Raw genomic sequence first — 57,671 nt, 5'->3', positions numbered from 1 at the left:
ATATCCGCGCCTTCGCCTTCCATGCCGCGCTGGCGGCCGCCGCCGTGCTGGTCTATCCATTGTGGCTGGAGCCGCTCGGCTGGATGCTGCTCCGCGTGGTTACCGGCATGGCGCTGGTGGGCCTGTGCACGGTGATCGAAAGCTGGCTCAACGCGCAGGCCGCGCCGGAACAACGCAGTCGGGTGTTCGGCGTGTACATGGTGGTATCGCTGCTCGCGCTGGCGGCAGGCCAGTTGCTGCTGGATCTGCAACCGCCGCGCAGCGCGGTGCTGTTCAGCGTGGTGGCGATCCTGTTCGCGCTGGCCATCCTGCCGGTCAGTGCCACCCGCCTGGTGCCCCCGGTCATGACCGTGGCGCCGAAGATCCACCTGCTGGAAATCTGCCGCGTGGCGCCCAGTGCGGCCGCTGGCGCTGTGCTGGCGGGGCTCGCGTTGGGTGCGTTCTGGGGCATGGGTGCTGTGTACGCCGCGTCGCTGGGTCTGGATCGCGCCGGCATCGGCACGTTCATGGCCGTGACCATCGTGGGCGGTGCGGCATTGCAGCTGCCGATCGGGCGGATGTCCGACCGCGGCGACCGTCGCAGCACGCTGGCGCTGGTCGCGGCACTGGGTGCGATCACGGCGCTGCTTGCGTTGCGCTTCGATGCGCAGTCGCATGCGTTGTTCTTCCTGTTTGGCGGACTGGCGTTCGCGCTGTATCCGCTGGCCGTCGCGCACCTGCTGGACCGGCTGCCCGCCGACCAGCTGCTGGCCGGCTGCAGCGCGCTATTGCTGCTCAACGGCATTGGCGCGGCTGTCGGCCCGGCGGTGGCGGGCGGCCTGATGCAGCGGTTCGGGGCGACCGCGCTGCCGCTGTTCTTCGCCGCTACCCTAGGCGTGCTGGCGCTGGTGGCCGGCGGCCGCAGGCTGTTCAAGGCGCGCCAGCTACTGTCGATGGCCCGCTTCCATCCGATGTTGCGCACCACGCCCGCGGCGCTGGAAATGCTGCCCGAGATTCCCGACGCGCCGGAAGCCCCCGCCAGCGATTCACGGGTGAATTGATCCCGATCAATGCGGCAGTCGGGCGCACGCCCTAGCCTGCACGTCATGGGCAACGTCTCTCCCTCAGCGCTTTTCGATGCGGACCTGCTGCGGCGCTACGACACGCCGGGACCGCGCTACACCTCGTACCCGACGGCACCGCAGTTCAGCGCCGCTTTCGGCCCGCAGCAGCTGTGCGAACACGCCGCCGCGACGAACCGGCAGGAGCACGCGCGACCGCTGTCGCTGTACGTACATGTGCCGTTCTGCACCAGCCCCTGCTTCTACTGCGGCTGCAACCGGGTGATCACGCGCGACAGGACCCGCGGCGAGCTCTATCTCGATTACCTGTACCGGGAAATCGCCCGGATGGCGCCGCTGTTCGCCAGCGGGAGACCCGTGGCGCAGCTGCACTTCGGTGGCGGCACACCGAACTTCCTTTCGCCCATGCAGATCGCGGACTGCGTGGCCGAGCTGCGCAGCCAGTTCAGCTTCGCGGACGTGGATGCGATGGATTTTTCGATCGAGCTGGATCCGCGCTTCGTCACCCCGGCGGACATCGGTGAACTCGCGCGCATCGGCTTCAACCGTGCAAGCCTGGGCGTGCAGGACTTCGACCCCGCGGTGCAGAGAGCCGTGAACCGCATGCAAGGCGTCGACGAGACGCTGGCCATCGTGGCCGCGTGCCGCGAACACGGCATGAAGTCGGTGAACATCGACCTGATCTACGGCCTGCCGAAACAGACGCGCGCAGGCTTCGAGCGGACGCTGGACATCGTCATCGATGCACGTCCCGACCGTATCGCGGTATACAGCTATGCGCATCTGCCGCAGCTGTTCAAGCCCCAGCAACGCATCGCAGGCGAGGACCTGCCCGATCCGGAGACCAAGCTGGCGCTGCTTCAGTGTGCGATCGAGCGCCTGGTGGCGGCCGGCTATGTCTACATCGGCATGGACCACTTCGCGCTGCCGGATGACGAACTGGCGCGCGCACAGGAGCGCGGTGGGCTGCATCGCAACTTCATGGGCTATACCACCCACGCGGAAAGCGACCTGATCGGTCTCGGGGTGAGCGCGATCAGCCACATCGGCGACAGCTTCAGCCAGAACCCGCGCGACATCCCCAGCTGGGAGCGCGCCATCGACGATGGCCGGCTGCCCGTCTGGCGCGGCATGCCGCTGGATCGCGACGACGTACTGCGCGCCGAGGTGATCCAGGAACTGATGTGCCATGGACGGCTCGACTATGCACGCATCGGCAAACGCTTCGGCATCGCGTTTGCCGACTACTTCGCCGATGCCCTGCCGCGCCTGCGGGCACTGGAAGGGGATGGCCTGCTGACGTTCACCCGGGCCGGCTTCCAGGCCACGCCCAAAGGCCGACTGCTGCTGCGCGTGATCGCGATGTGCTTCGATCGCTATCTGCCGGCGGTCGCGGTGTCGGACGCCCCCCGATTCTCACGGACGGTCTGACCGCGGGCGATCAGCGGCATGCCTCGTTGACGCGATCGTCGAGCTTGCGGCTGGTGGCGAAGTCGCGTTTCAGACCCAACCGCGCATATGTCTGGTCGCGCGTCTTCTTCGCGCGTTCGCAGGCCGCCGCATCGCGATGCAGCGAGATCACCGCGCCTTGTGCCGTCCCTTGCCTGCGCGTGGCGGAACCACGGGCGGGCGAGCGCGTACGGCGGTCATCGCCCATCGGATGTGGTGCCGGGGACGACGGTGTGGAGGGGACCGGCGACGAAGCGTCCACTGGATAGTCGCGGACCCATTCCGTGCGCTGCGAGGCGGCGCACGGCGTCGACTGATAGTGAGACTGTCCATCGCGACCACGGCACTTGTGGATGGCGTCGCCACCCGAGGCCGGCGCGCAAAGAACAACGATGACGACCGCCAGCGCGAGACGGCAGGCGGTGGAAGACGTCTGGGACATGGCGTGCTCCAGCAGGAAACCCACCCGCAGCATCACGCCGCGTCGTCATGCAGGGCGTCGGTCAATGCCGCCTTCCTCTGTCGGGTTTCGACGCGCTTCACCACTCCATCACCTGGTGCCCTGCATGAAGGGCGTCTTCTTCCGGTTGGAGCGTGTCATGGCTTCGGTCTATCTCTACCTCAATGCCGCGATCTACCTGCTCCTCGCCGCATGGTGCGCGTTCGCGCCCGCACGTACCGCTGCAGCGGTGGGCTACACCTCGCTGACACGCTCGGGGCAGACGGAGTACCTGACCATCTACGGCGGCCTGCAGTTGGGACTGGCCTTCCTGTTCGCGTGGTTCGCGTGGAGCCAGCAGATGCGGACCGGGCTGGTGTTCGCCCTCGCCCTCTATGTTCCCATCGTGCTCTTCCGCAGCATCGGCCTGTTGCGCTGGTGGCCGGTGGAAACCGCCACCCTGGTGCTGGCGGTGGTCGAATGGCTGATGCTCGCGGCGGCCCTGTGGTTGTGGTGGCAAGGCCGCCCCGGCTGACGCGCGGGCTCAGAAGGTGATCGGCAGGCGCGCAGTGAAGGTCATGTCCGGGGTGTCGCGGGTGACGCCCACGCCCAGCGCGACGTTGAGCGACATGCGGTCGCTGAAGCGGTAGGTGCCGCCCAGCAGCAGGGTGCCCAGCGTGGTGCGCACGGCGCCGGCGACCTCTTCGCCGTTTTGCCTGGTCGTGTCGACGATGCTGGTGTCGTAGCCGATGCTGATGGCCGCCTTCTCGTTGAGCGCCAGGCCCATCCCGAGGTTGAAGCCGAGGATGTCGCCGGCCTTGATGTCGCCGAGGAACTCGGTTTCTCCACCCAGCACGCGTCGCGACACATCGCTGCGCTTGACGTTGTGCAGGTAGCTGAGGCTGCCGAAGAACACGACCGGATCGGACGGGTACAGCCAGGTCACGCCCGGCTGCAGCGCGTTGAAGCCGCTGCCCGTCGGCAGATCCAGCGGCAGGCCGGTCCCCGTCGTGTTGCCCACGCACCGCGTCACGCAGTCGGTGGTCACGTCGAAGAGATCGCGTCCGGTGCGGCTCTTGTACCGCAGCCAGGCGATGTAGAACGGTTTGTCGGCGCCGCCGCGGTTGAGCTGGTAGCGCCCGGTCAGTTCAACGTCGCCCATGCCGCTGCCGCGCGCGTTGAACACACGGTCCTGCGCGGATCCGGTAAAGATCTCGCGGCTGACCGTGTCGCTGTGGATGTAGACATAAGGCAGCCTGGCTTCCAGCTCCATGCGACGGCTGACGCCATAGCGGCCGGTCAATGTCGCCACGGCGGTGGTCGTTTTCACCTGCCGCACATCGATCAGGCCGATCAGGATCGCCGGAATGACGGTGTAGCCGACCAGCGCCACCCGGTCGTTCGCCGAATAGCCGTACTGGACCGACGGCTCCAGCACCAGCTTGCCCTTCGGCGTCAGCACACCGGGCTGATCGAAGATCTGCGCCACCTCCGGCGGCCGCGAATCGCTTTCCGGTGCCTGTCCCACCCGTTGCGGCGGCTGCCCGCCTCCGGTCCGCGCCGGTGTAGTCGCCGTCTGTGGGGCACGGGCCGGCGCAGCGGCCTGCGCCATCTGGTTGCCGCCATCGTGGCCACTTCCCGCGTCGATCGCCGTCTCGGGGGCGGATACGGGCGCCGGGCCGACCACGATGTAGGTCGAACCTGCGGACGCATCGCGGAACGTGGGTGCCTGGTTCAGCGACGGCACGATGACCGGTGCGGGGGCGCCCCGTGCACGCGCATTGGCGAGGATCTCGTCGTTCAACGCGTTCTGCAGGCTGAAGATCTGCTGCTCCTGCGCTTGCATCAGTTCCCGCATCTGCTGCAGCCGCCGGGTCTGTTCGTTGAGCTGGCGCTGCAACGCATCCAGCCGCGCATCGGCGGTGACCTCGTAGGGCTGCGTCGGGATCGGCGGCTGGAGTGTCGCAGGCACAGGGAGGTCCTGCGCCCTCGCCTGCCCGGCCTGGACGATCAAACCGACCGCCAGGGCCAGCGGTGCCGCATCGATCAGAGACGTCCCTTTCATGAGGTTCCCCTTGTCGTGTGCGAGGGTCGCGGCGGTGGCCGCGCGTCATGGACCGCCGGGCGCGCGGATCAATGCATCCGTCAGCGCGCCACCGGCATTGAGGCCCTGGTAGGCACCCAGCGCGTCGGTGCCCACGTCGATGCGGGTCAGCGTGCGGATGTCCTGGTCGTCGAGCGTGTTCTGGATGACGAGCCCGCCTGCCGCCTGCGCGGGATCGACGCGATTGCCATCGCCGATCTGCACGACCAGCCCGCGGTTGAAGTCGGCCAGGGCCTGCGCCTGTTCCGGGGTGATGCGCGCCACGTCGGGAATCTGCACCGCGATGCGCGCGGTCAGCTCGCCGTTGAGGTAGACGACGCGCTCGATGCCGAACGACAGCATCATCCCGGATGGCATCTGGAACCCGCCGCGCATCTGCGCCAGCCGGCCCGGATCCACCGGCCGCCATTCGGTGCCCAGTTCGCTGCCACGCTCCTGTGCGCATACGGGCGCGAACACGGCGACGAGCAGCAGCGCGGCGAAGCATGCGCGGTAACGTCGATCGTCCATGTCAGATGTCTCCCGGACCGCGCCGGGGCACGGTGGCGTTGCGCAGGCCGTCGCGCTGGATTCCCATGTCGAGCGGCGCCGGGGGGGCGGTCCTCCAGTCGCTGGCCTGGTTGAAGCGGGCACGTTCGCGCCGGTTGTGCACGACGAACATCACCCGGTTGTCCCACAGGGCCTCGAAGCGCGAGCGCGGCATTGCGCGCGTGCCTCGGGCCGGATCGCCCAGCAGCACACGGCCGTTGCGCAAGCCCTTCACGACGACGAAATGGCGGTAGCCGCGATCGTTGAGCAGCACGATCGCGGGCACGTTCTCTTCCTGCAGCTTGTCGAGCGGCAACTCGAAGCCGTCGGCTTCGTACCCCTTCGAGCGCAGGTAGCGCCGCATGTCGAGCAGCGAGAACCCTTCCCTGCGGATGCGCGCCTGGTCGCCGTTGTTGTACATCTGCACGAACACGTCGACCTCGCTGACAGGATGGCCGTACTGGTGCGTCAGCAGCGTCGCCGTGGCCGCGGAGCCGCAACTGAAGTCGTACTGCTGCGGCAGCGTGGTCCTGAAGCGGGCTTCCTTCAGGCTGGTCAGGCGAACGTTGTAGGCGCCGCCCGGCACACGCAGTTCGCTGGTGGCCGCCGAGGCCCCGCCCAGGCAAACGAACGCGCAGGCCAGCGTGGCATGCGCCAGCCAGTCCGCATGCCCCGGGCGGCGTTTCATTGCGGCACCGCCCCGAAGTCGACCGTCACGATCATCGCGTTCTGGATCAGCACGTTGCTGCCGGTATTCTGGATGACTGTGCTGATGCCGCTGGCGTTGCTGAAAGCGCCGTCGGCGATGCTGTTCGAGCCGCTGGCGATGTGCTGCGCGGTGTTGCCGTCGACCGAGCCATCGACGTCGATCCGGTTGTCCACCGTGCCGCCATCCCCGCCCCGCATCGTGGACAGCCGGTCGACCGCAACCGCACGCCCGAGGTCGCTGACGACGAGGAGGGGGACGCCTGCCGCGGCAGGCTCGATGCTGCCGGAAGGAGGAGAGTCGACAGTCGGCGCGACGTTCTCCGTCGCCCGGACGCCACCGGCAATGAGAAGGCATCCACAGGCCGCGATGCGCAGCCAGGCGGGTTGATGCGTGTGCATGGTCATGGCTCCCTTGCCATGCGCCCGCCGCGCGGCCGTGCGGTGCCCAGCATCCTGAAGGACACCGTCGCCCACGCGGGATGTCCCGGCCACGCAGGCCGGGACATCGCCCGAGCGCTTACGGACCTACGGTCAGGTTGGCCTGGACGGTGATGCCCTGCTGGATGAGCGAGGCCATGCCGCTGTTCTGCGCGGCCACCATGATGCCGGCCGCCGACTGGCCGACGCTCGTCATGTTGTTGGACATGTCGAACGCGCCCGCGTCGACCGCGACGGAACCGCCTGCGCCACCGGCGCCACCGGTCGCACCGTTGCCGACACCGCCATTGCCGTCGCCGCCCATCCCGTCGCCGCCGTTGCCGACGCCGCCGGCACCGCCGGTCGCACCGACCGCGCCGCTGGCGCCGTTGCCGGCCGTGGCATCGCCGTTGCTGGCGCTGGACGAGGCGCTGCCATTCGTCGCGTCACCGTTGCTGGCGTCGCCGCCATCGCCACCGTTGCCCGCGGTCGCGGTCAGGGTGCCGCCTGCGCCACCGGAGCCCGATCCTGCGCCACCGCTGGCCGTCGCGTCGCCGCCCGTACCGGAGCCGGCACCGCCGGTACCCGTGCCGTCGCCGCCGGTACCGGTCGCGTCACCGGAGGTGCCGGCGCCTGCCGTCGCCGTGCTCGCGCCACCGGTCGGGGTCGCGTCGCCCGACGTGCCCGCACCACCGGTCGCCGTACCGTCACCGCTGGTGCCATCCCCAGCACCGCGCTCGCGGACATTGCCGCTGCCCGCACCCGCATCACCCCCGGCTGCGCTTGCGATCGCGCCGGTGTCGCCGCTGGCGCTGCCGGCATCGCCGCCGGAGGCTCCGGTCGCACCACCGCCATCACCGCCCCAACCACCGGCATCACCACCACGGCCCCGTCCGTTGCCGGCCGTCGCGTCGCTTGCGCCGCCCCAGCCGCGGCCATCGCCGCCGTTCGCGCCACGGGTGTCGTTCGCATTGCCGCCACGGCCGCCGTTGCCAGCGGTGGCGTCTCCGATCGACGCGCTGCCATTGGACGAATCGCCTGCCGTCGCGTCGCCGATGCTGGCGCTGCCACCGCTGCCGCCGTCGCCGCCGGCACCGCCATGGCCTCCATCGCCGCCGCTGCCGGAACCGCCGCCGGCCTCGCCACCGTAGCCGTCGCCGCCATGGCCTGCGCCGCCGCGTCCGCCGCTACCGCCATTGGCGTTGCCCCCGTTCTGGGCGACGTTGCCGATGTCGTGCACGATCACGCCGGACACGCTGCCTTCCAGGCGCGTCTCTGCCACGGCCTTGCTGTGGTTGAACGCGTTGGAGAACGTCGACGTCGCGGTGCTGCCGTTGTTCGCCGCGGTCGAACCGTAGCCCTCGGCGCTGGCGCGTCCACGGTTGTCGCGGTTGTCGCCGTCGTAGGAGCGGTTGTCGCTGTTGTCGGAGCTGTCGGAATGGTCTGAATTGTCGCTGTTGTTGGAATTGTCGGTGTTGGTGCTGTTGTCGCTCATGTCCGCCGCGAGGTTGACGAGGATGTCATCGCCGTCCCCGTTCTCGGTATTGGCCTGTTGAGCGAAGGCCTGTCCCGTCATGCCGAGCGCCAGAAGTACCGCCGACGCGATCAGAGTCTTGCGTGTGCACATGGTGAGTCTCCTTGTCGCCGCTCCGGAGCCCAGGGGAAGCCCCTAAAAAGCGACGCAGGTCACGCTTGCACACGATTCGTTAGCGCACTCCGCCGCCAACGTTAAAAATTCATTAGCAACATGACCGCTCGTCCGCGCGCCAGCCGGGGTACCCTGAAGACTCCCGTGCTGACGTCCCCGCGCCTGGACGCCATCCGCGATGCGTCGTTACCAGGCGGGAGACCGGATCGCTGCCGCGAGGCGCGCGCCGAGCCAGACCAGCAGCAAGCCCAGCGTCAACGTCATCGCGAGGTAGCCCAGCGCGGCTCCCTGCCGCTCGCTGCGCGCGAACATCAGGCACTCGACCATCAACGCGGAGTACGTGGTCAACGCGCCCAACACGCCGACGACAAGGAACGCACGCCAGTAAAGCGCCGACGGGCCCCGTCCCTCCAGCCACAGGGCGAGGAAGCCCACGGCGAACGAGCCGATCATGTTCACTGCGAACGTGCCCCAGGGGAATCCGCTGCCGAGCTGCCGCAGCAACGCGCCACCCAGCCAGAACCTCGCCGCGGCGCCCAGTGCGCCGCCCGCCATCACCAGCACCAGTTGTTGCCACCACACCCAGGCCTGTACCGGCATGCGTCGTATCCCGTCGAAAGGCTCAGTCGTCGCGACCGGCCTGCTGGCGCGCCTGTCGGCGCGCCTCGCGCAGGCGGTCGAGCTTTTCCTTCAGCTTGATTTCCAGCCCGCGTTCGACCGGTGCGTAGTACACCCGCTCGCCCATCGCGTCCGGGAACGCGGTCTGGTCCAGCGCGATACCGCCCTCCGCATCGTGGTCGTACTGGTAGCCGGTGCCATAGCCCAGTGACTTCATCAACTTGGTCGGCGCGTTGCGCAGGTGCATCGGCACTTCCTGCGTGCCGTACTCGCGCACGTCGGCCTTGGCGGCGTTGAAGGCCATGTAGCCGGCATTCGATTTCGCGGTGCTGGCGAGGTAGATCACCAGTTGCGCGAGCGCCAGGTCGCCTTCGGGACTGCCGAGGCGCTCATACGTATCCCAGGCATCGATCGCCATCTGCAGGGCGCGCGGGTCGGCCAGGCCGATATCCTCCACTGCCATCCGCGTCATGCGCCGCGCGAGATAGGCCGGATCGCAGCCGCCATCCAGCATGCGCGACAGCCAGTACACCGCGCCGTCGGGATTGGAGCTGCGCACCGACTTGTGCAGCGCCGAAATCTGGTCGTAGAACTGCTCGCCGCCCTTGTCGAAGCGGCGCGTTCGATCGGCGAGCACCTGCGCCAACGTCTGCGGCGTGATCCGCCCACCTTCGTCGGCTGCGAGTTCGGCCGCGATCTCCAGCAACGTCAGGCCCCGGCGCACGTCGCCGTCGGCGGCGGTGGCGATCTCCAGCAGCGCTTCGTCGTCGACCTCCACGTTCAGGGCGCCGAGCCCCCGCTCGCTGTCGGCCAGCGCGAGCCGCAACGCGTGCCGGATGTCCTCGGGTGATACCGCTTCCATCACATGCACGCGGCAACGCGACAGCAACGCCGAATTCAGTTCGAACGAAGGATTCTCGGTCGTAGCGCCGACGAAGATGATCGTGCCGCGCTCGATGTGCGGCAGGAACGCATCCTGCTGCGCCTTGTTGAAACGATGCACCTCGTCGACGAACAGCACGGTGCGGCGACCGCCCGCAAACCGCTGCGCGGCTTCGGCCAATACCTGGCGTACTTCGGGCAACCCCGAGAGCACGGCCGAGATCGCCTTGAACTCGGCATCGGCATAGCGCGCCAGCAACAGCGACAGCGTTGTCTTGCCGCAGCCGGGCGGACCCCACAGGATCATCGAGTGCACGTGGCCGGATTCCACCGCCCGGCGCAATGCGCTGCCCGGCGCCAGCAGGCGCTTCTGCCCGACCATTTCGTCGAGCGTGCGTGGCCGCATGCGCTCGGCTAGGGGCCGCAGCGCATCGGTATCGGTGCTCAGCAGGTCGGCCTGCGGTTCAAGGGGAATGCGTGTCCTGGCCACGCCTCATTGTAACGTCGCGCCTGCGCGCGATGGCCGTCAGGGCCCGCCAACGATATCCACGCCCTTGCCCGGCGCGTACTTGAACGTACCCGCGGCGAACGACGGGTTGCGTTTCCAGCCCGAGAAATCGATCTCGGTACGCTGGCCCACGGCATCCTTGACCTCCATCTTCACCAGCGTGCCATTGGCGAAAGCCAGGCGCGCGGTCTGGAAGCTGGCATCGCCTTCCTGCTTCGGGGTGAGCGTCAGCCATTGCACGCCCCCCTGCCCTGCGGCCTCGGCGACCTTGAACTGCTGGTCCAGCTTGCCCGGGTCGATCAGCGCGGCCAGCGGGCTGTTCTCTTCTTCGATGCCCTGTTCGCGTACCGTGGCCTGCTGCAGGTCCGGATCGTAGACCCACACCTTCTTGCCGTCGGCGACGATCAACTGCTCGTACGGCTTGTTGTACTCCCAGCGGAACAGGCGCGGCGCCGACAGCGCGACACGGCCATTGGAGGTTTCCTTCAACTTGCCGCCGCCGTCGTAGACCTTCTGCGTGAACTGGCCATCCAGGCCCTTCAGGCCGGTGGTGAAGGTCTTCAGCTCGTCGCGCGCACCCGCGAAGGCGCTGGTGGCGAGCAAGGCGGTGGCGAGGACGGCAAGGCGTGCGGTGCGGAGCATGGTGCGTTCCGGGATGGGGGACGTTGGGCGGAGTGTGGCCGGACGAAACTGAACGGGGGGTGGGCAGGTGGCCGGTCCCTGCGGTAGCGACGTCAGTCGCGATCAGGCGCCGCAGGAGGTCGATCGCGACTGACGTCGCTCCCACAACGAGCCATCCACAAGCATCAGCGCGGCGGAGGTGACGCCAGCACCTGGCGATCGCCATTGTGCTCGGGCGGCGTCACCACGCCGGCGGCTTCCATGGCCTCGATCAGGCGTGCGGCGCGGTTGTAGCCGATCTTCAGGCGACGCTGCACGCCGGAAATCGAGGCGCGCCGGCTCTCGGTGACGATCTTCACCGCCTCGTCGTACAGCGGATCGGACTCGTCGCCGCCACCGCCACCCGACTCCGGCAGGCCGGTCGGACCCACGACGATGCCGTCGCCCATCGTCTGGATCTCCTCCAGCACACCCTCGATGTAGTCGGCACTGCCGCTGGCCTTGAGGTGTTCGACGACACGATGGACTTCCTCGTCACTGACGAAGGCGCCATGGATGCGCTCCGGCATGGCGGTGCCCGGCGGCAGGTACAGCATGTCGCCGTGGCCAAGCAGCGTTTCCGCGCCGGACTGGTCGAGGATGGTGCGCGAGTCGATCTTCGAGCTGACCTGGAACGCGATGCGGGTGGGAATGTTCGCCTTGATCAGGCCGGTGATGACGTCCACCGACGGACGCTGCGTGGCCAGGATCAGGTGGATGCCGGCGGCGCGCGCCTTCTGCGCCAGACGGGCGATCAGCTCCTCGACCTTCTTGCCGACGATCATCATCATGTCGGCGAATTCGTCGATGAAGATGACGATGAACGGCATCGGCTCCAGCGGACGCGGGGCTTCGGCCAGGTCCGGGTCGGGCTTGAACAGCGGGTCCATCAACGGCTGGCCCGCATCCTGCGCGTCCTTGACCTTCTTGTTGAAGCCGGCCAGGTTGCGCACGCCGACCGCGCTCATCAGCTTGTAGCGACGCTCCATTTCCGCCACGCACCAGCGCAGGCCGTTGGCGGCCTCCTTCATGTCGGTCACCACCGGCGCCAGCAGATGCGGGATGCCCTGGTAGACGCTGAGCTCCAGCATCTTCGGGTCGATCATCAGCATGCGCAGGTCTTTCGGCGACGCCTTGTACAGCAGGCTCAACACCATCGCGTTGACCGCCACCGACTTGCCCGAACCGGTGGTACCGGCGACCAGCAGGTGCGGCATGCGCGCCAGGTCGGCCACGGTGGGCCGGCCGGCGATGTCCTTGCCCAGCGCCAGCGTCAGCACGCTGCCGGACTTGTCGTATTCCTTCGAGCGCAACAGCTCGGACAGGAAGATCATCTCGCGGCTGGTGTTCGGGATTTCCAGCCCGATCACCGACTTGCCGGGGATCACGTCGACCACGCGCACCGACTTGACCGACAGGCCACGTGCGATGTCCTTGTCCAGCGAGCTGATCTGGCTGACCTTCACGCCAGGCGCAGGCTCCATTTCGAAACGCGTGATCACCGGGCCCGGATAGGCGCCGACTACCTGCGCATCGATGCGGAAATCCTTGAGCTTGAACTCGATCTGGCGCGACAACGTTTCGAGGGTTTCTTCCGAGTAGCCCTTGGTCTGCGGCTTGGGATCGTCCAGCAGCGACAGCGGCGGCAGGCCGGACTCGTCGCCGCCGGTGCCGTGGAACAGCGGGATCTGCTGCTCGCGCTTGGCGCGCTCGCTCTTTTCGACCACCGCCGGCGCGGGCGGCTCGATCTTGACCGGTTCGCGCTTGGCACGGGCGACGGCATCGGTCCTGCGGACGACCTCGCGTTCCTCGCGCATCGCGCGGGTCTGCTGCCATTCGTTGGCCTGCTGGCTACCGCGGCGGAACAGGTCGGGCAGCATCAGCACATACTTGCCGATGCGCTCCATCACCGCGAACCACGACAATCCCGTGGCCAGGGTCACCGAGGTCAGGAACAGCACCAGCAGGAACAGGTTGCCTCCCAACCCACCGAACAGCTTCAGCAGCGACTTGCCCACCAGCGTGCCCAGGATGCCGCCGGCACCGGCCGAGAAATGTTCGGCCGGCACGCCACGAAGGTGCAGCAGTCCGGTGGCCGAGATCAGGAAGCCCACCATGCCGATCAGGCGCAGCGCCGGCCCGAGGTCGGCCTCGCCATCGCCATCGGTGTCCATGCCGAACAACGCGATCCAGGCGACCGCACCCAGGATCAGCGGCAGCAGGAACGCCACATAGCCGAACAACCACAGCAGCATGTCGGCCAGATACGCGCCCGCCAGTCCGCCCATGTTGTGGACCGGCGCGGTCAGGCTCCCCGACTGCGACCAGCTGGGATCCTGCGGCGAAAACGTGAAGAGGCTCGCCAGCAGATACAGCAGCAACGGGGCGATGGCGATCAGCGCGAGATCGCGCCACAGACGCTGGCGGCGCGGATTCGGCGGCGACGCCTGCTTGCGCGCGGCCGCATTGCCACCCTTGGATTTGCCGTTGTCCGGGAGCTGCTTCGCCACCTTTGGACCAGACCTTAGGAAATTTCTGTTAGTGATTGATAGTAAACGAATCGTGGGCGCCGTAACAGCGGGGCTTTCAGGTCACGACAGACGAACGACGGAACCCGGATAGCAAAAACGCCGCGCGATCGCGCAGCGTCTTCATTCGATCGGTCCGGGCCCCGGGCTGCATCACCGCTTTCCATCTGCGCGCCTTGATTCGCCGGATACGCAACGCCACTCTATGCGCCTGCGGACGATGCGCGAACGCGTCGTTGCCTGCCCGATCACCCCTTTTCGCGAGTATACATGAGCACTTCGAAGCACTGCCGCCTGTTGATCCTGGGCTCCGGCCCCGCCGGCTGGACCGCGGCCGTCTACGCCGCCCGCGCCAACCTGAAGCCCGTCGTGGTCACCGGCCTGCAGCAGGGCGGTCAGCTGATGACCACCACCGAAGTGGACAACTGGCCGGGCGACGCCCACGGCCTGATGGGCCCGGACCTGATGGCGCGCATGCAGGCGCACGCGGAACGGTTCGAGACTGAGGTGATCTTCGACCATGTCCATACCGCCGACCTGTCCAAGCGCCCGTTCAAGCTGATCGGCGACAGCGGCGAATACACCGCCGACGCACTGATCATCGCGACCGGTGCGACCGCGAAGTACCTGGGCCTGCCCTCCGAGGAAGCCTTCAAGGGCCGGGGCGTGTCCGCCTGCGCCACCTGCGACGGCTTCTTCTACCGTGACCAGGACGTGGCCGTGATCGGCGGCGGCAACACGGCCGTGGAGGAGGCGCTGTACCTGTCGAACATCGCCCGCAAGGTCTACCTGGTGCATCGCCGCGACACCCTGCGCGCCGAGAAGATCATGCAGGACAAGCTGTTCGCCAAGATCCAGGCCGGCAAGATCGAGCCGGTGTGGCATCACACCGTCGACGAGGTGCTGGGCAACGATGCCGGCGTCACCGGCATCCGGGTGAAGTCGGTGCAGGACGGCAGCACGCGCGATATCGACGTGCACGGCTTCTTCGTCGCCATCGGCCATACCCCGAACACAGGCCTGTTCGAAGGCCAGCTGGACATGAGCAACGGCTACCTGAAGATCCGCTCCGGCATCGAAGGCAATGCCACGGCGACGACCATTCCGGGCGTGTTTGCCGCAGGCGACGTGACCGACCAGCACTACCGCCAGGCCATCACCTCGGCCGGTTTCGGCTGCATGGCCGCACTGGACGCCGAGCGCTTCCTCGACAAGGACGCCTGATCCCGACGCAGGCACGGCCCGGGGATGGACAAACTGCTGATCAAGCAGTGCCTGTTCTACGCCAGTTGGCTGGTCTGGCCCTTCATGGCCTGGCTGGTGTGGCGGCTGCGGGAGCGCCGCGGCCGCTGGCTGGTGGCGCTGATGCTGATGGGTTGCCTGCTGTTCGCGTGGTCGCGTTTCATCGAACCGCAGCGCATCCGGGTGCAGGAAACGGTGCTCGCCGGCACGCGCGCTCATGCGCGGCTGGTGCTGATCAGCGATATCCATTTGGGTGTGTACAAGGACACGGCCTATCTGCGGCGACTGGTCGACAGGATCAATACGCTGCAGGCCGACGCCGTGGTGATCGCGGGCGACTTCACCTACGAACCCCAAGGCCAGTCGCTGCAGGCATTGTTCGCGCCTCTGGCAGACCTTCGCCAGCCGGCGTACGCCGTGCTCGGCAACCATGACCAGCAGGCGCCCGGCCCCGACATCGATGCGGAACTGCGCGTGGCGCTGGTGAAGCATCGTGTCAAGGTGATCGAAGGCGATGTGGTGGCCCTGCGCGGATTCCGCCTGGCAGGCCTCGGCGACCGCTGGGCCAACAAGGACGATCCCGCGTTCCTCGACGCCGTTGCACCGCCTGCCCCCACCCTCGTGCTCGCCCACAATCCGGACAGCGCAATCGATCTGGATCCGGCCACGACGACGCTGGTGCTGGCCGGCCATACGCATGGCGGCCAGATCCGCATTCCCTCGCTGTATCGGCATGCGATCCCGAGCCGATACGGCTTCGATCGCGGGGAACAGTTCCTGCCTACGCCGCAAGGTCGTGTGCGCGTCTACACGACCGTCGGCACGGGTGAAGTGGGCCTGCCGATGCGCCTGTTCAATCCACCCACCATCGACGTGCTGGACCTGCGACCGTAGCATCGGTGCCGATGGCCGACGTCCGCTTCCTCTCCTCGCTCGCCGTCGTGCCTGCCCCGGCATGGGACGCACTGCACGACGGAGGCAACCCGTTCGTTTCCCACGCGTTCCTCCATGGCCTGGAAGCGAACGGCTGCCTGCGGGAGGAATGGGGCTGGACGCCGCATCACGCCACCCTGTGGGCCGGAGAACGCCTGATCGCGGCAGCGCCGGGATATCTGAAGGACAACTCGCACGGTGAATTCGTCTTCGACCACGCCTGGGCGCATGCCTACGCGCAGCACGGGCTGGACTACTACCCCAAGTGGCTCGGCGGTGTGCCGTACTCGCCGGTCACCGGGCCGCGCCTGCTGGCTGGGGATGCCGATAGCCGTTCGGCCCTGCTGGATGCGATACGGGAGGAAGCGGCACGGCGCGATCTTTCCTCCGCGCACGTCAACTTCCCCACGCCAGCCGAGGACACCGCGTTTCCCGACGCATGGCTGCCACGCATCGATGTGCAGTACCACTGGCGCAATCCGGGGCATTGGCGCGACTTCGATGGCTTCCTGGCCGATTTCGACCACAAGCACCGCAAGAACATCCGACAGGAACGCGCGAAGGTGCAGCGCGCCGGAGTGACCTTCCGCGTCGTCCATGGTGATGAGGCGAGTGAGGCCGACCTGCAGGCGATGTTCGGCTTCTATCTTCGGACGTTCCACGACTACGGGAACTCGCCGGCGCTGACGCTCGCCTTCCTGCAGCACCTCGCTCGCGCCATGCCATGCACCCTGGTGATGTTCCTGGCGGACCACGACGGCCGCACGGTCGCAGGCGCGCTGTGCCTGCGGGGCGCCGGCACGCTGTACGGCCGCTACTGGGGCGCCACGTCGAGCATTCCCGGACTGCACTTCGAAACCTGCTACTACCAGGGCATCGACTACTGCCTGCGCGAGGGCCTTACGGTGTTCGAACCCGGCGCCCAGGGCGAGCACAAGATCGCCCGCGGTTTCCTGCCGACGTTCGTGCATTCGCGGCACTGGATCGCGCATCCCGATTTCTCCGCCGCCCTCGCCCGCTGGTGCGCGGAGGAAGCGCGGGCGGTGCGCCGCTACGCCGGGACGCTGCGGGCGCACACGCCATTCAAGCATCGCGACTGAGCCCGGCGCCGGCCCAGGCATTGCCCGAATACAATCGAGGCATGCGCCAACGGCCGTTCGTCCTGTCTTCCGACCCCCACGCGCCGTTCCCGCCTGCGGAGAGCGCCATGCGCGACCCCGATGGCCTGCTGGCGATCGGCGGCGACCTGTCCTTGCCGCGCCTGCTCAACGCGTACCGCCATGGGATCTTCCCGTGGTTCTCGCCGGGCCAACCGCCGCTGTGGTGGTCGCCGGATCCGCGCATGGTGTTCCGCACCGATGGTGTACGCCTGTCCTCACGCTTCCGTCGCGGGCTCCGGCGAAGCGGATGGCAGATCCGCGCGGACACCTGCTTCGAGCAGGTGATCAGCGCCTGTGCCCAAGCACCGCGGCCGGGGCAGCACGGCACCTGGATCACCTCGGGCATGCGCCAGGCCTACATCGATCTGCACCGGCAGGGGCAGGCCCATTCGGTGGAGGTATTCGACGGTGACATCCTCGTGGGCGGGATCTATGGCGTGGCGATCGGTCGGATGTTCTTCGGCGAGAGCATGTTCAGTGGCCGGTCCGGAGGCTCCAAGATCGCCCTCGCCGCCCTGGCGTCGCGTCTGCGCGACTGGGGCTGGCCGCTGATCGACGCGCAGGTGGAGAACGACCACCTCCACGCTCTGGGTGGGCGTCTGATGCCGCGCGACGCGTTCCTCGAACAGGTGACCGGCCTGGTGGACCAGCCTGCACAGGAAGGCACGTGGACCGAACGGTTCGGTCTGCTTTCCGCCACAGCCCTGTCGCAAGCCTCGGTCCCGTAACGGAATTTTTGCACTTGCGGCACTGGTGGCGTACAATGCCCGGCTTCATGGCTCAGGCCATCCCCTCGCGGCACATACAGGTTTACATGTCGAAAGACGACTCCATCGAATTCGAAGGCACCGTTGCAGAAACGCTGCCCAACACCATGTTCCGGGTCAAACTGGAGAACGGGCACGAAATCATCGCCCACATCTCCGGCCGCATGCGCAAGAACTACATCCGCATCCTGACCGGCGACAAGGTGAAGGTCGAAATGACCCCCTACGACCTCACCAAGGGTCGAATCACCTATCGCATGAAGTAATCTTCATAAGTAATTGATCGAAAAGCGGCCATTGGCCGCTTTTCGCGTTTCTGGAAGGCCGACCGTTCATGACCAAAGACACCCGGTCGGTCGTCATGCGGACTTCAGGCAGATTCCCTGTGTCAGTGGCGCCTTCAGCATGGCGCCGCGTCCACTCCCGGACGCGGACACAGAAGAGAGCCGCCATGAACTCCCGTCGCCTTACCCCCTTTCTGCTCGCGCTGGCCTTGGCCATCGCCACCCCCACCGCTGCGTTTGCCGGAGAAGCCGTCACCGATTGCATCGACCTGGGCAACGACCAGGAGGTCGTGCGGGCAGCGGGTGGTCAGCAGTTCTTCCTTCGCAACGGCAGCGACCACTATCGCGTCGCTTTCCAGCACAGTTGCGACTCGATCATGATCACGCCCCGTATCGACATCAGCACACAAGGCCAGGCCAATCGCCTGTGCGCGACCGACACTCGCGTGAAGACCGCACGCGACACCTGCCGGGTGGCGTCGGTGGAGACCATCACGGCCGAGGAATTCGCCAAGCGGAAAAAACGCGCGGCGCGCTGACGCCACGCAACGAAAAGGCGGCCACGTTGAACTGACCCCCCAATGTTGGACGGTCGGTTTGTAGCTTACGCTGCCAAGGGCTGGGTTCGGTACTGCACCGGGCTCAGCCCTTTTAGTTTCAGCATGATGCGATCGTGGTTGTAGTAGTGGATGTAGTCGGCCACCTCTTTGCGCAGCTGCTCCACGCTGGTGAACTGCTTCAGGTAGAACAGCTCAGACTTGAGGGTCGCGAAGAAGCTCTCCATGGCGGCGTTATCCAGGCAGTTGCCCTTACGGGACATGCTTTGGGTGACCTGATGTTCGTCGAGCTGCCGCCGGAAGGCGCTCATCTGATACTGCCAGCCCTGATCCGAGTGAAGCACCAGCGGCCGGCGTGATCGCCTTCTCGCCCATGCCTTATCCAGCATGGTGCGGACCATCTTGAAGGACGGCTGGACATCGAGCTGGAAGGCCACAATTTCCCTGTTGTAGAGGTCCATGACCGGCGACAGGTACAGCTTCTCGCCATTGACCTTGAACTCGGTCACGTCGGTCACCCACTTCTGCTCTGGCTCATCGGCCTTGAAGCGCCGTTCCAGGACGTTCGGCGCCACTTCCCCGACCTCGCCCCTGTAAGACCTGTACCGTTTTGGCCTGACCAGTGACTTGAGGCCCATGGCCTGCATGAGTCGCTGAACAAGCTTGTGGTTGATGGCCTCGCCGAGCTGGCGCCGCAGGGCCGCGGTGATGCGGCGATACCCGTACCGTCCTTTGTGGCGGTCGTAGAGCGCCTGGATGGCTGCTTTAAGGCTGGCATGTCGATCCCCCAGCGCCAGTACCTTGGCCTGGTAGTAGAAGGTGCTACGGGCCAAGCCGCTGATGGCCAGCAAGTCCGGCAGAGCATGCTGCTGCCTCAGTTCAAGCACTATCCGCGCTTTGTCGGCGGGGTCGTGGACTTCTTCGCTTGAACCAAGGCATCGAGTTTTTTTAGGTACGCCACCTCCGCACGCAGGTACGCGTTCTCCTTGAGCAATTCCTCATGGGTCGCAACCCGGCCTGGAATTGACGCTGGTGGCACGGGTGGAGGTTCCGGCTTCGGCATGGCTGGCGGGCGGCCCTTGGGGCGAGGCTTCAGCGCCTCGATACCCCCTTCATTGTACTGGCGCTCCCAAGTCGCAACGCCCGTCTTGTTCCGAACTCCGAATAGCGCCTGCGTCTGCCCGTAGGAGAGATCTTCGCGCCACATATGCTCCAGAACCCGGAGCTTGAACTCAGCAGTGTAATGACGGTGTTGCCGATCAAGCCCCGCCTGGCCCTCTTGGCGGAAATGAGCAACCCAAACCTCTACCAACTTCTTGTGAAGTCCAAATCGGGCAGCGATCACCTTGAAGCCGGCAGATCCCTGCAGATAGGCGTCCACCACCTCTCGTTTAAAAGACGGACTGTACTTGGCCATGAAAAACCTCCGAAGGCTGGATGGGTGTCCAACTTCCGGGGGTCAGTTCAACGTGGCCGCCTTTTCGTTTCCACGCCCGTTCGATCAGGACACGGTAGCGGGAAGCAGCCGTTCCGGCTCCGCCTGCGTGTCGACAACCAGTTCGCCGTCCCGCACATCGATGCTGACGCGGCCGCCGTTGACCAGCTTGCCGAACAACAGCTCGTCGGCCAGGGGACGCTTCACCTTGTCCTGGATCAGGCGGGCCATCGGACGGGCACCCATCAGCGGATCGAAGCCATGCTGGGCCAGCCAATCGCGCGCCGATGGCGTGGCCGACAGGCTGACATGCTTTTCCTGCAGCAGCATCTCCAGTTCGATGACGAACTTGTCCACCACCCGCAGGATATGGTCGAAGCCCAACCCCTGGAACTGGACGATGGCGTCCAGGCGGTTGCGGAACTCCGGCGTGAAGCTGCGGCGGATCACTTCCATCGCGTCGGTCGAATGATCCTGCTGCATGAAGCCGATCGTCCGGCGCGACGCCTGCGCCGCGCCGGCATTGGTCGTCATCACCAGGATGACGTTCTTGAAGTTCGCCTCGCGGCCGTTGGTATCGGTCAGCACGCCGCGGTCCATGACCTGGAGCAGGATGTTGAAGATGTCCGGGTGCGCCTTCTCCACTTCGTCCAGCAACAGCACGCAGTGCGGCGTCTTGACGATCTTTTCGGTCAGCAGGCCACCCTGGTCGAAACCGACATAGCCCGGAGGCGCGCCGATCAGGCGACTGACCGAGTGCGGCTCCATGTATTCGGACATGTCGAAGCGCACCAGTTCGATGCCCAGTTGCAGCGCCAGTTGCTTGGTCACCTCGGTCTTGCCGACGCCGGTGGGGCCGGCGAACAGGAAGTTGCCGATCGGCTTTTCGGGATTGGCCAGACCGCTACGCGCCAGCTTGATCGACGACGCCAGCGTCTCGATGGCGGGATCCTGCCCGAAGATGACCATCTTCAGGTTGCGCTCCAGGTGCTGCAGCACGTCCTTGTCGGACGAGGACACCTGTTTGGCCGGGATGCGCGCCATCTTGGCGACGATGGTCTCGATCTCCTCGACGTCGATGAGTTCCTTGCGCGTTTCCATCGGCAGCAGACGCTGGCGTGCGCCGGCCTCGTCGATGACGTCGATGGCCTTGTCCGGCAGCAGGCGGTCGCCGATGTGTTTCACCGACAGGTCCACCGCCGCCTGCAGGGCGTCGTCGGCGTAGGTCACGCCATGGTGCGACTCGTACTTGGGCTTCAGGCCCTGCAGGATCTCGTAGGTCTCGCCCACGGTCGGCTCGACGATGTCGATCTTCTGGAAGCGGCGCGCCAGCGCACGGTCCTTTTCGAAGATGCCACGGTACTCCTGGAACGTGGTGGAACCGATGCAGCGCAGCTCGCCCGACGCCAGCGCCGGCTTGATCAGGTTCGAAGCGTCCATCGTGCCGCCGCTGGCGGAGCCCGCGCCGATGATGGTGTGGATCTCGTCGACGAACAGGATGGCGCCGGGGATCTTCTTGATAGCCGCCAGCACGCCCTTCAGGCGCTTCTCGAAATCGCCACGGTACTTGGTGCCGGCCACCAGCGCGCCGAGATCGAGCGAGTAGATGACGGCGTCCAGCAGGACGTCCGGCACGTCGCCTTCGACGACGCGCTTGGCCAGGCCCTCGGCGAGGGCGGTCTTGCCCACGCCGGCTTCGCCGACATAGAGCGGGTTGTTCTTGCGACGACGGCACAGGACCTGGATGGTCCGCTCGATCTCGTCGCCACGACCCACCAGCGGGTCGATCCGCCCCTGGCGTGCCATGTCGTTCAGGTTGCTGGCGAATTCGGTCAGGGCATCGCCCTTGCCTTCGCCGTCCGCACCCTCGGCCTTGCCCTCGCCCTCCGGCTGACCGCCGGCCTCGTTCTCCTCTCCCTGCCTGGCGATGCCGTGGGACAGGTAGTTGACGATGTCGAGGCGGGTGACGTCCTGCTGGTTGAGGAAGTAGACCGCGTGCGAGTCCTTCTCGCCGAAGATCGCCACCAGCACGTTGGCGCCGGTGACTTCCTTCTTGCCGGAGGACTGCACGTGGTAGACCGCGCGCTGCAGCACGCGCTGGAAACCGAGCGTCGGCTGGGTGTCGCGTCCATCGTCCTCCGCCAGGCGCGATACCGAGGCCTCGATCGCCTGTTCCAGATCGGCGCGCAGGCGATTGGCGTCAGCGCCCGTCGCCTTCAGGACGGCCTGCGCCGACGGGTTTTCGAGGAGCGCGAGCAGCAGGTGCTCGACGGTCATGAATTCGTGCCGAGCTTCACGGGCGCGCTTGTAGCACTGGCCGATGGTCTGCTCGAGATCTTTGCTGAACATGGTTGCCTCCGGGGCCTATGCCGACAATATGCGGCTTGGCGGGCGGTTTTCCATCACCCTACCGGATTTCAGTGTTCAGGGATCGTTGCCTTGTGCCGCGCGGCGGTGCCCCCACACCGTATCCGACCCGGCCTGCCCTCGCCGGTCCCCGTCAGGATTTCTCCATCGTGCACAGCAGGGGATGCTGGTTCATACGGGAAAACTCGTTGACCTGGGCCACCTTGGATTCGGCCACCTCGCGGGTGTACACGCCGCAGACGCCGCGGCCGCGCGTATGCACGTGCAGCATCACCTGGGTGGCCTTTTCCAGGTCCATGGCGAAGAACTGCTGCAGCACGGTCACCACGAAATCCATCGGGGTGTAGTCGTCGTTGAGCAGCAGGACCTGGTACAGGGGCGGAGGAGCGACCTCGGGCCGGCCGGTCTCCACCATCAGACCGTGGTCGCGTTCGTTTTCGTTCTTGCGGGACATGCGCCAATTATAGGCGCCAGCCGCCATCGACCGCATGGACGCCATGCGTGACCCCGGCCACAATGCGCCATCCCAACCCGCGAGCCGCCCATGAAGCCGATGCCGTCCCGATTGCCTGCCGTCCTCCTGTGCGCTGCCGCCCTCGCCTCGCCTGCGCTCGCCGCCGACGCGTCCGTGGACGCCCGCCTGAAGGCACGCGGCGTACAGTTCGAGGTGGACGAAGACGGCGATTACAAGGTCACGTATTCGTACCAGAAGGAAAACCGTACGCAGCTGGTCTTCGTGTCCGGCCGCACCGAGCAGGTCAACGGCATCACGGTTCGCGAGGTCTTCTCGCCCGCCGGCCGCGTCGCCGCGGACAAGATCGACGGCGCCAAGGCGCTGGCGCTGCTGTCGGACAGCCGGACCAAGAAGATCGGTGGCTGGGAGATTTCCGGTGACGTCCTCTACTTCGTCATCAAGCTGCCCGACAGCGTGGATGCCGCGGGCCTGGAGGCGGCCATGGACATCGCGTCGGAAACCGCCGACAACAAGGAGATCGAACTCTCCGGCGACAAGGACGAGCTGTAAGTGAGCTACCGCGAGGGACGCTTCTGGCAGCCGGACGTCACCGTGGCCACGGTGGTGGTGCGTGATGGCCGGCTGCTGATGGTGGAGGAACGCGCCCAGGGCCGCCTGGTGTTAAACCAGCCGGCCGGCCACCTGGAGCCCGACGAAAGCCTGCTGGAAGCCGCCCGCCGCGAGGCGCTGGAGGAAACCGGCTGGGAGGTCGCACCGACCGCCTTCATCGGCGCCTACCAGTGGAAGGCAGAGACAGGACGCCATTACCTGCGTTTCGCTTTTGCGGCGGATCCGGTCCGCCACCTGCCCGAAAGGCCCCTCGACGACGGCATCGTGCAGGCGCTGTGGTTGACGCCCGCCGAACTGCAGGCGCAGTCCGACCGCCATCGCAGTCCGCTGGTCTGGCAGGTGGTGCAGGACTACCTGGCGGGTCGCCGTTCGCCGTTGTCGACGCTGCAGCAGATCCCGTGAGGACGCCACGCGTCATCGTCGGCGTGTCCGGTGGCGTGGACTCGTCGGTCGCCGCCCTGCAGCTGGTGCAGCACGGCGAACCGGTCGCCGGACTCTTCATGCAGAACTGGGCCGACGATGGCAGCGGCGACTGCCGGGCCGAAGACGACCGCCGCGATGCGGTCGCGGTCTGCGGGCGCCTGGGCATTCCCTTCCACTTCCGCGATTTTTCCAGCGAGTACTGGCAGGACGTGTTCGAGCACTTCCTCGCCGAGTACGCCGCCGGACGCACGCCCAATCCCGACGTGCTGTGCAACCGCGAGGTCAAGTTCAAGCATTTCCTCGATGCGGCCCGGGAGCTGGGTGCCGAGAAGATCGCGACCGGCCACTACGCGCGCGTCGACCAGGCGGGTGGCCGCTGGCGCCTGCTGCGCGGCGTCGACCGCGGCAAGGACCAGAGCTACTTCCTGCACCAGTTGGGCCAGGCGCAGCTGTCGGCCACGCTGTTCCCCATCGGCAACCTGCAGAAGACCGACCTTCGGCGCATCGCGCGCGAGGCCGGCCTGCAGACGCACGACAAGAAGGATTCCACCGGCATCTGCTTCATCGGCGAGCGCGATTTCCGCGAATTCCTCGGCCGCTACCTGCCGGCCAAGAAGGGCGAGATGCGCGATCCGCAAGGCACGGTGATCGGCGATCACCCGGGCGTGTTCTATTTCACCCTGGGCCAGCGCGAAGGCCTGCAGATCGGTGGCGTACGCGGTCGCCCGCAGGCGCCTTGGTACGTCGTCGGCAAGGACGTCGCCAGCAACGTGCTGTACGTCGACCAGGACACGCAGAGCCCTTACCTGATGTCCTCGCGGCTGTGGACGGAAAACGCGCACTGGGTGGCCGGCAGTCCGCCCGCTGGCCGCTTCACCTGCACCGCACAGACGCGCTATCGCCAGCCCGACGAGGACTGCGAGGTGGAGGTGCAGGACGATGGCAGCGTGGCGGTGCGGTTCCCGCACCCCCAGCGCGCCGTCACGCCAGGCCAGTCGCTGGTCCTCTACGCTGGCGACGAATGCCTGGGAGGCGCCGTCATCGCACGGACGGACGCCCCTCTTGAAATGAAACTCGCGGAGCAAGCAGCTTGAGCAATCGATATTCCGACCGTGTCCTGGCCCTCGCCGGCCTGGCGCAGGCCCTGCACCAGGTCCGCCGCATCGCCGAGACCGGGCAATCCGAGGGCGCCGCCGTGCAGGCCGTGCTGGACAGTGTCTTCCGCATCGACGCGGCGACGCCGATGGCGGTGTACGGCCGCGCGGGCGATATCGCTCCGGGCCTGCGCGTACTGCGCGGCCATCTTGCGAAGGAAGCGCAGGACGACGGCCTTTCCCGCCTGGCGATGGCCGTACTGCAGCTCGAGCGCCGGTTCGTGCGGGAAGAAGACACCGTGCACGCCGTCACCCGCGGCCTGGAAGACATCGCACCGCGCGCCGAGCAGAATGGCAGTGCGCATCCCGACGTGTTGTCCGCGCTCGGCGGCCTGTATGCCGACACCATCAGCCACCTGCTCCCGCGTGTGATGGTCCAGGGCAATCCGCACTATCTCGGCCAGCCGGGCGTGGTGGCGGAGATCCGCGCCATCCTGCTCGCGGCCGTGCGTGCGGCCGTACTGTGGCGCCAGCTCGGCGGCACGATGTGGGACTTCGTCTTCGGCCGCCGGCAGATGCTGGAAGCCGTGGACGACTGGCTGCCCTAGCCCGCGTCGTCGGACAGGCGCAGCGGCGCAGCGTGCAGGTAGGCGGCCTGCCGGCGCTTGGCCACGATGTCGCGATAGACCGACGCCGCCCGCGCCTCGTCCACACCCAGCACGGGCGCCAGCTGCGCCGCGGGTACGTCGTGTTCGAACGCCCATAGCGCCAGGTCCATCTGCGCATGGGGCAGCGCGAAGTAGAACTCGTCCTGGCCCTGCGGCAGGCTGTAGGTGTCGGTGGTGGGCGTGGTCGAGCAGATGGCGTCGGGCAGGCCCAGATGCCGCGCCATCGCGTAGACCTGCGTCTTGAACAGGTGCGCGATCGGCTTCAGGTCGGCCGAACCATCGCCGTTCTTGACGAAGAATCCCTGGTCGTACTCCAGCCGGTTGGGCGTTCCCACCACCGCGTAGTTCAAGCGGTCGGCGTGGAAGTACTCCATCGTCTTGCGCAGGCGCTGCTTGTGGTTGGTGGCCGCGACGATCCGCAGGTAGGGGCCGGATGGCAGGCGCGCGTCGTGGCGTTCGCCGTCGGGGGATTCGGCGATCAGGCGATAGAAATTGATGCCGCCGTCCAGTCCGCCCTGCAGCACGATCTTGTTCTTCCAGCCGGGACCGTAGTCGGGGAACACTTCCCGGATCGCCGCATCCTGTTCGGCGTAGCAGCCGATGGCCTGCAGGGCCGGCGCGATATCGTGCAGGACCACCTCGATACCGAGGTGCGCGGCGAGTTGGCGGCCGAGATCGCTCGACCGTGAACTGGAGTCGCGCTCCGGCAGCAGCAGGCCGAACACCCGCTCCGGCCCTACCGCGCGTACCGCGAGGGCGGCGCATACGGAACTGTCGATGCCGCCGGACATGGCCACCACCAGTCCGCGCCGCCGCATCCCGCGCAGGGCATCGCGCGTCCAGCCGGCGATGCGCTCGGCCTCCGCTTCCAGATCGAGCGCCAGCACGTCCGGGCCGAACGCGCTCATGCGGCGGCCTTGCGCAGCACATAAGCGGCGACGGCATCGAGGGAATCCAGGTTCTCCGGGACCATCTCGGTGTCCTCCACCTTGATGGCGTAGGTTTCCTCGATGAACTGGACCAGTTCCAGAAAGCCCGTGGAATCCAGCATCTGCGTATCCATGAACGAGGTGTCGTCCGCGTAGTCCCCGTCGGCCCCCATCAGGAAGTAGTCGTCGATATAGCCTCGCACCGTCGACTTGATCGTCGTGGCGTCGATGGCGTGGGCGGAGGTATCGGCGGCGTTCGCCATCAGGGGAGTCCTTTGCGGGTGGGTTTGCCATTGTCAGTACGTGGCAAGTCGTCGATGAAGGCCACGTGGCGCGGCGCCATGTGGTTTTCCAGATGCGCGAGGCAATGCCGGACGACATCGCGCTCGGACAGCGTTGCGCCCGGCTGCAGCACGATCCAGGCCTTCACGGCCTGGCCCAGCAGCGCGTCCGGCACACCCGAGACCAGGCATTCACGCACGCCCGGCAGCCGAGCGATGGCCGCTTCCACTTCGACGGGGCTGACCTTCTCGCCGCGCGTCTTGATGATGTCGTCCTTGCGTGCCAGAAAGTAAAGCCAGCCGTCCTCGTCGCTGCGGAAGAGGTCGCCGGTGCGGAACGCAGGCGGGTGCCCCACGCCGACCTCGACGAATTTTTCGGCGGTCAGGTCGGGGGCTTCCCAGTAGCCCTGCATCACATGCGCGCCCTGGACCACCAGTTCGCCCGTGCCACCCCATGGAACGCGGGCGCCGTCGTCGTCGATCAGCCAGCAGTCCTGGCCCGCCATCCCGCGGCCGATGCTGCCGGGGCGGCGTTCGCGCTCGGCCGACGGCAGGTAGCTGATGCGCGTGCACTCGGTCTGGCCGTACATGACCACCAGCTCGGCGCCCGGCAGGCGCGCGCATATCTGCTGCTGCAACGCCGGCGGCATCGGCGCCGAGGCACTCGTCAGCAGCCGTAACGACGAAAGGTCCCAAGGCGAGAGATCGTTCAGGCCGGCGATCATCGCGTATATCGTGGGAACGGCAGGAAACACCGTCGCCCGTTCCCGGGACGCGATCTCCAGCGACTTGGCGGGAAAGGCGAACGAACGGTCCAGTACCAGCGTGGCACCGGCATCGAAGGCCAGCAGGCACTGGCCAAGGCCGTAGCTGAAGCTCAGCGGCAACGCGCTGAAGATCACGTCGTCCGCGCGCAATGCGAGGTAGGACGCGATGGTGCGCACGACCGTGGACAGGTTGCGATGGCTCAGCATCACGCCCTTGGGCGTGCCCGTGGTGCCGGACGTGTGGCAGATGAAGGCCAGTGCGTCGTCGTCCATGGCCGCGTCCGCCACACCGTCGTCGTCGAGCGGATGCGCTGGCCAGGGATGTTCGCCCTCGCTCCGCCAGTCGGGGTCGGTGACCAGCACCTGCCAGTCGTTTGCCGACGCGTTGCGCGCCGCCTGCCACACCCGCGCCAGGGATGGCTGCGAAATCAGTAGGCCGGCCCTGGTACTGCCGAGCATGCCGGCGAGCTTGTCGGCCTTGGTCTGCGGATTGAATGGCAGGCTGACGGCGCCCAGCCGCAGGATGGCCCACAGCGACGCCACCATCTCGACGCTGTTGTCGAGCAGCAGTCCCACCCGGTCGCCCGGCGCGACGCCGAGGCGTCGCAGGCCACTCGCCACACGTCGACTCAGCGCATCCAGATGCGCGTAATCCAGGCGCTGGTCGCCGCACACCAGCGCCAGGCGATGGGGACTCCGTCGCACCGTATCGGCGAACATCGCGTGCAGGAGCATCACGCCACCTGCCCGGCGTTTCGGTCGAGGAACCGTTCCTGCAGCACCAGCAGCGACAGCACGCCGACGAACGCCATGTTGTCGGGATAACCGATGGCACGGCCCGTCCTGCACTTCTCGACCAGATGGCCGACCGCGCGCGCATCGAACAGGCCGCTCGCGGCGAGGCGCTCCGGTGCCAGCATCTCGGCGACCCACGGTCGCAGCTGTCCGCCGGCGAAGAAGCACTGGCTGTCGGGCGCACGGTAGGGCTGCTTGTGACGTCCGGTAATGGCGGCCGGCAGCTCATCGCGCATCGCGCGCTTCAGCACCCGCTTCTCGCGCAGGCCACGCAGCTTGACGGTGGGAGGCAGCCGGTTGGCGAATTCGATCACGCGATGGTCGAGGAAGGGATAGCGCCCCTCGATCGACCGCGCCATCGCCATCCGGTCGCCCTGCGCCGCCAGCAGGTAGCCGGGCAACAGCGTATTGGCCTCCACGTACTGGTCGCGATCGAGCCCCGCCCATCCGTCCATCGGCGACAGCTGCGCGGCGAGCGACTGCAGGGGATCGACGGATTCGACCCGTTCGCGAATGTCGGGATGCAGGAACCGCAGCACGCGTCGCGTGCTCCTCAGGCGGGCGGCGTGGGCGAATCCCGGCGAAGCGGGGTCGCCGCCTTCGGCGAAGAAGTGCGTCGCGAACCCGGGCGACCGCACCGGCGAGTGCGCGAGATACGGATAGAGCCGCTCGAGGATCCGGCCACGCCAGCGGCTACCGGGATGGCGCGCCATGAAGCGACGTACCTGGGCCTCCTTGAACAGGTCGTAGCCGGCGAACACCTCATCCGCGCCCTCGCCGGTCAGCACGACCTTGTAGCGGTTGTCGCGGACATGCCCCGCGAGCAGCAGCATCGGCACGGGCGCCGTGCGCACCAGCGGCATCTCCGCATGCCACACCGCTTCGCGGAACGCCGCGGCGATATCGTCCTGGCCGACCGCCACCTCGCTGTGCCGCGTGCCCAGTGTCTGCGCCATCAGTCGCTGGAAAGGACGCTCGTCGAATTCCGCGTCCTCGAACGCCAGCGAGAACGTGCGAAGGTCGGCCTCGGAGTGGCGCAGTGCGAGCGCGGCGATGGCCGAAGAGTCCAGCCCCCCGCTGAGGTAGGCCCCGACCGGTACGTCCGCACGCAGTTGCAGGCGCACCGCATCCACCAGCAGCGCGTGCAGCTCTTCCGCAAAGGCGTCCTCATCGCCTGCGGTCGCGAACGGATCCGCATGCGGCTGCCACTGCCAGTACGGCGCGATGCGTGGCAGCAACCGCGGTTCGCGCAGGTCCACCACCATCCGATGACCGGGCGGAAGTTGCCGGACGCCTTCGAACGCCGTGCGCCCGCCGAGCGGACTCCAGAAGCCGAACACCTCGCCGAGCGCCCCGATGTCCAGCGCCAGCGGCATCCCGGCCGCCTTCAATGCCTTGATCTCGGAACCGAACACCAGCCGCTGGCCGTCGCAGTGGTAATACAGCGGCCGGATGCCGATGCGGTCGCGCACCAGCATCAGGCGTTGCCGCCGCACGTCGTGCAACACGATGGCGAACTGCCCATTGAGATGATCGGCGAAATCGTCGCCGTATCGCGCGTACAGATGCAGGATGACTTCGGTGTCCGAGGTCGTGGCGAACACATGCCCCTGCCGCGACAGCTGCGCGCGCAGTTCGACATGGTTGAAGATCTCGCCATTGAAGACCAGCTGCAGCCCGCCATCGGCGCTGCCCATCGGCTGCCAGCCGCCTTCAAGATCGACGATGGAAAGCCGCGCATGCGCCAGGCCCACGCTGCCGTCGACACGAACGCGACTGCCGTCCGGACCCCGGTGGCGCAACGCGGCGATCATGGCCTCCAGTCGCGTCACCTCGGGCGGCGGCGAACCTGCCGGCAACGCGATGCCGGCTAGACCGCACATGCGCGCCGCTCCCTGCCCGAGCGCCGGTGGCGGTCAGTAGATGCCGTCACTGTCGAAACTCAGGTCGGTGATCTGCCAGCGGCCCTGGCCGCCATTCCCGGGCAGCGGCAACGCCGAATGCACGCCCACCACCAGCAGCGGCGACGATCGGGCGAGGAAGCCGAGTTCCTTCAGCACGGGCGCTGCCTGTCCGTCGAGGACGGTGGTGAAGACGCGGCTGCAGCGGTCGGCGCGCGCGAGCCTGACGACATGTTGCAGGAGCGCGGTCAGTGCGGGGCCGGCGGCATCCGGAGCGACTTTCCAGTCCAGCACATGCATGCCGGTCTTGCCCGTGCCGTCGGCGGCGATGTTTCGCACGGCCATGTAGCCGACACAGGCCTGGCCCTGATGAGCGACCAGCAGGCGATAGCGTGCGCGCGGATTGTCGAACAGCCGCCATTGCAGGTGCGCCGGCGTCGGCAGTACGCAGGCGGTCTGTGGCGACAGGCGGGCGCGCAGCGCTTCGATGTCCTGCGCGGGGACGTGCGGGACTTCCGTGACCTCGATGCCGGCATGCCTCCTGCGCTGTGCGGTGCGATGCACCAGCGACCATCCTGCATCCAGCACCGGCGCTCCCATGCGGGCGAACACACCGCCCATGCCGCGCTGCCGCAGCATCGCGGCGCTGTCCAGCGGCAGCACGCGATAGCTGCGCTGGGGCAGCGGCACGAACATCCGCTTCACCAGGCCCAGCGAGTGCGGATTCGCGCCCACCGCCAGCGTCGCTTCCGCGAGCCCCAGCATGCGCTGGTTGAGCCAGACGCCGCCGCCACCGCCTTCGAGTTCCGGCAGCAGTTGGATGTCCATCAGGAACTGGCCGTCCAGGACCTGGCCACCGTAGTGGATCGGCTGGCATTCGCGACCCACCGCGGCGAGCACCTTCTCCTCGGTGCGCAACAGCCACAGCTGCCCCGGCGCCGGCTCACCGATCGCGTCGAGTCCGTAACGCCAGCGCAGGTACGCCGCATCGTCCCAGCCCTTGCGCCGGCGGAACGCCAGCAGCGCCGGCAGATCCTCGAGCGTGGCCGGACGGAACGAGGACATCAGTCGCTCGGGCGACCAACCCAGGCTGCGCGCGAACATGCGCGTGGTGGTCGACAACGGCGGGAACGTGGGGCGCGGCGCCCGGCCGTCACTCATCCATGACCCCATGACGGCGCAGATACGCGAACAGATCGGACACCACCTGCATGCTGCGCGACTCTTCGGCATCGAGCTGCAGACCGAAACGCTCGTCCAGCTCGGCCATCAGCATCAGCGCGCCCATCGAATCCCAGCCGTCGATATCGTCGCGCCGCATGGATGGGGTGAGCGGCGAGGTTTCGGAGAAGGCATCGCCCATCATCGCCAGCACCTCCTGTTCGCTCATGCGTGGCGCACTCATGCCGCCTCCCCCGCCTCGCCCAGCACGCCATGCAGCATGGGCGTTCCGGCGCGTATCGGCAGCAGGGCCGAACCCCACGACAGCCCGACGCCGTAGCCCAGCAGCATCACGGTGTTGTCGCGTGCGGTGTCCAGGGTGCGGGTCAGGGTGACGGCCACCGAAGGGCCGCCGCAGTTGGCGGTGTCTTCGATCGTCATCGGCACCCGCGACGCGTCCAGGCCGCACTTCTTCGCCAGGTGCTTCATGATGAACCGGTTGGATTGATGGAAGACGTACTGGTCCACGTCCTCGACGCGCTTTCCGGACAGCGCCAGCGTGTCCGCCACCAGCGGCGGCACCCGCTTGATGGTGAAGTTGAAGATGCCCGCACCGTCCATTTCCAACGCCAGGTGGCGCGGATCGGCGGGATGGCGGTCGCGGAAAGCGCCGCCACGGATGATCAGTCCTTCCCTCCCGCTGCCATCGGTATGCAGGCAGAAGGCCGCCTCGTCGTCGCCCGCCTCGAGCGCCGTGGCCGAACCGGCATCGCCGAACAGCAGCGTGGTGGCATGGTCGTCGGGGTCGGTGAAGCGACTGGGCGTCTCGCCGTGCAGCATGAGGATGCGCTGGTGCCCGCCCGCCTTCAGCATGCTGGCGGCCACGTACAGTCCATAGGGATAGCCGGAGCAGCCCAGCCCCAGGTCGAAGGCGGCGCAGGTATCCGGCAAACCAAGCCACGCGTGCATCACGCACGCCGTCGAGGGAAGGAAGTAATCCGGCGACTGGGTGACGAACACGAGCCCGGTGACGGATTCCCGCGCCCATCCCAGGCGGTCCAGCAATCGCTCCGCCGCGTCGCGGCACAGGTCCGCTGCAGTGTTGCCCTCGTCCACCACGTGGCGCTGGCGGACGCCGGCCATGGAGACGACCTTGCGGACCTCGTCCGTACCGTAGCGCTCCCCCTCGGCAAGATTGTCGATCCGGCGGCCCGGCACGCACGTGCTCACGCCCGCGATGCGGATACCCGGGATACGTGCCTGCGCCACTCGCTGCCCCCTGCTCGGCCGTACGGCACGATGCCGCACGCCTCCTGTTTCCGCGAATAACGCTTTATGTGAGATCAACCGGACGGCATCGGGCGCAAAAAAAGGCCCGGCACTGGGCCGGGCCTTCCTGCACCTCGCCTGCCGGGATCAGGCCGCGACGGTCTTCGCCACGTCCTGGTACTCCTCGATCTGGTCGAAGTTCATGTAGCGGTAGATCTCGGCGCCCTTCTCGTTGATCACGCCGATATCGGCCATGTATTCGGCCTTGGACGGGATCTTGCCCAGGCGCGAGCAGATGGCGGCCAGCTCGGCCGAACCCAGGAACACGTTGGAATTGCGGCCCAGGCGGTTCGGGAAGTTGCGGGTCGAGGTGGAGAACACCGTCGCACCCTCGCGCACCTGCGCCTGGTTCCCCATGCACAGCGAGCAGCCCGGCATTTCCATGCGCGCGCCGGCGGTACCGAACGTACCGTAGTGGCCTTCCTTGGTCAGCTCGGACGCGTCCATCTTGGTCGGCGGCGCGACCCACAGGCGGGTCGGGATGTCGCGCTTGCCTTCCAGCAGCTTGGCGGCCGCACGGAAGTGGCCGATGTTGGTCATGCACGAACCGATGAAGACCTCGTCGATCTTGGTGCCGGCTACGTCGGACAGCGTCTTCACGTCGTCCGGATCGTTCGGGCACGCCAGCAGCGGCTCGTGCACCTCGGCCAGGTCGATCTCGATGACGGCGGCGTACTCGGCGTCGGCATCCGGCTCCAGCAGCTGCGGATCGGCCAGCCACTCCTCCATCTTCTTGATGCGACGGGACAGCGAACGGGCGTCGGCATAGCCTTCGGCGATCATCCACTTCAGCAGCGTGATGTTGCTGGTGAGGTACTCGATGATCGGTTCCTTGTTCAGGCGCACCGTGCAGCCGGCGGCCGAACGTTCGGCCGAGGCGTCGGAAAGCTCGAACGCCTGTTCCACCTTCAGATCCGGCAGGCCCTCGATCTCGAGGATGCGGCCGGAGAAGATGTTCTTCTTGCCCTGCTTGGCGACCGTCAGCAGGCCGGCCTTGATGGCGTAGTACGGGATGGCGTTGACCAGGTCACGCAGGGTGACGCCGGGTTGCATCTCGCCCTTGAAGCGCACCAGCACCGACTCCGGCATGTCCAGCGGCATCACGCCGGTGGCCGCGGCGAACGCGACCAAGCCCGAGCCCGCCGGGAACGAAATGCCGACCGGGAAACGCGTGTGCGAATCGCCGCCGGTGCCGACGGTGTCGGGCATCAGCATGCGGTTGAGCCAGCTGTGGATCACGCCGTCGCCGGGGCGCAGCGAGATGCCGCCACGGGTGGAGATGAACTCGGGCAGCGTGTGGTGCGTCTTGACGTCGACCGGCTTCGGGTACGCCGCGGTGTGGCAGAACGACTGCATCACCAGGTCGGCGGAGAAGCCCAGGCACGCCAGGTCCTTCAGCTCGTCGCGGGTCATCGGGCCGGTGGTGTCCTGCGAGCCGACCGAGGTCATCTTCGGTTCGCAATACGCGCCCGGACGCACGCCCTGGCCTTCCGGCAGGCCGCAGGCGCGGCCGACCATCTTCTGCGCCAGCGAGAAGCCCTTGCCGCTGTCGGCCGGCTGCTGCGGCTGGCGGAACAGGTCCGTCGCCGGCAGCTTCAGCGCTTCGCGCGCCTTCGCGGTCAGGCCGCGGCCGATGATCAGCGGGATGCGGCCACCGGCGCGCACTTCGTCGAACAGCACGTCGGACTTCACCTGGAACTCGGTGATCACCTCGCCGTTCTTCAGCGCCTTGCCGTCGTAGGGACGCAGTTCCACCACGTCGCCGTGGTTCATCTGCGACACGTCGAGCTCGATAGGCAGCGCGCCGGCGTCTTCCATCGTGTTGTAGAAGATCGGGGCGATCTTGCTGCCCAGGCAGACGCCGCCGAAGCGCTTGTTCGGAATGAACGGGATGTCCTCGCCGGTGAACCACAGCACGCTGTTGGTCGCCGACTTGCGCGAGGAGCCGGTGCCGACCACGTCGCCGACGTAGGCCACGAGATGCCCCTTGTCCTTCAGCGACAGGATTTCCTGGATCGGGCCGCGCTTGCCGTCTTCTTCCGGCACGAACGGCGCGTCGGGACGCTTGTTCTTCAGCATCGCCAGCGCGTGCAGCGGGATGTCCGGGCGCGTGGTCGCGTCCGGCGCCGGCGACAGGTCGTCGGTATTGGTTTCGCCCGGCACCTTGAACACGGTGACGGTCAGGCTCTGCGGCACTTCCGGCTTGCTGGTGAACCACTCGGCATCGGCCCAGCTCTGCAGCACGGCCTGCGCGTGGGCGTTGCCGGCCTCGGCCTTTTCCTGCACGTCATGGAAGCTGTCGAACATCAGCAGCGTGTGCTTCAGCCCTTCGGCGGCGGTGGCGCCCAGGTCGGCGCTGTCGAGCAGTTCGATCAGCGGATGGATGTTGTAGCCGCCCAGCATGGTGCCCAGCAGTTCGGTGGCGCGCTTCGGGGACAACAGCGCGGTCTTCTCGGTGCCGAACGCGACGGCGGCCAGGTAGGACGCCTTGACCTTGGCGGCGTCGTCCACGCCGGCCGGCACGCGATGCGTGATGAGGTCGACCAGGAACGCTTCCTCGCCGGCCGGCGGGTTCTTCAGCAGCTCGATGACCTCGGCCGTCTGCTGGGCCGACAACGGCAGCGGCGGGATGCCCAGCGCGGCGCGCTCGGCTACGTGGTGGCGATAGGCTTCCAACATGGGTGGCTCCGGTCGTTCGGTGGTGCGGTGGAATGGGAAAACGGGGTGATGCTTATTCGTTCGCGGGCACGATCAGTTTCAGGCCCTTGAAGTAATCGCGGTGGAAGGCGGTGTCGAACGTGATCAGGCCATCGCACTGCAGGAGCGCGTGCGCGCCGACCAGGAAATCGACGATCGGCCTGGCGTCGCCCTCGCGCTGGCGGTGCCGGCGCTGCATCTCGCCCGCACGCAGCGCGGACTTGGCTTCGACGGGACTGAAGTGGACGCCCATCTCTTCCAGCGCGGCCAGCGCGTCGGCGCCGTTGCGCAGCGAGGCACAGAGTTGGGCCAGGGCGGCATCGCAGACCACCACGCGGCCGCTGCCCAGGCTCTGGCGCAGGCCGGCCTCGACGGCGTCCGCGCGCGGTCCGTCGGTCAACAGCTCGATCAGGACGGGAGCGTCGACGGCGATCATTCGCCGGCGGCACCCGGAGCGTTGTCGGCATCGAGGGCGAACTTGCCGCGCACGCGGGAAATCGCGTCATCGACGCTCTTCCGCAACACGATGCGGCTACCTTCCAGTTCGACCTTCAGCACGCTGCCCTTGGTCAGGCCCAAGGCATCGCGGACGGCCTTCGGCAGTGTGATCTGGCCGCGTTCTGCAACGGTGGCTTCCATGGCAGGCCCTCTTGAGTATGGAAGAATTATACATACTTTCTATGACATACCCCAGCCCGGAACCGCGTCATCCTCCCCTTCCCCTTGCTGCCAGATTCACCCTTGGTCGGGTCTCCGCCGTCTCAGTCTTGGCGGATAATCCGGGCAAGCATCGACAAGACGCCCGGGATCCGCGGCTTAAGCTGCTCCCGTCCCCCTTCCCCCAGCTACAGGAGCCTCCGCGATGAGTGATTCCTTCGCCACCCGCCGTTCCCTGGACGTCAACGGCACGTCTTACGCCTACTACAGCCTGCCGGCCCTGGCCGAACGACTGGATCCGAAGGGCGGTTTCGCCCGCCTGCCCTACTCCATGAAGATCCTGCTGGAGAACCTGCTGCGCTGCGAGGACGGCGTGACGGTGCTGCCGGAGCACATCCAGGCCGTCGCCGGCTGGGAGGCCGCGAAGGAACCGGACACCGAGATCGCCTTCATGCCGGCGCGCGTGGTGTTGCAGGACTTCACCGGCGTGCCCTGCGTGGTGGACCTGGCCGCGATGCGCGACGCCGTGGTCAAGCTCGGCGGCAGCCCGGACCAGATCAACCCGCTGATCCCGTCCGAGCTGGTGATCGACCACTCGGTGCAGGTGGACGTGTTCGGCAGCCCCGATGCGCTGGACCTCAACGGCAAGATCGAATTCGACCGCAACAGGGAGCGCTACGGCTTCCTGCGCTGGGGCCAGAAAGCGTTCGACAACTTCAAGGTCGTACCGCCGAACACCGGCATCGTCCACCAGGTGAACCTGGAGAACCTCGCCCGCGTGGTGATGACGGGCGAGAAGGATGGCCAGGCCATCGCTTATCCCGACACGGTGTTCGGCACCGACAGCCACACCACGATGATCAACGGCATCGGCGTGCTGGGCTGGGGCGTCGGCGGTATCGAAGCCGAGGCGGCGATGCTCGGCCAGCCCTCGTCGATGCTGATCCCGCAGGTGGTCGGCTTCAAGCTGACCGGCAAGCTGCCGGAAGGCGCCACCGCCACCGACCTGGTGCTGACCGTCACCCAGATGCTGCGCAAGCTGGGCGTGGTGGGCAAGTTCGTCGAGTTCTACGGCGACGGCCTGCAGCACCTGCCGCTGGCCGACCGCGCCACCATCGGCAACATGGCGCCGGAGTACGGCGCCACCTGCGGCATCTTCCCGGTCGACCACGAATCGCTGAACTACCTGCGGCTGTCCGGCCGCAGCAAAGCACAGATCGCCCTGGTCGAGGCCTACGCGAAGGCGCAGGGTCTGTGGCACACGCCCGACAGTCCGCACGCCGAGTACAGCGCCACGCTGCATCTGGACATGGGCGACGTGAAGCCGTCGCTGGCCGGCCCGAAGCGTCCGCAGGACCGCGTGCTGCTGCAGGACGTCAAGCAGAACTACCGCGACAACCTGGTGCCGTTCGTGGACGCGCGCCGCAAGCGCATCGACCTGGTGCAGGAAGACCGCCTGAAGAACGAAGGCGGTGGCGGCACCGCGGTCGGCGCGCACGCCGCGGCCCATGAATCCGCGCCCGACAGCGGCGTGGGCCCGACGCTCAAGGATGGTGCCGTGGTGATCGCCGCGATCACCTCCTGCACCAATACCTCCAACCCGGCGGTGATGCTCGGCGCCGGCCTGCTCGCCCGCAATGCCGCCGCCAAGGGGCTGAAGGCGCAACCGTGGGTGAAGACCTCGCTGGGCCCGGGTTCGCGCGTGGTCACCGACTATCTCGAGAAAGCCGGCGTGCTCGACGATCTGGAGAAGCTCGGCTTCTACGTGGTCGGCTACGGCTGCACCACCTGCATCGGCAACTCCGGCCCGCTGCCGGACGATGTCTCCGCAGCGATCGCCGCCGATGACCTGGTCGTCGCCTCGGTGCTGTCGGGCAACCGCAACTTCGAAGGCCGCGTGCATCCCGAAGTGAAGATGAACTACCTGGCCAGCCCGCCGCTGGTGGTCGCGTACGCCATCGCCGGCACCACCGACATCGACCTGACCACCGAGCCGCTGGGCACGGGCAGCGATGGCCAGCCGGTCTACCTGAAGGACATCTGGCCCAGCAACAAGGAAATCGGCGACTTCATCGCCAGGACCATCGGACCGGAGATGTTCGCCAAGAACTACGCCGACGTGTTCAAGGGCGATACGCGCTGGAACAAGATCGCCTCGCCCGACGGCGACCTGTATGCCTGGGACGGCGACTCGACCTACATCAAGAACCCGCCCTACTTCGACGGCATGTCGATGGACGTGGGCAGCATCGACGACGTGCACGGTGCGCGCGTGCTCGGCCTGTTCGGCGATTCCATCACCACCGACCACATCTCGCCGGCCGGCAACATCAAGATGGACTCGCCGACGGGCCGTTTCCTGATGTCGCGCGGCGTGCAGCCGGTGGACTTCAACAGCTACGGCAGCCGCCGCGGCAACGACGACGTCATGGTCCGCGGCACCTTCGCCAACATCCGCATCAAGAACCTGATGTTCGGCGGCGAGGAAGGCGGCAACACCCTGTACTTCGGCAGTACCCCGCCGGAGAAGATGTCCATCTACGATGCATCGATGAAGTACCAGGCCGACGGCGTGCCGCTGGTGGTGATCGCCGGCAAGGAGTACGGCACGGGCTCGTCGCGCGACTGGGCGGCCAAGGGCACCAATCTGCTCGGCGTGAAGGCCGTGATCGCCGAGAGCTTCGAGCGCATCCACCGCTCCAACCTGGTCGGCATGGGCGTGCTGCCGCTGCAGTTCAACGAGGGCGAGAACGCGCAGTCGCTGGGCCTGGACGGTTCGGAGACGCTCGATGTCACCGGCCTGCGGGATGGCGCCGCGAAGACCGCGACGGTCACCGCGCGCAGGACCGATGGAAAGACGATCGAGTTCCAGGCAAAAGTGCTGCTGCTCACCCCGAAGGAAGTCGAATACTTCAGGCACGGCGGCCTGCTGCACTACGTGCTCCGTCAGTTGGCGGCGCGTAAGGCGGCGTAGGGCGCGGCGCCCGCCCACCGGAGACAGTGGGCGGGCGCTCTCCTGTAGGAGCGACGTAAGGCGCGACCGGAAACTGGGCGCAAGCCGAACAGGAACAGCCAAGCGCTTTGCTGGTCTGATCCACTGTCCGCCAATCGTTTGAACCGGTTGGTCCTGCCTTGCGGTCGCGACTGACGTCGCTCCTACAAGGTGAAGGCTTGGTGCTATTGCGGCGAGTCGTTAGAGGTCACGCCCGCCGGCTTGCGTTGCTTCACATGGCGCTCCAGCCACTGGTCCTGCTCCCAGAGCAGATGAAGGATCGACTCCTTCGCCGCGTAGCCGTGGCTTTCCTTCGGCAGCAGCACCAGCCGCGCCGGTGCGCCGAAGCCCTTCAATGCATTCAAGTAGCGCTCGCTCTGCATCGTGAACGTACCGGAGTTGTTGTCCGCCTCGCCGTGCACCAGCAGCAGGGGCGTCTTCATCTTGTCCACGTGCATGAAGGGCGACATGCCGTTGTAGACCTCCGGCGCCTCCCAGTAATTGCGCTCTTCCTGCTGGAAGCCGAACGGCGTCAGCGTGCGGTTGTAGGCGCCGCTGCGCGCGATGCCGGCGGCGAACAGATCCGAGTGCGTCAGCAGGTTCGCCGTCATGAAGGCGCCATAGGAATGCCCGCCGACAGCGACGCGCGTGCGGTCGATGTAGCCCAGCGCATCGACGGCGTCGATCGCCGCCTTCGCATTCGCCACCAGTTGGGGGACGAAGGAGTCGTTCGGCTCCTCCTTGCCCTCGCCGACGATCGGGAAGGCGGCATCGTCGAGCACCGCGTAACCCCGGGTCACCCAATACACCGGCGAACCGTAGCTCGGGAAGATGAACTCGTTGGGGTTGGTGGTGTTCTGGCCCGCGCTGTCGCGGTCCTTGTACTCGGCCGGATAGGCCCACATCACCAGCGGCAGCTTCTGCGACTTCGCGGCACGGTCGTAGCCCGCCGGCAGGTAGAGCGTGCCGGTCAACGGCAGGCCGTCGGCACGCGCATAGGTCAGGACTTCCTTGTGAACGCCTTGCAGGCCCTTGAACGGGTTCTCGAAGCGCGTCACCGGTACCGGCGCGATGCGCTGCCTGAGATGGCGGATGTAGTAGTTCGGGAATTCGGTCGGCGATTCCAGCCGCACCAGCACGGTGCCCGCCGCAGGATCCAGCAGCGCCTGGATCGTTTCCTTCTGCCCGGTCAGCCGCGAGGTGTACACGCGCTCCTTCCTGCCGGTCGCCAGGTCCATGCGATCGATGAAGGGAAACTGGCCTTCCGGCGTGAAGCCCTCGCCGATCAGGTGCGCATGGCCTTCATCCAGCGCCAGCACCCGCTGGCCGGCGTCGTTGCGGCGGGTCTCGAACTCGCCCGGATCGCTGTACTGGTCCTGGTAGTTGCGGCTGGCCAGTTCGCGCAGCGGCGCACCGGCCTGCGAGGGATCGAACAGGTAGGTGCGCGTGTTGCGCGTGTTCCACCAGGCGTCGGTGACGATCGCATGGCGATCATCGCCCCACAGCACGCCCTGCACCCGATCGATGGTCTTGAACATCGACCGCGGCGGCGCCGTGAACGGTGCGTCCCAAGCGAAGGCTTCGTCGCGGAACGGTACCTCCACCGCCGGATCGCCCTTGTCCAGTGCCTCCGTCCACACCAGCGTCGCCGGCGTGTCCGCGCGCCACTCGATGTCGCGACGGCCCGCGCGTACCGCCATGAAGCCTTTCGGCAGGTTCTCGGCGAGCGGCGCGTCGACGACGGTCACCACCGGCTTGCCCGTGGCTTCCACGACCTCGGCGCTGAACGGGAAGCGGCCGTACGGCACGAGATACGAGAACGGTTTGCGCAGTGTGCGCAGCAGCACGTAGCGGCCATCCGGCGAAAACGATTCACCGATATACATACCGGCGCCGCGCCACAGCGTCGCGCGGCCGTTCAGCGGCACGCGATGGAGTTCGGACGTCGCCAGGACGCTGAAGTTCGCTTCGTCCTGCGGATTCTTCAGCAGGTCCTGGTAAGTGCGGTTCTGGGCCTTGCTGCCATCGCTGACGGACACGGTGGGCCCGGTGGGCACCTGGCGCGACGTGTCGATCAGCGCCGGGCGCAGCACCGGCAGCATGCGGACCAGCAACGCCTGGTTGTCGCGGAACCAAGTCAGCGGATTGCCCACATTGCCGTTCGCGCGCGCCTCGGTCAGGCGCGTGGCGCGCGCGGAGGCCAGATCCAGCACCCAGACTTCCACGCCGGTGCGCGCGGTATGGGTGAATGCGATCCGGCTTTCGTCCGGCGACCAGGTGAAGTTGGCCAACCGCGGCGATGCCGGCAGGCCGGTCACCTGACGTGCCGCGCCTCCAGCGAGCTCCTGGATCTGCAGGTTGTTGAAATAGGTGGCCGTGCTGGCGATGTTGGTGCGCGGATTGACCCGCAGGCCGCCCAGCCGCAGTTCCTCGTCGGATAGCTCCGCCAACGACTTGAACGCATCCCGATAGAACAGCACCAGTCGCGTCTTGCGGCTGTCGGCCACCACGCTGGGCGGTCGCTGCACATCCGCCAGTTGCAGGATGTCTGCGGGCGGCGTCTGGTAGGGCAGCGCGTCCTGCGCAACGACATTGCCGGCGGCCAGCCACAGGCACGCCAGGATCTTCCAGCGAATCGACATGGATGTTTTCCCCTGTTGTAGGGCTCGATGATCCCGTCCCCGTCGCGCCAGGGCAAGTCGATGCATTGCCGGTTGCGCGCCTTCCTTGCGTTGCGGGTATCGAAGGCCTCTTTCCGGAGGCCATGGGGAGACCGGCGTTGAATACACCGCTTCCGCGCGCATCCACGTGGTGCGCCAGCCTCTGCATCGGCCTGCTCACTACCACGAGTGCCGCCGCCGGTGCGGAACCACCGGCCAAGATCGCCGAGCAATTCGTCGCCGGCAAACAAGCCGGCCACATGGAAAGCTACGAAGCCACCGAGGCTGTCGCGGCCGATCTCGACAGCGATGGACAGGACGAAATCGTCGTGCTGTGGACGATGTACGGTCCCACCTACTCGGACCACGGCGTCGCCGTACTGGCCAGGCGAGGAACCCGCTACGCGGCGGCGGGCGAAACGCAGGAGCCGTTGGGCATGGTGGACACCATGACCGTGGCGGACGGCGTCATCCAGCTCACGACGAAATGGCCCGGCCCCAACGACGCCCGCTGCTGTCCCAGCGTGGCGAAGACGTTGCGCTATCGCTGGACGCTGGGAAAGCTCACGCCGGTGAAGTGATCACTGCCCGCGCTCCCATCGCGCGTGATACACACGCCAGTCGCCATCCTCGCGCCGCCATGCGGTCGTCACGCGGTAGGTACCCGCCTGGTCGGGCAAGAGGCGGCCGCTGCCCGATGTGAGCAGCACGTTGAATGCCAGTTCTGCATTCTCGCCATCCACCCTGAGGTCGAGCGGACCCGTGGTGGCGCCGATACGCGCATTCATCAGCGTGTGGGCACGGATCATGTTGTGCAACGCAGCACGATCTATGCCCGCCTCGCCGGTGAAATCCGCGCTGACGCCCGCGATGAAATCCCCTGCCTTGCCGGCTTCCACCGCCGCCTGCATCGCGTCGAACTGCTGCCGCAACTGCGCTTCGGGCGTATCGCCGGCACAGGCCGCCAGCGCCAGCATGCAGGTGATCAGCCATCCGCGTGCAATGAATCCGCTCTTCACCATCGAAACCTTCGCCTTTTCCATCCGGGACGGTATGCTCCCAGCAGGCGCCATGTCCGGCGTTTGCCCATTGAACGCCGCGAGGCGACCCGAAGACCCTGGGGAGGGAATGGAACGATGAGTCAGGAACGTCCGTGGTTCAAGAGCTATCCGCAAGGCGTGCCGCAGCAGGTGGACCTGGAGCAGTACCGCTCCATCGTGTCCGTCTTCGATGAGGCGATCGGCAAGTACCGCGACCGCCCCGCGTTCCGCAACTTCGGCAAGACCCTGACCTACGGCGAGATCGATACGCTCAGCCGGCAGTTCGCGGCATACCTGCTCGGCGAGCTGAAGCTGAAGAAAGGCGACCGCGTCGCCATCATGATGCCGAACTGCCTGCAGTACCCCATCGCGATCTTCGGTGTGCTGCGCGCCGGCCTGACGGTGGTCAACGTCAATCCGATGTATACCCCGCGCGAGTTGAAGCACCAGTTGGCCGACTCCGGCGCCAGCGTGCTGCTGGTGGTCGACAACTTCGGCAAGACCGCGCAGGAGGCGCTGGCCGGCACCCAGGTCAAGCAGGTGATCACCACCGCGCTGGGCGACATGGTCGGTTTTCCCAAGGGCGCCATCGTCAACTTCGTGCTGAAGTACGTGAAGAAGATGGTGCCGGACTACGACATTCCCGGCACCGTGCGCTTCCGGGATACGCTGACGCTGGGCCAGTTGCACACGCTGCCCGACGTCGACATCGATTCCGGCGACATCGCCTTCCTGCAGTACACCGGCGGCACCACCGGCGTGGCCAAGGGCGCGATGCTGACGCACCGCAACCTGGTGGCGAACATGCAGCAGGCCGGCGTGTGGGTCGGTACGGGCCTGGATTACGGCAACGAAGTCATCATCACCGCGCTGCCGCTGTACCACATCTTCGCGCTGACGGCGAACTGCCTGGTCTTCATGAAACTCGGCGGCCTGAACCACCTGATCACCAATCCGCGCGACATGCCGGGCTTCGTGAAGGAGCTGAAGGCCACGCGCTTCACCGCGATCACCGGCGTCAACACGCTGTTCAACGGACTGCTCAATACGCCGGGCTTCGACGAGGTGGATTTCTCCAACCTCAAGATGACGCTGGGCGGCGGCATGGCCGTGCAGCGCGCCGTCGCGGAAAAATGGAAGAAGGTCACCGGCGTGACGCTGGTCGAGGCTTACGGCCTGACCGAAACCTCGCCCGCCGCGTGCATCAATCCGATGGACCTTCACGACTACAACGGCGCCATCGGCCTGCCCGTACCGTCCACCGATGCCTGCCTGAAGGACGACGACGGCAATGTCGTGCCGGTCGGCGATGTCGGCGAGCTGTGCATCAAGGGGCCGCAGGTGATGAAAGGCTACTGGCAGCGTCCCGAGGAAACCGCCAACGTCATGGACGCCGACGGCTGGCTGCACACCGGCGACATGGCGAAGATGGACGAGAACGGCTTCTTCTACATCGTCGATCGCAAGAAGGACATGATCCTGGTGTCCGGCTTCAACGTGTACCCGAATGAAGTCGAGGATGTGATCGCCGGCCTGGACGGCGTGCTGGAAGTCGCCGCGATCGGCGTCCCGGACGACAAGTCGGGCGAAGCGGTGAAGGTCTTCATCGTGAAGAAGGATCCTGCCCTCACGGCCGAGCAGGTCAAAGCGTTCTGCCGCGACAACCTGACCGGTTACAAGCAGCCGCGCCACATCGAGTTCCGCACGGAGCTGCCGAAGACCAATGTCGGCAAGATCCTGCGCAAGGAGCTGCGGGAGCCCGCAAAAACCGCGTGAAGCCCTGTTCAGGGTTCAGGGAAAGGCCGGCCCAGCGCCGGCCTTTTTCTTTTGGTTCAGGACTTTAGGGCTCGATTCTAGACGTCTGTCACAAATATCGAGACTGGCGGCGGCTTGACGGCCGCCTCTTGCGCCAAGCGCGTGCGTGCACTGGATTTTAATTATTCGTTCAGGTGTAGGATCGGCGCGTGATGCCACCTGCGTCACATAAATCCGTCACCCGCTTCCCCTGCCGCGCGGGCAATACCCCTCCAAGGAGCTCTCCCATGAACAACGTCGAAAAACTGCAGCGCACCCGTGCCTTCCCGACCATCCGCGTCGAATCCGAACCCAGCGGCGATGCGCACTGGATGTACATGCATTCGGATGTCGCGCCGGGCGTGCGTCCCTGCTTCCGCAGCCAGATGCTCGACGACGTGCTGAGCTTCATGAATTCGATCACCCTGCGCGAATCCCAGCGCCAGCCGGGCAAGCTGCGCCACCTCGTCGTCGCTTCCGACGCGAACGCCTTCAATCTGGGCGGCGACCTGGAGCTGTTCTCGCAGCTGATCCGCGAGAACAACCGCGACCGCCTGCTGAGCTATGCGCGCCGTTGCATCGATGGCGTCCATCACCTGCACACCGGCCTGGGCGGCGACGTGCGCACCATTGCGCTGATCCAGGGCGATGCGCTGGGCGGCGGCCTCGAGATCGCGCTGTCGTGCCACACCATCGTGGCCGAGGAAGGCGTGGACATGGGCCTGCCGGAAGTGCTGTTCGGCCTGTTCCCGGGCATGGGCGCCTACTCGTTCCTGTGCAAGCGCGTGTCGCCGCAGGTCGCCGAGAAGATCATCCTCGAGGGCAACATCTACACCAGCGACGAACTGTACAAGCTGGGCGTGGTAGACGTGCTGGTACCGAAGGGTCAGGGCGCGGCCGCCGTGCAGACCATCATCGACAAGCAGCGCCGTTCGCCGCACGCGCACCTGGCACTGAATGCCTGCCGCAACCTCGCGCAGCCGGTCGGCTACGACGAACTGATGGGCATCACCGAAGTGTGGGTCGATACCGCCCTGACGCTCGGCGACAAGTCGCTGAAGATGATGGAGCGCATCGTCCGCGCGCAGGAAAAGCGGTCGATCCGCGCAGCCTGAAACACCCGCAAGCCCGCGGCAACGCAGGAACCACAGGGGAAATCAGGGGGTTGAAGCGCGCCAGGCGCCTTCAAGGGCGAGTCCGGATCACCGTACTCGCCTCGGACCCTGCGAAGAGATGGCGCCGCGGCTGCCGCCGCCATCCGCCCTTTTCCGCCGCGTCCGCTCCGAAGGCCGCGCCTCAGGAGGACGAGTTCTCGCTGCCCTTGCCGGCGGCATTGCGTACACGCTGACGCGCGTCCAGCGCGGCACGACCATGACTCAGGTGCGAATTCAGCGCCGCCAGGCGGTGCCGCCATTCGCGCGTGATCTGCCAGTCGGCCAGGCCCATCATCTCGCCCGCTGCCGCCGCCAGCTTCACCAGGCCGAGATTGCTCGCCACGCCTTTCAGCGCATGCGCGTGCTCGCGCAGATGTTCGCCATCGCCGCGCTCCATCGCGTGCGCCATGGCGCCGATGCATCCGTCCGCGTCGTTGAGGCACTGCTCGATGAACTCGCGCTCGAAGGCTTCACCCATGCCGAGCGCGGTCAGTTCGTCCAGCACGCTGACATCGAGCACGCCGTCGGACACATCCGCACGCGGCGGCGCCAGCGACGCCGCCGTGGCGGTGACACGGCCCGACGTCGCGATGTCGGCCAGCGCATCCAGCAGGCGGGTCGCGACGACCGGCTTGGCCAGGAAGGCGCGCGCGCCGGCCTGTTCGCAGCGCTGGATGGACTCGGGAGTGACGTCGGCGCTGAGGATCAGCACCGGTGTACGACTGCCGCTGCCCGCTTCCATCACGCGCAACTGCTTCAGCAGATCGAGGCCGCTCAGGCCGGGCATGTGCAAGTCGCAGATGACCGCGTCGTAGGAGGCCGACTCCAGCGCATCGAGGACTTCCTCGCCGCCGTTGACACAGGTGATGCGATGGCCCGCCTTCTGCAGCAGACGCTGCACGACCATGCGGTTCGCCTCGTGGTCGTCCGCCACCAGGATCTGCATGCTGCGCACGCGCGCGCGGTGGCGCAGGAACGGATCGGAGAACGCGATGATGTTCTCGGCGCTCGAGGTGTCGGGTTCTTCCTGCAGCCATTCGGCGTGGCCGTGCACCGCCGGCACCATGACGCGCTCGGGCACCACCTCGAAAGGCAGTTCCACCCAGAAGCAGCTGCCGCGCTGCTCGTGGCTTTCGAAGCCGATGGTGCCGCCCATCGCTTCGGTCAGGCCTTTGGCGATCGTCGTGCCCAAGCCGGTGCCGCCGTAGCGGCGCGACAGGCTGACGTCGGCCTGCTCGAAGGCCTCGAACAGGCGCTCGCGCAGCGCGACCGGAACGCCGATGCCGGTGTCGGTCACCGTGAAGCGCAGGCGCACGCGTCCTTCGTCGACCTGCGTGGGCGCGACCACCATGCGCACTTCGCCTTCGTTGGTGAACTTCACCGCGTTGCCGGCGAGGTTCAGCAGTACCTGGCGCAGGTGGCCGGCATCGCCGCGCAGCTTGAGCGGAATGGCGTCGTCGACCACGCCTTCGTAGCGGACCTGCTTGCCGCGTGCCTGCGGCATCAGGATCAGGCCGATGCTGTCGACCAGTTCGCGCGGCGAGAACTCCACCACGTTGAGCTTGACCTTGCCCGCCTCGATCGCGGAGATGTCCAGCACGTCCTCGACCAGGCCCAGCAATGTGCGGGTGGACGCCTGGATGGTGGACAGGCATTCGCGCTGTTCGGCATCCAGCCGCGTGGTCGCGAGCAGTTCGGACATGCCGGCCAGCCCGTTCAGCGGCGTGCGGAACTCGTGGCTCATGTTGGCCAGGAAGCGGCTCTTGGCCTCGTTCGCGCGGCGTGCCTCGTCGGTCGCGCGGGTGAGGTCGCGCAACAGGCCTGACAAGTACATCGGCACGGCGATCAGGCCGAGCACCAGGCCCACGCCCAGGGTCAGGTTGGCGCGCCAGTAGTCGTTCATCGCGACGACGGTCGCGAACGCCGTGCTCGCCATCGCCACCGCCACCACCAGGTAACGGTTGCCATAGCGCAGGCCGTTGCCGACGGTGATCCACATCAGCACGACGTAGGCCCACGACAGTGGTTCGCCCATACCGTTCATCGCCGCTGCGAGCAGGCCGTAATCCGCGATCATGCCCAGCGCGCGACGCGCATGCGACTTGCCCGGCTGCACCAGCAGCCACGCGAAGATGCCCAGGCTGTTGACCAGGCCCGAGGTGATGATCGTGAGCACGATGGCGTATTCGCCGGACGGCAGCGCCGCGCGCGAGGACGGCAGCAGTGCGTAGGCGAGGATGATCGAGATCAGCGCGACGCGGATCAGCGCCTGGCCGTGTTCACTGTCGCCGCGATGCGCCAGGCGGGCCTTCATCCAGCCGATGGGATTGGTCATGGCTCACTCCATCCCTGGACGGCTCTGCACCGTCGAGTAGCGTTGGCAGATGTCGTCAAGCCGCGCCCGCCCACGGATCAGCGCGTCGACACATGCGGGATCGAACAGGCGACCGCGCTGCGCGTACAGATAGGCCAGTGCCGCGTCCTTGTCCCAGGCCTTCTTGTACGGCCGCGGCGAGATCAAGGCATCGAACACGTCCGCAACCGCCACTATCCTCGCTTCCAACGGGATCTGCTCGCCGACGAGGCCATCGGGGTAGCCACTGCCGTCGTAGCGCTCGTGGTGGCGCAGCGCGATCAGTGCGCCGGTCTGGATGAAGCGGTTCTGGCTGCCGGACAGCAACTGGTGGCCGATCTTCGGGTGGCGGCGCATGACCTCGGTTTCGTCGGCGGTCAGCGGGCCGGCCTTCATCAGCACCGAATCGGGGATCGCGATCTTGCCCATGTCGTGCAGCGGCGCGGCCATCTCGATGGTGCGCACCTCGTCTTCGGGCAATCCCAGCTGTTCGGCGATCAGGCCGGCGACATGGGCCATGCGTTCCAGATAGGCACTGGTGCCGCTGTCGCGGTACTCGATGGCGCGCGCCAGGCGCGACAGTGTCTCGCGCTCGCGCTCCTCGACCTCGTGCATGCTCGACAGCAGCCGCTGCTCCAGCGACAGGGCGCGCTGCTTGACGTTCTCGGACTGCTGGCGCAATTGCAGCAGGTTGCGGCAGCGGGCGCGCAGTTCGCGCGGGCGCACCGGCTTGACCAGGAAATCGATGACGCCGGCTTCAAGCGCCGCTTGGCGGATGGGCTCGTCGCCGACCACGGTGATCAGGATGATGGCGATGTCGCGATGCATCGGCAGCCGGCGGAAGCGGCGGGCGAACTCCAGTCCATCCATGCCCGGCATGCGGTAGTCCAGCAGCAGCAGGTCGGTGCGGTTCTTCTCGCACCATTCCAGGGCTGCCTGCGGATCGCCGAAATCGTGGACGGCCAGCTCGGACGCGATGTCCTCGATGACATGGCGCAGCATCGTGCGCGCGGACGTCTGATCGTCGACGATGACGATGTTCAAAGCGTTGCCCACCCCTTGTGGCCACGTGATGTGGCTATCGGGCAAGGATACTCCGGCAGCGCTCGCATCCAACATGTCGTCAGTCCTGTTCGGCGGCACGGTCCCGGGCGGGGTCCGCGATCCACGAAGGGAACCGATGCGAATCCCGGGGCCCCCTCCCCTGATCTCTATCGGCGCGGACGGCGGAAAATTGACCGTCCTGCGCGTGAAACCACGCAGGAAGCGTGCCAGCCGCCTCAAGGGCCTGTCGGGACTCAGCAAATTGACCTCCTTCACGGGTTTACGGCCGTACCGCGCTGTCCGTGGCGCGCCGTTCGCCGGAAAAAGGCCGCCGGACGGCTACCTTTCCTACAGCATTGGACCCGTCGCGTCATCCAGACGGGTGCGTATTCTGCCCCTGCGCGTCACTTCATTGACGCGCATCACGCGGCGCTCAGGCCTGACTTTCAGGGCGCATGTAAGGGAACAGCAGCACGTCGCGGATCGAATCGGAGCCGGTCAGCAACATGACCAGGCGGTCGATGCCGATGCCCAGACCGCCGGTCGGCGGCAGTCCCACCTCGAGGGCCCGGATGTAGTCGGCATCGAAATGCATGGCTTCGTCGTCGCCCCCCTCCTTGGCCTGCACCTGGGCCATGAAGCGCGCCGCCTGGTCCTCCGGATCGTTCAGCTCGGAGAAGCCGTTGGCGATCTCCTTTCCGTTGATGAACAGCTCGAAACGGTCCGTGTAACCGGGCTGCTCGTCGTTGGCCCGGGCCAGCGGCGAGACCTCGACCGGATGGTCGGTGATGAAGGTCGGCTGCACCAGGGTGTGCTCGACCGTCTTCTCGAAGATCTCCAGCAGCAGCCTGCCCCACCCGTACGAGGGCTTCACATGGATCTTCAGGCGCTCGCAGTGGCGTACCAGCGCGTCGCGGTCGGTGCAGTCGGCGGCGCTGATCTCGGGGTTGTGATGGCGGACCGCCTCGTCCATGCGCCAGCGGCGGAAGGCCGGCTCCAGGTCGATGTCCTGACCGTCCCAGGCTACCTGCCCGGTGCCCAGGACCTCGTGTGCAACGTCGCGGATGACGCCTTCGGTCAGGTCCATGATCTCGGTATACGTGGCATAGGCCTCGTACAGTTCGAGCATGGTGAATTCGGGGTTGTGGCGGGTGCTGACGCCTTCGTTGCGGAAGTTGCGGTTGATCTCGTACACCCGCTCCAGCCCGCCGACCACCAGGCGCTTCAGGTACAGCTCCGGCGCCACGCGCAGGTACAGGTCCAGGTCCAGCGCGTTGTGATGGGTGGTGAACGGCTTGGCCGCCGCGCCACCGGGGATGTAATGCATCATCGGCGTCTCGACCTCCAGGAAGCGCCGGCTGTCCAGCCATTCGCGGATCGCACGGATGATGCGCGAGCGCTTGATGAAGACAGCCCGGGCCTCCGGCGAGACGATCAGGTCGACGTATCGCTGGCGGTACCGCTGCTCCACGTCCGACAGGCCGTGCCACTTGTCCGGCAGCGGGCGCAGCGACTTGGTCAGCAGGCGCAGCGCGTCCGCCTTCACCGACAGCTCGCCGGTGCGGGTGCGGGTCAAGGCGCCTTCGACGCCGACGATGTCGCCGATATCCCAGCCCTTGAAGGCGTCATAGGTCTCGCCCAGGGTATTGGACTGCAGGAACAGCTGGATGCGGCCGGACTCGTCCTGGATCTGCACGAAGCTGGCCTTGCCCATCACGCGCTTGGCCATCAGGCGTCCGGCCAGCTTCACCTGCCGGCCACTGCCTTCCAGTGCTTCCGCGGACCACAGCTCGGCGTCCTCGTACTGCGTCTGCAGGTCGCCCGCGTAGTCGGTACGGCGGAAATCGTTGGGAAACGCGATGCCGTGGCCGCGCAGCGCGGTCAGTTTGGCGCGACGCTCGGCGATGAGGCTGTTCTCGTCGGCGGGAGGCGTGGCGCTGGTCTGGTCGGTCATGGCGTCGGGGGAGGAATGAGTGGGGAGGGGTGAGAAGTGAGAGGAGCAGGAATGCGGGAGCGGAGTGCGGTTGGCGCTCACTCCTCGCTCCTCATCCACTCACTCCTGCTTTCAGGCGTCGATACGTTTGGCGCCGGCTTCCAGGCCGGACTTCAGGCTGGCTTCGACGAACTCGTCCAGGTCGCCGTCCAGCACCTTCTGGGTGTCCGAACGCTCCACGCCGGTGCGCAGGTCCTTGATGCGGCTCTGGTCCAGCACGTAGTTGCGGATCTGGCTGCCCCAGCCGATGTCGGACTTCGTGGCTTCCACCGCATCGCGTTCGGCATTGCGCTTCTGGATTTCCAGCTTGTACAGCTTGGCGGCCAGCATCTTCATCGCGTTGTCGCGGTTCTGGTGCTGGCTGCGGCCGGTCTGGCAGGCCACGACGATCCCGGTCGGCACGTGGGTGATGCGCACCGCCGACTCGGTCTTGTTGACGTGCTGGCCGCCGGCACCGGACGAGCGGTACACGTCGGTCTTCAGGTCGGCCGGATTGATGTCGATGTCGATGTTGTCGTCGACTTCCGGCGACACGAACACCGAGGTGAAGCTGGTGTGGCGGCGGTTGTCCGAGTCGAACGGCGACTTGCGCACCAGCCGGTGCACGCCGGTCTCGGTCTTCAGCCAGCCGTAGGCGAAGTCGCCTTCCACCCGCAGCGTGGCCGACTTGATGCCGGCGACATCGCCGCCGCTGGCTTCCATCAGTTCGGTCTTCCAGCCGCGCGACTCGCACCAGCGCAGGTACATGCGCAGCAGGATTTCGGCCCAGTCCTGCGCCTCGGTGCCGCCGGCGCCAGCCTGGATGTCGACGAAGGCGTTGGCGCTGTCCATCTTGCCGGAGAACATGCGCTGGAACTCCAGCTTGTCCACGCGCACGGCATAGCGCTCGACATCGGCCACCACGGCCTGCGCGGTGTCCTCGTCGTTCTCCATTTCCGCCAGTTCCAGCAGTTCGCCGGCGCCGGCCAGGCCCTCCTCGATCTCGCGGATGCCGTTGACCGTCTTGTCGAGCAGCGAACGCTCACGGCCGAGCTGCTGGGCGTACTCGGCGTTGTTCCAGATGTCCGGGCTTTCGAGCTCGCGGTTTACTTCTTCCAGGCGCTCGCGCTTGGCATCGTAGTCAAAGATACCCCCGGAGCGAGGCCAGCCTGTCCTGCAGGTCGGCGATGCGCTGGCGGATGGGGTTGAGCTCGATCATGGGTCGTGGGACGGGGATGGAATCGGTCGGCAAGGATACCAGAGGCGCGCGGGCCGCCGTGGCGCGCGCCTCCCGCATGGAACAGGACTTGCATCGCTGTCGGGGCGTCCTCCCGAGAGCCGTCCGCTCACGCCGACTCCCGCCGCTGCCCTGCCCCTTCCGCTGCTGCCATGGCTGCTCGGCCTCGCGCTGCTGCTTGGCCTGCCCTCCTCGCGCGCCCAGGGCGCGCAGCCGGCCGTCCATGACCGTGCCAGCGAAGTGAAGCGCTGCCTGCAGCTGCGCCGCGACGCGCCGCCCGTGGCGGTGGCGCTGGCCGAATCGCTGCTGCGCGAGCCGGACCTGGCGATCGAGGACGAAGTGAAGATCTTCAGCTGCCTTGGCATCGCGTCGGGGCTCGCGGGCGACAAGGCACGCGCCATGGAAGCCGGCACGCAGATGGAGCGGCGCGTGGAGGAACACCCGTCGCTGCCCGTGGAGTTCCGTGCGCGCGCCTACTCGCAGGCCGGGTCCATCTTCCACGGCGCCGGCCAGATCCACCGGGCCGAAGCGGCCTATCTGCGCGCGCAGGACCTGGCCGCCACGTTGCCGGCCGACGAAGCGGCCCTGTTCCAGGCCACCACGTTGACCAACATAGGCCTGATCCATGCGGACTACCTGGACTCGCCGGAGATCGCCGACGGCTACTACCGCAAGGCGCTGGCCGCCGCCGGTTCGGTCGGCCTGGAAGATCCGCTGATCCTGCACAACCACGCCCTCAACCTGGTCAGGCTGGGACGCACCGACGAAGCCATGGCGGTGATCGACGACGGCGAAGCGGTCGCCCAGCGCAAGCAGGCGCAGGCGGTGGCGGATCGCCTGCGTGCCGAGCGCGCGGGCCTGTGGATCGCGCAAGGCCGCCTCGCACAGGCCCGTCCGTTGCTCGATGCCGCCATCCAGGCTCAGGAAAACAGCGCCGACAAGCCGGGCCTGGCCGGCTCGCTGGCCAAGCGCTCGACGCTGCAGCGCCTCTCCGGCGACTACGCGGGCGCGCTGGCGACCGCCAGGCGCGCCTGGTCGAACGTGGATGGCGCCCCGCAGCCGCAGAAGCAGCGCGAAGTGCTTCGCGCCTGGATGGCCGCGCACGCCGCCCTCGGCCAGGCGGACGAAGCCCTGGGAGTCGGCGCACGCCTGCATGCGTTGGAGATGCAGACGCTGAAGGAGCAACGGCTGGAGCTGCTGGCCGACCTGCAGGCGCGCAGCGAGAGCGCCGCCGCACAGCGCGAGCTGGAAGCCATGCGCCACCAGGCGCAGATCCGCGTGCTCAGCGACGAGAAATCGACGCTGCAGCGCCGTGCCGGCGTCATCGTGCTGGTGCTGCTGGTGCTGGCGGGCGTGGGCTTCGGTCTGCTGCAGCGCCGGAAGAACCGGCAACTGCGCAAGGTCAGCGCCACCGACTCCCTGACCGGCCTGCGCAACCGGCGGGCGGCGACCGAAGCACTGAAGGCGTTGTCGCTGCAGCGTCCGGCCGCCGGCACGCGTCATGTGCTGTTCCTGATCGACATCGACCACTTCAAGAAGGTCAACGACGGCTTCGGCCATCACGCCGGCGACCAGGTATTGATCGCGCTGGCGCGCCGCCTGCGCGAGATCGGCCGCGCCGATGACGTCATCGCCCGCTGGGGCGGCGAAGAATTCCTGATGGCCTGTGCCGACCTGACCGAGGCGCAGGCCTGCACCGTCGCCGCGCGCCTGCATGGAGCGCTGTGCGAAGTACATGAGCTGGCGCCCCGCCAGCGCTGGCCGTTGACGGTATCGCTGGGTTACGCGCCGTTCCCGTTCTTCGACAACGCCGCCGGCGGCTGGGACTACGCCCTGCGGATGGCCGATCGCGCGCTGTACGCCGCAAAGGACCGCCGCAATGCCTGGGCCGGCCTGTGGGGGCGTGCGTTGCCCGCCGGCGTTACGTTGCAGGCGCTGCTGGAGGCCCCCGAAGAGGCGGTCCGCAATGGCGCAATCGAACTGGTCGCCAGCTACGCGGTCGAGCGCCTGCCGGAGGTTCCGGCGACGCGCGCAGCCTAGGGCGCGTCCACGCCGGTGCGCTGGCGCAGTTCCTGCCGGTAACGACGGCTGCAGGGCAACGCGCTGCCGTCCCTCAGGTGCACGCGCGCGTCACCGGTGTCCAGCGGCTCGATGGACGCCACCTGTTCCAGGCTGACGATGTAGCTGCGGTGGATGCGGACGAACCGGCGAGGATCCAGGCGCGCCTCGATGCCCGCGATGGTGCTGCGCAACGGATAGTCGTGGCCACGGACGCGCAGATTGACGTAGTTGCCGGCGGCCTGCATCCACTCGATGTCGTTCGCGGCCACCAGGAATTCCCGCCCGAGCTTGCGGATGAGGAAGCGCTCCGGCCTGTCCACGGACTCCAGCGGCGGACCTTCGTCCGGTTCGGTGAGCAGGCTGGCTTCACCCTGCCAGCGGCGGAGCAGAAGGCGGTAGGCCTCCATGGTCAGCACGATATAGGCGAAGCTGCGGACGTCCTTCAGGTACTCGTAGAACAGCTCGCGTGGCCACGGCCCGAAATCGTAGGTCATGCCCTGGGTACGGTAGGCCAGCATCCGCAACGCGACCATGCCGACCACGTGCACGAGGCAGACGACGACGCTCGCCGCCGCATAACGCGCCATCTGCCGACGCCATTCGCCCCACTGGAAAGGATACCGGCGGGTGAACCACGCCATCGCCGGCAGCACGACCAGCAGCCACATGACCGCGCTGCTGGCCTCCCATACGGCAGGCTCCCAGGACTGCACGCCCGACTCTCCCCGCCGGAGGTCCATCAGCGTGGTGATGCTGTTGGCGATGCAGTTGGCCCCGATCAGCGCTACCCAGAAGCCGATTTCGACCCAGTGCCGCCAAGGCAGGTAGCGTTCGTAGGTCAGCGGGGCCTGTTCGTTCATGTACGCATTCTAGCCGTCGCTCCGCGCACGACCGTCCGCGATTCGTCCCTCGTCGACCCCCATCGGCCCCTGAGTGACCACCATGCATCCCTTCGCGATGGCCTCCGGGCTGCCGACCCGCGACCCTGAGCCTCCGCCACGCAGGAGACAAGCATGCAACGCCGTCATGATCTGGACTGGGTCCGTGTCTGCGCCTTCGGGCTGCTGGTGCTGTACCACGTCGGCATGTATTACGTGACCTGGGACTGGCACGTGAAGAGTCCGGCCGCGAACGATGCGCTGGAGCCTTTCATGATGCTCAGCTCGCCGTGGCGGTTGTCGTTGCTGTTCCTGGTGTCCGGCGCGGCCACCGCCTTCCTGCTCGGCAAGGCGCAGCGGACCGCGGAGACGACGGGAACACCCCTGCGGTTCCTCGGCGGCCGCTCGTGGCGGCTGCTGGTGCCCCTGATCTTCGGCATGCTGGTGATCGTGCCCCCGCAGGCCTACTACGAAGTGGTGGAACAACTGCCGGGCGGCTATCACGAGGGGTATCTGGCGTTCTATGCGCGCTACCTGACCGCCTACGACGGCTTCTGCGACGCGGATGGCTGCCTCACGGTCCCGACCTGGAACCACCTCTGGTTCGTCGCCTACCTGTGGGTCTACACCGTGGCCCTGTGGCTGCTGTGGCGACTGGCGCCGCGCGTACTCGACGCCAGCCGCAACCGGCTCGCCACACTGCTGTCCGGCCTGGGCGTGCTGGTCTGGCCGTTCCTGTTCCTGGGTCTGGCCCGGGTGCTGCTGGTCGGCCGCTTCGAGCAGACCCATGCGCTGGTCGACGACTGGTACAACCACGCCCAGTACTTCGCCGTGTTCCTGTTCGGCTTTCTCGTCGCGCGCGCCGAGGGGGTATGGCAGGCGATCGACCGGCTGCGTTGGCCGGCCCTGCTGATCTGGCTCGCCAGCTGGGCGGGACTGATCGCCTACTTCACCCACTTTGCCGATAGCGATCCGCCGGACGCGCTGCGCATGGCGATGCGCCTGGCGTGGGCCCTGAACCAGTGGTGCGCGATCCTCGCCGTGCTCGGCTTCGCGTACCACTGGCGACCCGGCGACAGCCGCGCGCTGCGCTATCTGGTGCCGGCGGTCTTCCCGGTCTACATCCTCCACCAGACCGTCATCGTCGTGGTGGCGCACCACCTGAAGCCGCTGGCGATTCCGCCTCCGATCGAGGGCTCACTGCTCGTCGCGATTACGCTGGCCGCCTGCTTCGCCGGGTATGAGGCCGTCCGACGGGTGCGCTGGCTGCGACCCCTGTTCGGACTGAAGGGCAAGGAAGGCGCGGCATCCGGTCACCCGCCGTTGGCGAGCGAACCGCGCTGACGCGCGCTCAGTCCGCGGCCTGCCAATGGCGCAGCAGCAACTGGATGCCGCGACGGTCGCGCCAGTCGTCGGTATCCAGTTGGTAGGCGGCATGGATGCGTACAGGCGGCGGCGCGTCGTGCCAGCCGTTGAACTGGATGGCGCTCAGCGGCGTGGCGTGGCCCGTGGTACGGAGCGAAAACTTCAGGTGCTTCTCGCCGACCACGCGCCAGTCCAGCACGTCGAACACGCCGTCGAACACCGGCTCGGGGAAGCCCTGACCCCACGGCCCGGCGCCACGCAGCACGTCGGCGTGCGCACGGTCGAGCTCACCGGAAGCCAGTTCGCCATCGCTCAGCACTTCCTCGCGCAGCAGATCCTCGTCGAGCATCGCCTCCGCGTGCCGATGGAAGGCCGCACGGAACTGCGGCAGCGCGCACTCCTCCAGCGACAGGCCTGCGGCCATGGCGTGGCCGCCGAAGCGCTGGATGAGACCCGGATGCAGGGTATCGATCGCCGCCAGCGCATCGCGGATGTGGAAGCCCGGGATCGATCGCGCCGACCCGCGCAGCACCGAGCTGCCGGGTTCGGCCGGCGCGAACGCGATCACCGGCCGGTGCAGTCGCTCCTTGATCTTGGACGCGACCAGGCCAACCACGCCGGGATGCCATTCGGGATCGAACAGACAGGGCGCGAGCGGCACTGGAGCGCCCGCTCCGGTCTCGATGCGGGCAAGCGCGACGTGCGCCTCATCGACCATCTGCTGCTGCACGCCGCGCCGTTCGGCATTGATGCCGTCCAGCACGCGGGCCATCTCCTCGGCCTGGGTGGCGTCGTCGGTCAGCAGGCAGGCGATGCCGAGCGCCATGTCCTCCAGACGTCCGGCGGCATTGAGACGCGGTGCGACGGCGAAGCCGATGTCGGCGGCCGTCAGGCGCGCGCCGTCGCGCCCCGCCACGCGGATCAGCGCCTGCAGGCCGGCGCATCCCTGCCCCGCGCGCAAGCGGCGCAAGCCGGCGCCGACGAGGGCGCGGTTGTTCGCGTCCAACGGCACCAGGTCGGCGACAGTGCCGACGGCGACC

The 57,671-nt window shown here is 67.1% G+C and carries 50 protein-coding genes (2 of these 50 running past the window's edge); 19 read left to right on the top strand and 31 right to left on the bottom strand.

Translation table 11 applies throughout. From position 1 onward, the window contains the following. Together AC1Q5B_RS12530 and hemN are read left to right on the top strand one after the other, a co-directional pair. Positions 1-1,040 carry the 3' portion of an MFS transporter gene (locus tag AC1Q5B_RS12530; protein ID WP_492632094.1) on the top strand. 196 nt of this gene lie to the left of the window's left edge, so the window shows 1,040 of its 1,236 coding nt (coding positions 197-1,236); its start codon lies beyond the left edge, outside the window; its stop codon occupies positions 1,038-1,040. A 45-nt stretch (positions 1,041-1,085) separates the two neighbouring features. Then, the gene (gene hemN / locus AC1Q5B_RS12525) at positions 1,086-2,492 is read left to right on the top strand and encodes an oxygen-independent coproporphyrinogen III oxidase (protein ID WP_492631985.1); all 1,407 of its coding nucleotides are present in this window, start codon (positions 1,086-1,088) and stop codon (positions 2,490-2,492) included. 10 nt (positions 2,493-2,502) lie between these two features. Here hemN and AC1Q5B_RS12520 read toward each other — a convergent pair whose 3' ends face one another. Next, positions 2,503-2,952, bottom strand: a complete 450-nt coding sequence (locus AC1Q5B_RS12520) for a DUF4124 domain-containing protein (protein ID WP_492631984.1) — start codon at positions 2,950-2,952, stop codon at positions 2,503-2,505. Positions 2,953-3,109: 157 nt separating this feature from the next. On the opposite strand from AC1Q5B_RS12520, the gene AC1Q5B_RS12515 reads away from it, so the two are divergent. After that, positions 3,110-3,484, top strand: coding sequence for a DUF4345 domain-containing protein (locus AC1Q5B_RS12515; protein ID WP_492631983.1), 375 nt, complete (start codon positions 3,110-3,112; stop codon positions 3,482-3,484). A 9-nt stretch (positions 3,485-3,493) separates the two neighbouring features. Here AC1Q5B_RS12515 and AC1Q5B_RS12510 read toward each other — a convergent pair whose 3' ends face one another. From AC1Q5B_RS12510 to AC1Q5B_RS12470, 9 genes are all read right to left on the bottom strand, one after another. Next, positions 3,494-5,014: a transporter gene (locus tag AC1Q5B_RS12510; RefSeq protein ID WP_492631982.1), complete on the bottom strand. Its 1,521-nt coding sequence runs from the start codon at positions 5,012-5,014 to the stop codon at positions 3,494-3,496. 45 nt (positions 5,015-5,059) lie between these two features. Continuing rightward, complete coding sequence (locus AC1Q5B_RS12505; protein WP_492631981.1) at positions 5,060-5,563, bottom strand: hypothetical protein; 504 nt, start codon at positions 5,561-5,563, stop codon at positions 5,060-5,062. 1 nt (position 5,564) lies between these two features. Next, the gene (locus AC1Q5B_RS12500; RefSeq protein ID WP_492631980.1) at positions 5,565-6,269 is read right to left on the bottom strand and encodes a C39 family peptidase; all 705 of its coding nucleotides are present in this window, start codon (positions 6,267-6,269) and stop codon (positions 5,565-5,567) included. Beyond that, a complete protein-coding gene (locus tag AC1Q5B_RS12495; RefSeq protein ID WP_492631979.1) occupies positions 6,266-6,694 on the bottom strand; it encodes a hypothetical protein in 429 nt (142 codons plus the stop codon). Before AC1Q5B_RS12495 ends, AC1Q5B_RS12500 begins: the two co-directional genes overlap by 4 nt. Before the next feature lie 112 nt (positions 6,695-6,806). Continuing rightward, positions 6,807-8,333: a hypothetical protein gene (locus tag AC1Q5B_RS12490; RefSeq protein ID WP_492631978.1), complete on the bottom strand. Its 1,527-nt coding sequence runs from the start codon at positions 8,331-8,333 to the stop codon at positions 6,807-6,809. Positions 8,334-8,540: 207 nt separating this feature from the next. Beyond that, positions 8,541-8,954: a fluoride efflux transporter CrcB gene (crcB, locus tag AC1Q5B_RS12485; RefSeq protein WP_492631977.1), complete on the bottom strand. Its 414-nt coding sequence runs from the start codon at positions 8,952-8,954 to the stop codon at positions 8,541-8,543. A gap of 22 nt (positions 8,955-8,976) precedes the next feature. After that, positions 8,977-10,344: a replication-associated recombination protein A gene (locus AC1Q5B_RS12480; protein ID WP_492631976.1), complete on the bottom strand. Its 1,368-nt coding sequence runs from the start codon at positions 10,342-10,344 to the stop codon at positions 8,977-8,979. A gap of 36 nt (positions 10,345-10,380) precedes the next feature. Beyond that, complete coding sequence (lolA, locus tag AC1Q5B_RS12475) at positions 10,381-11,004, bottom strand: outer membrane lipoprotein periplasmic chaperone LolA (protein WP_492631975.1); 624 nt, start codon at positions 11,002-11,004, stop codon at positions 10,381-10,383. 164 nt (positions 11,005-11,168) lie between these two features. Continuing rightward, the gene (locus AC1Q5B_RS12470; RefSeq protein WP_492631974.1) at positions 11,169-13,532 is read right to left on the bottom strand and encodes a DNA translocase FtsK; all 2,364 of its coding nucleotides are present in this window, start codon (positions 13,530-13,532) and stop codon (positions 11,169-11,171) included. 288 nt (positions 13,533-13,820) lie between these two features. Here AC1Q5B_RS12470 and trxB point away from each other — a divergent pair, with 288 nt between their 5' ends. From trxB to AC1Q5B_RS12440, 6 genes are all read left to right on the top strand, one after another. Beyond that, positions 13,821-14,774, top strand: a complete 954-nt coding sequence (trxB, locus tag AC1Q5B_RS12465) for a thioredoxin-disulfide reductase (RefSeq protein ID WP_492631973.1) — start codon at positions 13,821-13,823, stop codon at positions 14,772-14,774. A gap of 24 nt (positions 14,775-14,798) precedes the next feature. Next, positions 14,799-15,686, top strand: a complete 888-nt coding sequence (locus AC1Q5B_RS12460) for a metallophosphoesterase (RefSeq protein WP_492631972.1) — start codon at positions 14,799-14,801, stop codon at positions 15,684-15,686. A gap of 11 nt (positions 15,687-15,697) precedes the next feature. After that, complete coding sequence (locus tag AC1Q5B_RS12455) at positions 15,698-16,825, top strand: GNAT family N-acetyltransferase (RefSeq protein WP_492631971.1); 1,128 nt, start codon at positions 15,698-15,700, stop codon at positions 16,823-16,825. A gap of 41 nt (positions 16,826-16,866) precedes the next feature. Beyond that, positions 16,867-17,613, top strand: a complete 747-nt coding sequence (aat, locus tag AC1Q5B_RS12450) for a leucyl/phenylalanyl-tRNA--protein transferase (protein WP_492631970.1) — start codon at positions 16,867-16,869, stop codon at positions 17,611-17,613. Between the two features lie 86 nt (positions 17,614-17,699). Next, positions 17,700-17,918, top strand: a complete 219-nt coding sequence (infA, locus tag AC1Q5B_RS12445) for a translation initiation factor IF-1 (RefSeq protein WP_055943174.1) — start codon at positions 17,700-17,702, stop codon at positions 17,916-17,918. Between the two features lie 185 nt (positions 17,919-18,103). After that, complete coding sequence (locus tag AC1Q5B_RS12440; RefSeq protein WP_492631969.1) at positions 18,104-18,475, top strand: hypothetical protein; 372 nt, start codon at positions 18,104-18,106, stop codon at positions 18,473-18,475. 65 nt (positions 18,476-18,540) lie between these two features. Here the strand turns inward: AC1Q5B_RS12440 and AC1Q5B_RS12435 are convergent. The 3 genes from AC1Q5B_RS12435 to clpS form a co-directional block, all read right to left on the bottom strand. Further along, a protein-coding gene (locus AC1Q5B_RS12435) for an IS3 family transposase (RefSeq protein WP_492631968.1) occupies positions 18,541-19,910 on the bottom strand; the annotation gives its coding sequence in 2 pieces (ribosomal slippage) (positions 18,541-19,436 and positions 19,436-19,910; 1,371 coding nt in all). Between the two features lie 84 nt (positions 19,911-19,994). Continuing rightward, the gene (clpA, locus tag AC1Q5B_RS12430; RefSeq protein WP_492631967.1) at positions 19,995-22,277 is read right to left on the bottom strand and encodes an ATP-dependent Clp protease ATP-binding subunit ClpA; all 2,283 of its coding nucleotides are present in this window, start codon (positions 22,275-22,277) and stop codon (positions 19,995-19,997) included. Positions 22,278-22,428: 151 nt separating this feature from the next. Further along, positions 22,429-22,749 carry an ATP-dependent Clp protease adapter ClpS gene (gene clpS / locus AC1Q5B_RS12425; RefSeq protein WP_492631966.1) on the bottom strand — a complete coding sequence of 107 codons (321 nt, stop codon included), beginning with the start codon at positions 22,747-22,749 and terminating at the stop codon, positions 22,429-22,431. Positions 22,750-22,839: 90 nt separating this feature from the next. Between clpS and AC1Q5B_RS12420 the strand changes: the two genes are divergently transcribed. The 4 genes from AC1Q5B_RS12420 to hflD are packed head-to-tail and all read left to right on the top strand — an operon-like array spanning position 22,840 to position 25,504. After that, positions 22,840-23,319, top strand: a complete 480-nt coding sequence (locus AC1Q5B_RS12420) for a hypothetical protein (protein WP_492631965.1) — start codon at positions 22,840-22,842, stop codon at positions 23,317-23,319. Then, positions 23,320-23,781 (top strand): NUDIX hydrolase, encoded by a 462-nt coding sequence (locus AC1Q5B_RS12415; RefSeq protein ID WP_492631964.1) that lies wholly within the window; start codon positions 23,320-23,322, stop codon positions 23,779-23,781. Next, positions 23,778-24,896, top strand: a complete 1,119-nt coding sequence (gene mnmA, locus AC1Q5B_RS12410; RefSeq protein ID WP_492631963.1) for a tRNA 2-thiouridine(34) synthase MnmA — start codon at positions 23,778-23,780, stop codon at positions 24,894-24,896. The genes AC1Q5B_RS12415 and mnmA overlap by 4 nt, the downstream gene beginning before the upstream one ends. Next, positions 24,893-25,504: a high frequency lysogenization protein HflD gene (hflD, locus tag AC1Q5B_RS12405; RefSeq protein ID WP_492631962.1), complete on the top strand. Its 612-nt coding sequence runs from the start codon at positions 24,893-24,895 to the stop codon at positions 25,502-25,504. Before mnmA ends, hflD begins: the two co-directional genes overlap by 4 nt. Here the strand turns inward: hflD and nadE are convergent. The 10 genes from nadE to AC1Q5B_RS12355 all read right to left on the bottom strand — a co-directional run bounded on the left by nadE (position 25,501) and on the right by AC1Q5B_RS12355 (position 36,063). After that, positions 25,501-26,472 carry an NAD(+) synthase gene (gene nadE / locus AC1Q5B_RS12400; protein ID WP_492631961.1) on the bottom strand — a complete coding sequence of 324 codons (972 nt, stop codon included), beginning with the start codon at positions 26,470-26,472 and terminating at the stop codon, positions 25,501-25,503. The genes hflD and nadE overlap by 4 nt on opposite strands. Further along, positions 26,469-26,756, bottom strand: a complete 288-nt coding sequence (locus AC1Q5B_RS12395; protein ID WP_492631960.1) for an acyl carrier protein — start codon at positions 26,754-26,756, stop codon at positions 26,469-26,471. The genes nadE and AC1Q5B_RS12395 overlap by 4 nt, the downstream gene beginning before the upstream one ends. Further along, positions 26,756-28,276, bottom strand: coding sequence for a class I adenylate-forming enzyme family protein (locus AC1Q5B_RS12390; RefSeq protein WP_492631959.1), 1,521 nt, complete (start codon positions 28,274-28,276; stop codon positions 26,756-26,758). The genes AC1Q5B_RS12395 and AC1Q5B_RS12390 overlap by 1 nt, the downstream gene beginning before the upstream one ends. Further along, complete coding sequence (asnB, locus tag AC1Q5B_RS12385) at positions 28,276-30,219, bottom strand: asparagine synthase (glutamine-hydrolyzing) (RefSeq protein ID WP_492631958.1); 1,944 nt, start codon at positions 30,217-30,219, stop codon at positions 28,276-28,278. The genes AC1Q5B_RS12390 and asnB overlap by 1 nt, the downstream gene beginning before the upstream one ends. Before the next feature lie 33 nt (positions 30,220-30,252). Next, positions 30,253-31,398, bottom strand: coding sequence for a GNAT family N-acetyltransferase (locus tag AC1Q5B_RS12380; RefSeq protein ID WP_492631957.1), 1,146 nt, complete (start codon positions 31,396-31,398; stop codon positions 30,253-30,255). Continuing rightward, entirely contained in the window at positions 31,391-31,642 is a 252-nt protein-coding gene (locus AC1Q5B_RS12375) for an acyl carrier protein (RefSeq protein ID WP_492631956.1), read from the bottom strand. The genes AC1Q5B_RS12380 and AC1Q5B_RS12375 overlap by 8 nt, the downstream gene beginning before the upstream one ends. Then, positions 31,639-32,667: a ketoacyl-ACP synthase III gene (locus AC1Q5B_RS12370; RefSeq protein WP_492631955.1), complete on the bottom strand. Its 1,029-nt coding sequence runs from the start codon at positions 32,665-32,667 to the stop codon at positions 31,639-31,641. Before AC1Q5B_RS12370 ends, AC1Q5B_RS12375 begins: the two co-directional genes overlap by 4 nt. A gap of 147 nt (positions 32,668-32,814) precedes the next feature. Further along, entirely contained in the window at positions 32,815-35,406 is a 2,592-nt protein-coding gene (acnB, locus tag AC1Q5B_RS12365; RefSeq protein WP_492631954.1) for a bifunctional aconitate hydratase 2/2-methylisocitrate dehydratase, read from the bottom strand. A gap of 52 nt (positions 35,407-35,458) precedes the next feature. Further along, positions 35,459-35,860: a type II toxin-antitoxin system VapC family toxin gene (locus AC1Q5B_RS12360; protein ID WP_492631953.1), complete on the bottom strand. Its 402-nt coding sequence runs from the start codon at positions 35,858-35,860 to the stop codon at positions 35,459-35,461. Further along, positions 35,857-36,063, bottom strand: a complete 207-nt coding sequence (locus AC1Q5B_RS12355) for an AbrB/MazE/SpoVT family DNA-binding domain-containing protein (RefSeq protein WP_492631952.1) — start codon at positions 36,061-36,063, stop codon at positions 35,857-35,859. Before AC1Q5B_RS12355 ends, AC1Q5B_RS12360 begins: the two co-directional genes overlap by 4 nt. A 223-nt stretch (positions 36,064-36,286) precedes the next feature. Between AC1Q5B_RS12355 and acnA the strand changes: the two genes are divergently transcribed. Continuing rightward, entirely contained in the window at positions 36,287-39,055 is a 2,769-nt protein-coding gene (gene acnA, locus AC1Q5B_RS12350; RefSeq protein WP_492631951.1) for an aconitate hydratase AcnA, read from the top strand. Positions 39,056-39,258: 203 nt separating this feature from the next. Here acnA and AC1Q5B_RS12345 read toward each other — a convergent pair whose 3' ends face one another. After that, entirely contained in the window at positions 39,259-41,715 is a 2,457-nt protein-coding gene (locus AC1Q5B_RS12345; RefSeq protein WP_492631950.1) for a S9 family peptidase, read from the bottom strand. A 137-nt stretch (positions 41,716-41,852) separates the two neighbouring features. Between AC1Q5B_RS12345 and AC1Q5B_RS12340 the strand changes: the two genes are divergently transcribed. Continuing rightward, complete coding sequence (locus AC1Q5B_RS12340; RefSeq protein WP_492631949.1) at positions 41,853-42,314, top strand: hypothetical protein; 462 nt, start codon at positions 41,853-41,855, stop codon at positions 42,312-42,314. Here AC1Q5B_RS12340 and AC1Q5B_RS12335 read toward each other — a convergent pair whose 3' ends face one another. After that, positions 42,315-42,776: a nuclear transport factor 2 family protein gene (locus AC1Q5B_RS12335; RefSeq protein WP_492631948.1), complete on the bottom strand. Its 462-nt coding sequence runs from the start codon at positions 42,774-42,776 to the stop codon at positions 42,315-42,317. A gap of 93 nt (positions 42,777-42,869) precedes the next feature. On the opposite strand from AC1Q5B_RS12335, the gene AC1Q5B_RS12330 reads away from it, so the two are divergent. Further along, positions 42,870-44,549 (top strand): long-chain fatty acid--CoA ligase, encoded by a 1,680-nt coding sequence (locus AC1Q5B_RS12330; RefSeq protein WP_492631947.1) that lies wholly within the window; start codon positions 42,870-42,872, stop codon positions 44,547-44,549. A 266-nt stretch (positions 44,550-44,815) separates the two neighbouring features. Further along, on the top strand, positions 44,816-45,682 hold the full coding sequence (locus tag AC1Q5B_RS12325) for a crotonase/enoyl-CoA hydratase family protein (RefSeq protein WP_492631946.1): 867 nt from the start codon (positions 44,816-44,818) through the stop codon (positions 45,680-45,682). A 181-nt stretch (positions 45,683-45,863) separates the two neighbouring features. Here AC1Q5B_RS12325 and AC1Q5B_RS12320 read toward each other — a convergent pair whose 3' ends face one another. The 4 genes from AC1Q5B_RS12320 to prfB form a co-directional block, all read right to left on the bottom strand. After that, entirely contained in the window at positions 45,864-48,056 is a 2,193-nt protein-coding gene (locus AC1Q5B_RS12320; RefSeq protein ID WP_492631945.1) for an ATP-binding protein, read from the bottom strand. Positions 48,057-48,059: 3 nt separating this feature from the next. After that, positions 48,060-49,193, bottom strand: a complete 1,134-nt coding sequence (gene rpfG / locus AC1Q5B_RS12315; protein ID WP_492631944.1) for a cyclic di-GMP phosphodiesterase response regulator RpfG — start codon at positions 49,191-49,193, stop codon at positions 48,060-48,062. A gap of 358 nt (positions 49,194-49,551) precedes the next feature. Beyond that, positions 49,552-51,072, bottom strand: coding sequence for a lysine--tRNA ligase (gene lysS, locus AC1Q5B_RS12310; RefSeq protein WP_492631943.1), 1,521 nt, complete (start codon positions 51,070-51,072; stop codon positions 49,552-49,554). A gap of 111 nt (positions 51,073-51,183) precedes the next feature. Then, positions 51,184-52,309 (bottom strand): peptide chain release factor 2 gene (prfB, locus tag AC1Q5B_RS12305; RefSeq protein ID WP_492631942.1). Its coding sequence is split into 2 segments (ribosomal slippage): positions 51,184-52,233 and positions 52,235-52,309, totalling 1,125 coding nucleotides; the frame shifts between segments, so codons are not numbered across the junction. 258 nt (positions 52,310-52,567) lie between these two features. On the opposite strand from prfB, the gene AC1Q5B_RS12300 reads away from it, so the two are divergent. Next, positions 52,568-54,367: a GGDEF domain-containing protein gene (locus AC1Q5B_RS12300; RefSeq protein ID WP_492631941.1), complete on the top strand. Its 1,800-nt coding sequence runs from the start codon at positions 52,568-52,570 to the stop codon at positions 54,365-54,367. Here AC1Q5B_RS12300 and AC1Q5B_RS12295 read toward each other — a convergent pair. Next, the gene (locus AC1Q5B_RS12295; RefSeq protein WP_492631940.1) at positions 54,364-55,248 is read right to left on the bottom strand and encodes a LytTR family DNA-binding domain-containing protein; all 885 of its coding nucleotides are present in this window, start codon (positions 55,246-55,248) and stop codon (positions 54,364-54,366) included. The two genes, AC1Q5B_RS12300 and AC1Q5B_RS12295, sit on opposite strands and share 4 nt — an antisense overlap. A gap of 153 nt (positions 55,249-55,401) precedes the next feature. On the opposite strand from AC1Q5B_RS12295, the gene AC1Q5B_RS12290 reads away from it, so the two are divergent. Beyond that, positions 55,402-56,610 (top strand): acyltransferase family protein, encoded by a 1,209-nt coding sequence (locus AC1Q5B_RS12290; RefSeq protein WP_492631939.1) that lies wholly within the window; start codon positions 55,402-55,404, stop codon positions 56,608-56,610. 7 nt (positions 56,611-56,617) lie between these two features. On the opposite strand, the gene recJ is transcribed toward AC1Q5B_RS12290, so the two are convergent. Further along, positions 56,618-57,671 carry the 3' portion of a single-stranded-DNA-specific exonuclease RecJ gene (gene recJ, locus AC1Q5B_RS12285; RefSeq protein ID WP_492631938.1) on the bottom strand. It continues 674 nt past the right edge of the window, so the window shows 1,054 of its 1,728 coding nt (coding positions 675-1,728); the start codon falls outside the window, past its right edge; its stop codon occupies positions 56,618-56,620.

It is taken from the genome of Pseudoxanthomonas sp. GW835-FHT14C01, assembly GCF_058793715.1.
The sequence above is the reverse complement of the archived record's forward strand: the minus strand, read 5'-3'. Positions and strand labels throughout refer to the sequence as shown.

Coding starts and splice junctions, on each gene's coding strand:
- hemN (WP_492631985.1), top strand. CDS start 1,086: ATGGGCAACGTCTCTCCCTCAGCGCTTTTCGATGCGGACCTGCTGCGG.
- AC1Q5B_RS12520 (WP_492631984.1), bottom strand. CDS start 2,952: ATGTCCCAGACGTCTTCCACCGCCTGCCGTCTCGCGCTGGCGGTCGTC.
- AC1Q5B_RS12515 (WP_492631983.1), top strand. CDS start 3,110: ATGGCTTCGGTCTATCTCTACCTCAATGCCGCGATCTACCTGCTCCTC.
- AC1Q5B_RS12510 (WP_492631982.1), bottom strand. CDS start 5,014: ATGAAAGGGACGTCTCTGATCGATGCGGCACCGCTGGCCCTGGCGGTC.
- AC1Q5B_RS12505 (WP_492631981.1), bottom strand. CDS start 5,563: ATGGACGATCGACGTTACCGCGCATGCTTCGCCGCGCTGCTGCTCGTC.
- AC1Q5B_RS12500 (WP_492631980.1), bottom strand. CDS start 6,269: ATGAAACGCCGCCCGGGGCATGCGGACTGGCTGGCGCATGCCACGCTG.
- AC1Q5B_RS12495 (WP_492631979.1), bottom strand. CDS start 6,694: ATGACCATGCACACGCATCAACCCGCCTGGCTGCGCATCGCGGCCTGT.
- AC1Q5B_RS12490 (WP_492631978.1), bottom strand. CDS start 8,333: ATGTGCACACGCAAGACTCTGATCGCGTCGGCGGTACTTCTGGCGCTC.
- crcB (WP_492631977.1), bottom strand. CDS start 8,954: ATGCCGGTACAGGCCTGGGTGTGGTGGCAACAACTGGTGCTGGTGATG.
- lolA (WP_492631975.1), bottom strand. CDS start 11,004: ATGCTCCGCACCGCACGCCTTGCCGTCCTCGCCACCGCCTTGCTCGCC.
- trxB (WP_492631973.1), top strand. CDS start 13,821: ATGAGCACTTCGAAGCACTGCCGCCTGTTGATCCTGGGCTCCGGCCCC.
- AC1Q5B_RS12460 (WP_492631972.1), top strand. CDS start 14,799: ATGGACAAACTGCTGATCAAGCAGTGCCTGTTCTACGCCAGTTGGCTG.
- AC1Q5B_RS12455 (WP_492631971.1), top strand. CDS start 15,698: ATGGCCGACGTCCGCTTCCTCTCCTCGCTCGCCGTCGTGCCTGCCCCG.
- aat (WP_492631970.1), top strand. CDS start 16,867: ATGCGCCAACGGCCGTTCGTCCTGTCTTCCGACCCCCACGCGCCGTTC.
- infA (WP_055943174.1), top strand. CDS start 17,700: ATGTCGAAAGACGACTCCATCGAATTCGAAGGCACCGTTGCAGAAACG.
- AC1Q5B_RS12440 (WP_492631969.1), top strand. CDS start 18,104: ATGAACTCCCGTCGCCTTACCCCCTTTCTGCTCGCGCTGGCCTTGGCC.
- clpA (WP_492631967.1), bottom strand. CDS start 22,277: ATGTTCAGCAAAGATCTCGAGCAGACCATCGGCCAGTGCTACAAGCGC.
- clpS (WP_492631966.1), bottom strand. CDS start 22,749: ATGTCCCGCAAGAACGAAAACGAACGCGACCACGGTCTGATGGTGGAG.
- AC1Q5B_RS12420 (WP_492631965.1), top strand. CDS start 22,840: ATGAAGCCGATGCCGTCCCGATTGCCTGCCGTCCTCCTGTGCGCTGCC.
- nadE (WP_492631961.1), bottom strand. CDS start 26,472: ATGAGCGCGTTCGGCCCGGACGTGCTGGCGCTCGATCTGGAAGCGGAG.
- AC1Q5B_RS12395 (WP_492631960.1), bottom strand. CDS start 26,756: ATGGCGAACGCCGCCGATACCTCCGCCCACGCCATCGACGCCACGACG.
- AC1Q5B_RS12390 (WP_492631959.1), bottom strand. CDS start 28,276: ATGCTCCTGCACGCGATGTTCGCCGATACGGTGCGACGGAGTCCCCAT.
- asnB (WP_492631958.1), bottom strand. CDS start 30,219: ATGTGCGGTCTAGCCGGCATCGCGTTGCCGGCAGGTTCGCCGCCGCCC.
- AC1Q5B_RS12380 (WP_492631957.1), bottom strand. CDS start 31,398: ATGAGTGACGGCCGGGCGCCGCGCCCCACGTTCCCGCCGTTGTCGACC.
- AC1Q5B_RS12375 (WP_492631956.1), bottom strand. CDS start 31,642: ATGAGTGCGCCACGCATGAGCGAACAGGAGGTGCTGGCGATGATGGGC.
- acnB (WP_492631954.1), bottom strand. CDS start 35,406: ATGTTGGAAGCCTATCGCCACCACGTAGCCGAGCGCGCCGCGCTGGGC.
- AC1Q5B_RS12360 (WP_492631953.1), bottom strand. CDS start 35,860: ATGATCGCCGTCGACGCTCCCGTCCTGATCGAGCTGTTGACCGACGGA.
- AC1Q5B_RS12355 (WP_492631952.1), bottom strand. CDS start 36,063: ATGGAAGCCACCGTTGCAGAACGCGGCCAGATCACACTGCCGAAGGCC.
- acnA (WP_492631951.1), top strand. CDS start 36,287: ATGAGTGATTCCTTCGCCACCCGCCGTTCCCTGGACGTCAACGGCACG.
- AC1Q5B_RS12345 (WP_492631950.1), bottom strand. CDS start 41,715: ATGTCGATTCGCTGGAAGATCCTGGCGTGCCTGTGGCTGGCCGCCGGC.
- AC1Q5B_RS12335 (WP_492631948.1), bottom strand. CDS start 42,776: ATGGAAAAGGCGAAGGTTTCGATGGTGAAGAGCGGATTCATTGCACGC.
- AC1Q5B_RS12330 (WP_492631947.1), top strand. CDS start 42,870: ATGAGTCAGGAACGTCCGTGGTTCAAGAGCTATCCGCAAGGCGTGCCG.
- AC1Q5B_RS12325 (WP_492631946.1), top strand. CDS start 44,816: ATGAACAACGTCGAAAAACTGCAGCGCACCCGTGCCTTCCCGACCATC.
- AC1Q5B_RS12320 (WP_492631945.1), bottom strand. CDS start 48,056: ATGACCAATCCCATCGGCTGGATGAAGGCCCGCCTGGCGCATCGCGGC.
- rpfG (WP_492631944.1), bottom strand. CDS start 49,193: ATGTTGGATGCGAGCGCTGCCGGAGTATCCTTGCCCGATAGCCACATC.
- lysS (WP_492631943.1), bottom strand. CDS start 51,072: ATGACCGACCAGACCAGCGCCACGCCTCCCGCCGACGAGAACAGCCTC.
- AC1Q5B_RS12295 (WP_492631940.1), bottom strand. CDS start 55,248: ATGAACGAACAGGCCCCGCTGACCTACGAACGCTACCTGCCTTGGCGG.
- AC1Q5B_RS12290 (WP_492631939.1), top strand. CDS start 55,402: ATGCAACGCCGTCATGATCTGGACTGGGTCCGTGTCTGCGCCTTCGGG.